Source organism: Bradyrhizobium sp. 1200_D9_N1_1, assembly GCF_052075915.1.
Classification (GTDB): domain Bacteria; phylum Pseudomonadota; class Alphaproteobacteria; order Rhizobiales; family Xanthobacteraceae; genus Bradyrhizobium; species Bradyrhizobium diazoefficiens.
Genome location: NZ_CP197226.1, coordinates 2714794 through 2771807, shown reverse-complemented (window position 1 = coordinate 2771807; position 57014 = coordinate 2714794). Strand labels below are relative to the sequence as shown.

Genomic DNA, 57014 nt, shown 5'->3' with positions numbered 1-57014 from the left:
GCGTCAGCGGCATCCGCGCCGACGAAAAGCGCATAAGTGAGCTGATGCAGCGCTCGCTGATGCTGGTGACCGCGCTCGCGCCGAAGATCGGCTACGACAACGCCGCCAAGGTGGCCAAGACGGCGCATGCCAACGGCACCACGCTGAAGGAGGAGGCGCTGCGGCTCGGCTTCGTCACAGCGGACGAGTTCGACCGTTTGGTGCAGCCGGAGAAGATGACGAAACCGGGGTAATTCCTAATTCCGATAGTCATCCGTAATGATACGGAGCCAAAAAGCTCATAATTGTAAGGCTTAAAGGACAGGATTTGATTACCGTCAATGTTCCGGAAAGACGGCGTGCTACGCAGCTATTCTGCCCTTGGCGGGGCGAAATTCATCGTTTGATGGCCCAAGGGGCCGATTGACGAGGACGAGCAAATGACAATCAAGTCTTGTGGGGCGCGACGCGGCCCCCTGTTTCTGAATGTTTCATCCTGCCTGAAGAGGATCGGATGATGGAGACGCGGCATGGGGAACGTCATCAACCTGAATCGTTTCCGGAAGCGCGCCGAGCGGGAAGCCTCGGCGAAGCAGGCGGACGCCAATCGAGCGAAGTTCGGCCGCACGAAGGCGGAGCGGTCGGCGGAGGAGACGCGCGCGGACAGGGCGAAGGAGCACCTGGACAAGCATCAGATCGATCGCGAGGAGCAGCCATGAAGTCGCCCGTCGTGAAACGATCGATCGTCGTCGCCGGTCACAAGACCAGCGTCAGCCTGGAAGAGGCGTTCTGGAACGGCATGAAGGAGATTTCGGGCCTGCGCAACATGACGCTGTCCGAGCTCGTCGGCGAGATCGACGGCAACCGCCAGCAGGGCAATCTGTCCTCGGCGATCCGCCTGTTCGTGCTGGACTACTTCAAGAGCCGCGCCATGGCCGTCCAGCCGGACAAGGTCCCGGCCCAATAGCCGGCAAGGCGTCTTTTCGGCGCGTCCGGGCGTTCGCACTTTAAAATCACTCTAAGGTGCAGCTTCCGGCGAGCAAGCGTGCTTGACCTCAATGCCCTGCGTTGAAAATACAGGGCATGACCGACACCAATGATACGCGCCCTCACATGCCGCTGGGTCTGGCCCTGCGCGGCTACACCGGCGTCATCCAGCACCTGTCCGCCAGGGACACCGGTTCGGCGCTCTCGGACATCGAGCTCGAGAGCCGGCTAATCGAACTCGGCTTCGTCGAGGGGGCCCGGGTCGAGGTCCTGCATGAGGGGCTGGTCGGGCGCGATCCCATCGCCGTGCGGGTCGACAGCATCACGATCGCGGTCCGTCGGCGCGAAGCCATGGCCATCATCGTCGCCTGAGGCGGCCGCCCCCTGACCTCAGGCCTTTGATCCCAGATCGTTGAAAATCATGGAAGCACCCCTCCTGCATCTCGCCCTGGTCGGCACGCCAAACAGCGGCAAGACCTCGCTGTTCAATGCCCTGACCGGCAGCCGGCAGAAGGTCGCGAACTATCCGGGCGTCACCGTCGAGCGCAAGGAAGGCTTCTTCGTCACGCCCCAGGGACGCCAGGTCTCGGTGGTCGACCTGCCCGGCACCTATTCGCTGCGCGGCCGCAGCCCGGACGAGGAGATCACCCGCGACTTCGTGCTCGGCAAGGCCTCCGGCGAGACCGTGCCCGACCTCGTGCTGTGCGTGGCCGATTCCACCAATCTGCGCTTGACCATCCGCCTGCTGCTGGAGCTCAAGCGCACCGGCCGGCCGATGATCCTCGTGCTCAACATGTTCGACATCGCCGCGCGCCGCGGCATCACGGTCGACGTCGAGCGGCTCGCCAAGGAGCTCGGCGTGCCCGTGGTCACCTCGATCGCGGTGCGCAAGGGCGGCACGGCCGATCTGTTGACGCTGACCGACGAGATCTCGGCCACGCTCGCCACCGAGCCTGCGGAGAACACCTGGCGCGCGCTCAGCGTCGGCGAATTGCGCTCCACCCAGCGCGAGGCCGACCGCATCATCGCCGACTGCGTCAGCTTGCCGAGCCGGCCTGACACCTGGACCGCGCGGATCGACGCGGTGGTGCTGCATCCCGTCGGCGGCCTCATCGTGCTGGCGCTGATCCTGTTCGTGATGTTCCAGGCGGTGTTCGCCTGGGCGCAGCCGCTGATGGAGCTGCTCAATTCCGGCTTCGACGCGCTCGGCGAGTTCGTGCACACCACCCTGCCCGCCGGCCTGCTCCAGAGCTTCCTCCAGAACGGCGTGATCTCGGGCGTCGGCAGCGTGATCGTGTTCCTGCCGCAGATCATCATCATCTTCCTGTTCATCCTGCTGCTGGAAGATTTCGGCTACATGGCGCGCGCCGCGTTCCTGATGGACCGCATCATGGGCGGCGCCGGCCTGCACGGCCGCGCCTTCATCCCGCTGCTGTCGAGCTTTGCCTGCGCCATTCCCGGCATCATGGCGACGCGCGTGATCGACAACAAGCGCGACCGGCTGACGACGATCCTGATCGCGCCGCTGATGACCTGCTCGGCGCGCATCCCGGTCTACACGCTGATCATCTCGGCCTTCATTCCGGCGAAGGACGTCTGGGGCTTCATCAACCTCCAGGGCCTCGTGATGTTCGGCCTTTACGCCGCCGGCATCATCAGCGCGCTTGCCGTCTCGTTCCTGATCAAGTTCTTCATGCTGCGCGACTACGCGCCGGCCCCGTTCATGCTGGAGCTGCCGGACTACAAGATGCCGCGGCTGAAATCGATCGCGATCGGCGTCTACACGCGGGCCAAGATGTTCCTCCACCGCGCTGGCACCACGATCTTCTCGATGATGGTGCTGATCTGGTTCCTGGCCTCGTTCCCGCAGCCGCCGGCGGGCGCGACCGAGCCCGGCATCGACTTCAGCCTCGCCGCCATCATCGGCAAGGCGCTCGAGCCGCTGCTCGCCCCCGTCGGCTTCAACTGGCAGATCGCGGTCGCCCTGATCCCGGGCATGGCGGCGCGCGAGGTCGCGGTCGCAGCGCTCGGCACGGTCTATGCGATCGAAGGCGGCAAGGAAGCGGCCGAGCAGATCGGCCAGGTGCTGGCGACGAAATGGTCGCTCGCCACCGCGCTGTCGATGCTGGCCTGGTACATCTTCGCCCCGCAATGCGCCTCGACGCTGGCCGTGATCCGGCGCGAGACCGGAAGCTGGCGATGGATGGCGGTGACCTTCAGCTACATGCTGGTGCTGGCCTATGCCGCGAGCCTCGTGACGTACAACGTCGCGGTGGCGTTGGGGGCGGGATAGAGTCCCCTCTCGAAACTAAAAACTGCGAAAACAACCCCATGCACAGTAGACGGGGTCGTGAAATCAATGGATTACGAATTATCCGAATTCGCTTGACCCGTCGGGCAAGACACCGGCATGATGGCATCATCGGGAAGCGTCCGCCAACGATTGATCGCGGCCCGCATCCTCGACAAGTCCGCACAATTCACTCGCGCCTGGCCTTGCGACATCGCAGGAATTGATGCCGGACCTCCATCGTTTTCTTCGGCTTCCCATGAAAAGGCCCCGGTCGATGCCGGGGCCTGAGTTCACCGGGCAGACACACACACTCAATAGCGAGCAGCGACCGGAGCACCGAAACCACCGAAGCGGTAGTTCAACCGAAGCGTAACCATGTCCACATCCTGGCTGATCCCGCTGCCGGTGAGCGCCAACCCGCCGGGCGTGACCACGCCTGCGAAGCCGAAATTGTCGCGTCCCATCCAGAGATGGTCGTACTCGATACCGGCCGACCAGTTCGGCGCAAAACCATATTCCCAGCCGACACCCAGGGCGCCGCCCCAGCGCGTGTGACCTGCCGAAGCCAGTCCGACGCCGGTGACGTTGTTGAATATATCGAATCGATTGCGGGTCACGGCAGCGCCGCCCTTCACGTAGAACAGCGAAGCGTTCCATGCCCAACCGAGCTGGGCTGTGAACAGCCCAATGGCGTCGGTCTTGCCTGTGGTCGAGATCAACGGATCGATCAGGCTGACGCGCGTGTTCTTGATCTCGGCCCAATCGCCCTGAGCTTCCAGACCAAGCACAAACTGATTGGTTTGCCAGCGGTACCCGATCTGTCCACCCGCAAGACCACCGGAGCGATCGGCGCAGCCACCTGCTACCGTCCCAGCGGGCGTTACGAAGTCGACGCAACCATGGCTTTGCCCCCAGCCACCGTTGGCCCCGATGTAGAATCCGCTCCAGTTGTAGACCGCCACCACTGGTGCCGGCGGCGGCGCCTTGACGGCCATGTCGGCCGCCATGGCCGGAGCCGCCATACTCAGTGCCACGAAGCCGATCGCAGCAGTCGAAAACTTCCTCATGGTCTCGTCCCCTTTTTTGCTCTTTCGTTCAAATTCGCTGTCTCGTCCAGAAATGAGCACCCATGCTGACCAGGTGCATAAGGTTCGCGAATGTGAGGAACTTTACGCGGGCAGGAGTCCTGAAGCCCGTATCAAAATGGCAACACCCAAGCGCCATCTCTATGCACCGTAGCGTGCTTAATCGATGCCCGACGCTTCTGACGGTAGAGAGCCGCCGTCATCGTTGAGCCACGCATGGATATCTGGCGCCGGAATGAGCCGCCTCGGAACGTGAGGATTGATCGTACCTGCAAAAACAGAAAGGCCTTCATCGAGCTTTGCGCGCGCGAACAACTTGGCTTCGTCCTCGGTCGCGAACGTCCGCGTCTCGCGCGGACTGCGCTGCCTCGGCAAAACGCCACGTTGTCGAATTTCAAAGCTGACGTACCAAGTCGGGATCATCGCACCTGTCAACCTGTGAGCCTCGAAGTCGGGTTGTGGCGCGATCGTCATCCGCGTATTTGATGCAGATCAAACCCCGCGCGTCACACCGGCGATCGGGAGGTTGAGTAAGACGTCGGCAGGACGGCATCGTCGGCGCAACAATCGATGCTCACTTCGAACGCCGCTAACCTCATTGGATCACTTCCGCACCAACAGACTGACCGCCGAGAAACTGCGCGACGATGATCTCGCCGACCTCGTCACACTCCATCTCGATCCCGACGTGTCCCGCTATCTCGGCGGTGTCCGTTCGGCGGAGGCGACGAAGACTTATCTCGCCGTCAACATGGCCCATTGGGACCGGCACGGTTTCGGGCTCTGGGTGCTGCGAACGAGAGACGGAGCATTCGCCGGACGGGCGGGGATCAGGCACATCCTCGTTGATGGTATCGACGAGATCGAGATTGCCTATACGTTCAAACGCGACCTCTGGGGCCAAGGATTTGCGAGCGAGACCGCCGCGGCGCTGACGCATATCGGGCTGTCGCAACTCGCGCTGCCGTCGCTCATCGGCCTGGTCTTCGTCGAACATGGTGCGTCGCGCCGCGTGCTGGAGAACTCCAATTACATTCTGGAGAAGAGCACGACGCATCACGGCGAGGACGTCGTGATCTACCGGATCCGGCGGTGAGCGACGCCCCAACGCTCAGCCGGTGCGCAGCCGAATGGCCGATCGCGGCAATGAGGCCAGAAACAGAACGGCGCAGACGCACAGCAAGACGATGTCCTTGAACAGGAACTCGCCGGTCAGATTCCACGCCATGGGATCGGATGACAGGCTCCATGTGACGACGCCCGGCGTCGTGAAGAAGAACGACCATGTGATCGCGAAGGTCACCACGCCCATGAATGAGCCGACGGCGGACAAGACCGGGCTGAAGCTACCTGCCGCCAGCAGCGCCGCAATCGCGAATTCGGCAACACCGAGAACATAGGCCTCTCCCCTCAGGCCGAAGATCGACAGCCAGGAGATGAACGGACTGTTGGTGATGAACTGCGCGATGCCCTGCGCGGATTGCAGTGTGAATTTCTGCATTCCGAAGGACACGAATATGACCACCATGACCCAGCGGAGAATGGCGAGCGGACGATACGAACCTCCACCATTCTCGGCAACGTTGAATTCCATCATGTGACGATCTCTCCCCGGAATGCGCGTCCATCAGCGTGCGAAGAAAATACGTTCGCTGAAAGCTGTACGAAGAGATCCTTCCGCCGTTACCTGCATCCGGAGTTCCACTGATCACAGGTGCGTGCAACGGCGTGTGTCGGCGCCATGATCGAAGGCAATTCCGAGAAGCTACCAGCAGCGCTCCGCGACGGATCGCAGCGCCCAAGCGGCGCGAGGCCCGTCAGGCCGAGATGATTGCCACCACTTCAATCTCGACGCGGGCCGATGTCGGCGTCAGGGCGCTGACCTGGACGAGCGTGCTGGCCGGGCGCACCGCATCGAAGGCTTCAGAGTGGGCGCGCGCCACATGCTCGGTGTCCGCCATATCGATCACGTACACCACGGTACGGACGACATGCCGCATATCGGCGCCAGCCTCGGCCAATGCGTCGGCGATCAATGCGAGTATCGCCCTGGCTTGCAGGTAGGCGTCGCCGTCGAGGTGCGGCGGGCGAGCCGTCGTGCCGGAGACAAAGACCTGGTTTCCGACGCGCACGGCGCGGGAGTAGCCATAAGCGTCTTCGAACGCATACCCCGATGAGATGTTTTGCCTCGTCAACGACGCGCTCCTGTGGGTTTCGGGCTGCACCCTTCTCGGCCAGCATTGAATTGTAGCTACTTGTAGCCCTCGCCCGGCCACGCAACCATCGCCGCCTTGGCTGCGCCTCTCAGCTCCGCCGGCGTGGCGCCGTCCTTGGCCTGGATGGCCATGCCCTGGAAGACGCTGAGATAGAACCGGCTCAACGCCTCTATGTCGGTTGCGGCAGGTAGCTCGCCATTGGCGAGGCCAGCCTCCAGCCGCGCGCGCAAATTGCCGAGCATGTCGAGCCGGACTTTTCTGATCGCGCGGGCGATCGAGGCCGGCCATTCGTCGCTGACGGCGCCCAGCACGGCCATGCAGCCGGCCGGTGCCGAGCGGGATTTCGGCAGGATCTCGGCCGCCCCGATCAGCAGGTTCTCGACGCCGGCCCGCGCGGTCGCGCCTTCGCCAAGCCGGTCCCAGACCGGAGGCCCATAGGTCAGGACGTAATGCTCGATCGCCGCAAGATAGAGCGCCTCCTTGCTCTCGAAGGCCGCATAGAGGCTCGGCGAGCGGACGCCCATGGCTTCGCAGAGGTCGTGCATCGAGGCGGCCTCGAACCCCTTGCGCCAGAACAGCAACATGGCGGCTTCGAGTGCCGCCTCGCGGTCAAATTCTCGTGGTCGTCCCGCCATCGCAGCTCTTTCTGTAATGATCAACACATAATTGGCTTGACGCGGCCGATCAAGCCTCCACATATTCTGTGTCGATCGTTACATAATTGGAGAAGACAGATGACGCTGGCAGGAAAACGGGCCCTGGTGACGGGCGCAAGCAGGGGTATTGGTGCGGCCATTGCGAAAGCGCTCGCCGCGGAAGGCGCCGACGTCGCAATCACCTATGAGAAGTCCGCAGACAGCGCCGCCAAGGTGGTTGACGCCATCAAGGCCGGCGGACGCAAAGCCGTGGCGATCCAGGCCGACAGCGCGGATGTCGCCGCCGTCCAGGCCTCGGTCGAAAAGACCGTCGCTGCGCTGGGCGGACTCGATATTCTGGTCAACAACGCCGGAATTCTTCGCCTGGGCGGCCTCAACGACATTTCGCTTGGGGATGTCGATGCGCTGCTGAACGTCAACGTCCGTTCGCCGATCGTCGCGAGCAAAGCCGCGCTGCGCCACCTTGGCAAGGGCGGCCGCATCATCACCATCGGCAGCTATTTCGCCGACCGCGTGCCTTCGCCGGTGCTCGGCATCTACGCGGCGTCGAAGTCGGCGCTATCAGCGTTCACGAAAGCGCTGGCGCGGGAAGTCGGCCCCAGGGACGTCACGGTCAACCTGGTGGCACCGGGCTCGATCGACACCGACATGAATCCAGCGCACGGCCCGACCGCGGAGACGCTGAAACAGTTCATGGCGCTCGGCCGCTACGGCGCCACGGATGACATCGCGAGCGCCGTGGCGTTCCTGGCGAGCCCGAAGGCCAGGTACATCACCGGCACGACATTGACGGTCGACGGCGGCGCCAACGCTTGAGCGTTCCACCCGGTTGCAGGAGGCCGCCACCGAGGCGGCCTCCTGCTCGCGGTCGACGTCAAATCATTCGGTGTAGCTTTACTTCGTGTAGCCCTATTTCGTGTAACCTTGGCTCGTACACCACCACATGGCGTCAGCCGAGCTCGAACCGTGCTCGATGACGTATTTTCGGCACGCTTCGTAATTGACGGCATAACGCTTGGCGCACGGGACGGACGAAATGGTGCCGCTACTGAAAGAGCATTTGTACTGAGCGTTGGCTGTCGGCATCGAAAGGGTTGTGACAGCGAGCCCGACCACGAGGAAAGCGAAGGTCTTCATGGCTATCTCTCCCGAATCCAGGGACAGCGAGCGCTATCCCAGGTGGTATGATAGCATGCTCTCCACCGCGCCTGTTCGGCGAGTGCCCGTTCGGGATCGTGGAGCTGCGTTGCGGAAATGACGGTGAAACCGATCACCACCGCCGCGCTCGAGTGCATAGCCCGGATGGAGCGCAGCGTAATCCGGGGGCTTCTTGCACAGCTTGCAGGGTGGGCAAAGCGCAGTATGCCCACGCACTTTTTACGACCATGAAGAGATGGTGGGCACGGCGCAAGTGCGCCTTTGCCCACCCTCGAGACCTGTTGTATCTTACCTGAAATACCCAAGCACGAGATCGATATCCGAGCTGCCGGCGACCGTGCCGTTCAGCTCGGCGTCGATGACGCGGCGGCAGGCTTCGATCGCGGCGTGATCGCCGAGATCGTTGGCGGCTTCCAGCACGAGCCAGGCGGCGTCGACCGAGGCCTTGTCCGGAGCTCCGCCGCCGGCATCGGCGCCGAAGGCATTGTTGAGGTTCTTCTTGCGGACGGCGGTGCCGAATTGAGGCAACATTTGCAAATACTCCCCTGCCAATTCCCGGGTGATGCTCAGTGGACCTTGCCTAGTGGACTTGCTCAGTGGACCTGGAGTTCGGGCTGACGACCCGCATCGGCACCCGCGCCGGTCTTGCGCGACTGGTAGAACTTCAGGATGCTGCGCGAGGTCTCGATCTTGAGCCGGCTGAACTCGCGCTCGTTGTCCTGGAGCTCGCGCGCGGTGATCAGATGATCCTTGGCGCCGAGGAACAGCAGCGACATCGTCGTGTCCCAGGAGAAGTTGAGCGCCTTGCACAGCACCAGGATCATCTCGCGGTTGCGGTCCATCAGCGCGCGCTCGATCACGTCGACCGGCAGCGCCGACAGCAGCGACAGGCCGATCTGCACCTCGTCGAAGCGGTGCTGGCGCGCATAGTTCGAGATCGAGTCCTGGTTGAGGTTGCCCTGGCGGTACTGCGTCGTCACCACGCGCTTGGCGACGAAGTAGCTGCGCGAGGACGGGCCGAACTTGGATTGCAGATCGCCGGTGACCTCTGTCACCGAGCTCTGGATCTGCGCCATCATCTCAGGGCGCTCGCTCTCGAGCCGGCGGCGGACGTCTTCCGACGCTTTCGAGATGAGCTGCTGGAAGATGTGGCGCGGCACGTCCTTGCGCAGGCCAAGCTGCTCGGCAAGAATCGAATCGCCCTCGGCGCGGCGGACCATGTGCAGCAGGCCCGAGCCGGAGAAGCGCGCGCCCTCGTTCCTGGCGACCGACGTCACGACCTCCTGGTCGCCGCGCTTGACCAGCACGTCGGTCACGGCCTCGCCGATGGATTTACGCTGGGCAATCGCGAGCAGATGCGACTGGCTCTTGGTCAGGGCGCTCTCGACCAGCATCTTCTCGTCGAGACGGGTGGAGTCGCGCAGCACGGGACCGGCGACCGCGATCTCGTCGTCGAGAGCGAGCTTTTCGATGACATTGAGCGGAGCGTGATCGCAGGCCGCCATCAATTCGGAGAGCTGCGTCCGCGCGGCAACCTCGATCTCGTCGGCAAGCCGGCCGATGACCTCGCCGAACATGCTGATCTCGTCGTCGCTGTAGCGGCCGGTGATCAGGATGTCGGTCGCATGCCACAGCGCGCGTGCCCGGCTTTCGTCGGTGCCGCGCGCGATCGCGTCGTCCAGATCCTGTAGAAGCGTTTTCGCCCCGTTCATGTCGATCACCCCAGTTCTTGGTCGTTCTTTGGCGAGCCATCCCGCCTGTGCTGGCGCGACGCCGAATTCCTCTGACACCCGACACTAGGGAACAAACGCGAGAATCCGGTAAAGTCGGCAGATCAGTTTTGCCGACGAGAATTCATTCAAATGCGATGGAATGGGTTTACCGGCGGGCAAGGGAGAAGGTGCGCTCCCTCTCCCGCTTGCGGGAGAGGGCTGGGGAGAGGGTGTCTCCGCAGAGCGACTCCCTTAATGGAAAGAACCCTCACCCGGCGCTTCGCGCCGACCTATCCCGCAAGCGGGAGAGGTTAAGAGGGCCCGCGGCCCGATCTCTCCAAACAAACTCGCGCTTACGGGTTCGACGGCGTCAGCACCAGCGGCGGCTTCGGCTTGGGCTTTGCGGGCGCGGGGCCCGGCGCCGGTCTCACCTCGATCGGCGGCGGCAATGGCGCGACCTGCTGACTTGCGAGCGGCGGGCTTGGAGCTGCGGGCGCGGCCAGCGGCGCTTTCGGCGTCGGCGCGGCTTTCGGCCTTGGCGGCGCGCGGCGTGGATCCTGGCCCGGCAGCGGCACGTTGGCCGGCACCTGCTCGGGCGCCGCATCCGGAGACACCAACGTCGGTAGCGCCGCGGTCGCCGGCGGCGGCTCGCCGCGCTCGATGGCATCGAGCCGGCGCGTCTCGCGATCGATCGTACGCACCGCGAGCCACGAAGACAGCGGCGCAAGATCGACGGTGCGGTTGAGCTTGTCGGGGGGGCCCGCCGCGAACAACTGGATCTCCGGCGGGGCGCCGGAGAGCCCGGTCATGATCGGCGTCAGGCTGGCGCGGATGTCGGCCTGGTCGGCGGGAATGTCGTAACCGCCGGAGACGATGGCGCGGGCGTTCTTCGCTTCCAGCGGCGTGGCACCAACGCGCAGCCGTCCGTCGCGGATCGTGAACGGGATCTGCGCCGAGGCGACCGCAATGGGACCCGCCGCCAGCGCGGGTTCGACCAGCTGCCGCAGCCTGTTGTCGTCGGCGACCTGACCGCCGTCGCTGGCGCGGATGGCGATCTCGAACGCACGCGGGTTGAGGCCGCTGATTTCCGCAGAGTCCAGCGTCACCGTGCCGTTGCCGGCGAGCGCGCCGGTCAACGCCGCGACGCTGCGGCCCTGGCTGGTCAGTGCCATCTGCACCGAGGCGCGTCCCTTGGGCAAAGCAAGATCGCGGTAGCGCAGCGTGGTCGCATCGACATTGCTGAGCTCGATACGTGCGTTCAGCGCAACGCCACTCGCGCCGTTGCGCGCGTCAAAACTCGCCGACAGCTCGCCGCCGCCGACGCCGCCCTTGAGCGCATCGAGCGCGAGCGACTGGCCGTCGCTCCGGATCGTCCCGCCGATGGGACGCAGCTCGACGCCGCCTGGCAACGTGCCGCGCAACGCCTGGAAGGCGATGCGGCCGCGCCAGCCACCGAGGAGCCCCGCGCTCAGCGGCTCGCCGGCATCGCGTCCGGCCGCACCGACGGCAAGCGCGAGCGCCGGCGCAAGATCGAGCGTGTCGAGGCCTACCTCGCCGTCGATGCTCTTCTCCTGGTCGAGCGTGACCGCCAGACGACCGCGCAGATGCGAGCCGGCCGCGCTGCCGTCGAGATCGTCGAAGGTCAGGCGATTGCCGGACAGAGAGAGCCGGGAGGACAGGCTGACGGTCTGCGCCGATTTGCCGGCCGGGCCGGTTCCGAACAGCGGCGCGAGGTTGACATTGCGCACGCGCAGATTCACGGACGCCTTCGGCTCCAGCGCGGACAATTCGACGCTGCCTTGCGCGTCTGCGTCCAGCCCGCCGCCGCTCAGTTTTGCGTTCAATTGCAGCGGACGGCGCCAGGCACCGCTCAACCGGCCTTCGAACTGCGAAGCGCCCTCGCCCGCGGCCACCACGCGATCGAGGCCGAGCAAGGCCAGCAATGCGCCGGCCTGCGGGGTCGAGACTTTCGAGTCCAGCGTGAAGTCGCTGTTGCGCAGGCGGTCGATGTCGATGCCGTTGACGGCCGCTACCGGCGTCTGTGCGGCCAGCGTCGCGGTGGCCTTGAGCTGCGGCGCGTCGAGATCGAACACGGCGCGGGCGTCGCTGCGATCGGCATGCTCGGCGTTCCTGTCGAGGCTGAGGTCGAGCTTCAGGCGGGTCGCACCGGGCAGCGGCGCGATCGCATCGAAGCGCGTACGCACCGAAGGCGCAAACGGCTCGATCAGCGCGGTAAGCTCGCGCAGCGAATTGGCTGAGGATTTCAGCGCGAGCTTGCCGGTGGCTTTGGTACGGTCGAAGCTGCCGCTCGCCTCGGTGGTCACCCCGCTGGTCTGGCCGAACCGCAACTGCTCCAGCGACAGCGACGCCGGTCCATAGCCGAGCTTCGCCGCGAACGGCCGCAGCTCCTGGCCGGCGGAGATCGCACGGCCGACATCGAGCGAGAGCCTTGCCTCCTCCGGCCATTCGCCTTGCGGCCCGCCGAGCGCGCGCACAAAGCTCGCAGCGGCGTCGAGATCGAGACGGTCGGCCTTGAGCTCGGCATCGATCCGCGAGCCCTTGCTCGCGCCGGTCTGGACGAAAGCAATTCGTCCCTCGATGGCGCCGCCTTCGATGTCGGCCTTCAGCTTGTCGATGGCGAGATGGTTGGCGGCGATCGTCACGTCGCCGGCAAGCCGCAGCGGCCGGGTGCTGCGGCGGTTGACCTCGCTGCGGCCTTGGAGCCAGGCCACCAGCGTATCGGGATCGGAGGATTCGACGCTGAGCCGGCCGCTGAAGCTGTCGGCGCCGGGCGCCGCGCCGTTGAGCGAGAGCTGCGTCATGCCGGGCGCGCGCAGCTCGAGCCGCTGGAAGGTCCAGGACCGGCCGTCGGTCTTGAGCTCGGCCGCGATGTTCTGGAGCGGCCGGCCACCGAGCATGATCTGGTCGGAGTTGAACTCGATCTGCGCCGGGATCGGCGCCTGCGGGATCGCGGCAAGGCCGGCGCGCAGTGCCGGCAGGATGCGCAGCGGCTCGGCGTCGTCCTTGCCGGCCAGCTTGTCGGCATCGATCTGGCGCGCCGACAGCACCGCGCGCAGCAGCGGCGAGGCGCCGAACCTGAGATCGCCGACGCCGCCGACTTTCAACGCATTGTCCTCGGCGCCAAAGCTTGCGTCGATCTGGTCGAACTTGGCGCCGGCGGGATCGGCCTTGAGTTTTGCGGTGAGTTTCCAGGGCGTCGGCCCGGCCTCGCCGGCCTTCTTCGCCGCCGGCACGGCCAGCGTCAGCGCGCCGTCGAATTTCGGCAGGCGGTTGTCGAAGGCGAGCACGCCTTCGAGATCGGCGAGGATGGCGCGCTCGCCGGGGTCGATGTTGAGGTGCAGACGCGTGGCGCTGCCGTCGGCGCTCGGGCCGGAGGAGATGCGGAACGGGTAGCGCGTGCCGCCCGCGGTGAAACGGCCGTCGCCGCGCACCGAGCCGGCCAGCGAGCGGACGTCGCCGGAGAAGGCGATGTCGCTCAGCTCCAGCGTCGAGCGGCTGGCGGCATCGTGCAGGGCGATGCGGCCGGTGAGATTGAGGCGCTCGATCGCTAGCGAAGCCAGATTGAAGGTGCCGCTCGCGGTGGACGGCAGATCGACCCGCCCGCGCGCGTCGAGGCCGAGATCGACCGCCATGCCATTGACAGTCAGCTCGGTGGCGCGCCATTCACCGCGCATCAGCGCGCTCAGGCTGAACTCGACGTCGAGCTTGTCGGCGCGCAGGCGGCCGAGATCGTTGTTGCCGCCGAAGGTGACCGAGCGCAGCCGCAACGTCGGCGCCGGCAGCAGCCGCGCGTCGAGCTCGCCCGCCACCCGCACCGGCACGCCGATGATCCGGCCCGCCTCCGCCTCGAACTGGGGCCTGAACTGGTTCCAGTCGATGAAGTAGGGCCCGATCAGCGCGGCCAGAAGCGCAATGATGAAGGCAATCGCCAATCCGAGCAGCGTCGTCTGCACGGGTCTCCCCTCGGCCAAACCGGCACCCGGGCCAAACCTTGCCCCATGGAAGGCTTCAGGCGCGCCGGAACAGCCCCTTATATAGGGGGAAGTGTGGCGAAGTCACAGCGACTGTTGCGCGCGGAGGTTAACGCGCGCCGCCTCACCAGCTCGCCGGCAAGCTCTTCAGGCCGCGCAGCACGAAGGTCGGCCGCCATTCCGGGTTCTCGACGTCGTCGATGCGCAGATCCGGCAGCCGGCGCAACAGCGTGGCGATGGCGATCTCGGCCTCGATCCGCGCCAATTGGGCCCCGAGGCAGAAATGGATGCCGCCGCCGAACGACAGCGGCTTGACGTTGGGACGGGTGACGTCGAGCCGGTCGGGGCGATCGGGATAGACCGCCGGATCGCGGTTGGCCGAGCCGAGCAGGCACAGCACGGTCTCGCCCTTGGGGATTTTCCTGCCGCCGAGATCGTCGATATCCTCGAGCGTGACGCGCCCGGTCATCTGCACCGAGGAATCGTAGCGCAGGAATTCCTCGATCGCATTGACCATCAGCTCCGGCCGGGCCTTGAGCAGCGCGAGCTGGTCCGGGTTGCGATGCAGCGCGAGCAGGCCGTTGCCGATCAGATTGACGGTGGTCTCGTGGCCGGCGCCGAACAACAGGATGATGTTGGCGGTCAGCTCCTCGTTGGTGAGCTTGTTGCCGTCTTCCTCGGCCTGCACCAGCTGGGTGGTGAGGTCGTCGGCGGGATTGCGGCGGCGCAGCTCGAACAGCTGCTGGAAATACATCTGCGCCATCATGTTGCCGGCGTTGCCCTTCGCGATCTCCTCCGGCGTGAGCGGCACGGGGTCGAGCAGTCGCCCGCCGTCGCGCGAGCTCTTGTAGAAGACCTCGCGATGGTCCTCGGGGATTCCCAGCATGTCGCAGATGATGGTGACGGGCAGGCGGAAGGCGAAATCCTCGATCAGGTCCATGTGGCCGCGGTCGATCACGGCGTCGATGGCCTGGTCGACGATCTCCTGGATCCGCGGCCGCATGTCCTCGACGCGCCGCGCGGTGAAGGCCTTCACCACGAGGCCGCGCAGGCGGGTGTGGTCGGGCGGATCGGCCTGCAGCATCCAGTGGCTCATGCTGCGGAACACCGGCTCGTCCATGATCTTTTCGCTGTAACGGCGCTTGGACCGCTCGACGAAATCCTTGCCGAAGCGCTTGTCGCGCATCACGAGGCTGACATCGGCGTGGCGACTGGCGACGAACTGGCCGAACGGCGTCACATGGATCGGATCGATCGCGCGCAGCCGGTCGTAATGCGGATAGGGGTTGCGGATGAAGTCCGGCGACAGCGGATTGAACAGCGGATCGCCGCCGGCAGGTTGCGCTTGCTCGTTCATGGTGACCTCAAATCGGTTGCCGCATGACACGAATACGCCGATCGCAGCCCCACTGCCCGGCGTAACCATCCCCTGAAATTATCAACTCGATACATTGTTGTATCGAATTGCATTCTGCCCTAACCTGGTCCGATGTCAAGGGTGAGAACCAGGCCGACCAGGGACGACACGCGCGACAGACTGTTCGAGGCGGCCGCGCGGGTGTTCGAGGAAGACGGCATCGGCGGCGCCAGCATCGAGGCGATCGCGGCCGCGGCCGGCTTCACCCGCGGCGCGTTCTATTCCAACTTCAACAGCAAGGACGAATTGATCATCGCCATGCTCGAGGACCATGTGGAGCAGTCGATCCGGCGCAATATGGACATCCTCGCGCAGCACGACAATCTCGACGATTTCATCGCGGCGCTGCGAACGATGGACCGCAGCCGGCAGGATCCGCTCGGCCGCTCGCCGCTCTTGCACATGGAGATGATCCTCTACGTCGCGCGCGCCGAGAAGCGCCGGCCGGAGCTTGCCAAACGCCTGCGCGCGCGGCGCAAGCTGATCGCCGACATCGTCGAGGCGACGTTGAAGAGCAACGGCAAGAACAACGCGCTCAACCCGCCGTGGATGGCCTCCGTCGTGCTGGCGCTGGAAGACGGCTTTCGCCTGCACCGGCTGATCGATCCGGAGACGACGCCGGCCGACAGTTTTCTGCGCGCGATTACGGATTTGCGGCGGAGGACGGGGTTGGCGGCGGAGTGACAGCGGCTGGGGCGATTGTCCAAGCGACAACTTGAGAGAGGCTTGAACTTGTCAGCAACCTTGACCAACCCAAAGCCGCGAAAATCTGCTAGTTTTTGGAATCCGGACGTTTGGCTCCTGCGCGGAGGCAACGATGACGAACTCGGAAGTCTCCACCGATCTACCGGACAAACCGACATCCGATAACGAGCAACCGGACAAAGCGACATCCGATAAGGAGCAATTGGGGAAACCACCATCCGATCGCGATCTTCGCAATCTAAAGAGTCGCCTCCGGGCGCGATTGCAGTTGATCGGCGGAGCGCTCGCCTCGATCGCCGCTATCGGCGCGATCGCGGGTGGTCTCGTCGGCTACTGGACTGTGTGGAAGACGCTCCGCACCGATGTGTTTCCGGACAAGCAACAGACGCAAAGAGAGGCTACGGCCAGGCCTGACGTTGCTCCCCGGTTGTCTCTCGTCGTCCTGCCATTTGCAAACCTCAACAACGATCCGGAGCAGGACTACTTCGCCGATAGTATTACGACCGATCTGACAACCGATCTCGCGCAAATGCCCGGCGCTTTCGTCATCGGACGGGGAACGGCCTTTACATTCAAGAACAAGCAGATCGACTTTAAGACGCTCGGCAAGGAGCTCGGCATCCGATGGGCGGTACAGGGCGCCGTGCGGCGCAACGGAGATCAGATCCGGGTCAACGTGTCGCTTACGGATGCCGCAAGCGGTCGCGACATCTGGTCCGATCGCTTCGACGGCGATCGCACGAACCTCGCCGCCTTGCAGGACCAGATCACGGGACGGCTCGCACGCTCGCTAAACATTGAACTCATGCAAGCCGAAAGCCGCCGCAGCGAAAAGGACCAATCCAGAAATCCAGACGCCATGGACTTCACGATGCGCGGCTGGGCAAAGTTCTATGAGCCCCGGTCGAAGACGGAAATCGCGCAGGCAAAGGACCTGTTCGACCGTGCGTTGCATCTCGATCCGGATAACGTCGATGCAATGATCGCGAAAGCATGGTGCTTAGCCATTGCTGCGGGCTTCAGGTGGTCGACCTCCATGGCCGAAGATAAAGAAATAGCGACTGATCTCATCGACAGGGCGCTTGCGAAAAGCTCGTCAAACGCGTTGGCCTACGTGGTAAAGGGGGACACTCTTCGAGTATTTGGGCGCCCTGAGGAGGCGTTGCCTGAATACGACGCTGCGCTTGAAATCAATCCAAATTTCCCGATCGCCTACGCTCAGAAAGGACTTGCACTCATCCTCTCCGGGCGGGCCCGCGAAGCGTTCTCGCCGCTTCAGCTGGCACTCCGCCTCAGCCCGAAAGATCCGATTGCCGTCTCTTGGTATTACAACCTTTGCCATGCACACCTGCACCTTCAGGAATATGAAGAAGCCACCAAGGACTGCAGGCGAGTGATCAACATAAACAACGCATTCTGGTACGCCTATGTAGATCTGGTCTCGGCTTACGGAGCCAGCGGGCAATTGGAGCCGGCGCGGCAGAGCTTGACTGAATTGAACAAGATCCGACCAGATTTCACGATCCAGTGGTTCCGTGAGTTTGGCTACGGATACTCAAGCAACCCGCAGTTTCGTCGGGAATTTGATGAAATTCTCGATGGGCTAAGGAAGGGAGGCGTGCGGGAGCAATAACGTGAAGGCTATTCGCTTGCCGACATTGGCGACCTTCCATCTCGAATGTCACCTATTGGCCCGTTTGAGACAAGCTGACCAGTGCTGATCATGTCAGTTCACCAGGCTTGATCGGAAGTCCTCGGTGTCCTCTCGAACCGACGCGACTGGACCCGAAGCGGACATTCTTCTTCGATCGGTCGTTCGCTCGCATTGCAATACGGAACTGAAGGGTGGCCCAGCCTGTTTGTTACATTCAGCCAAGCGGAGGTCGCCGTGAGGATTATTCTGATAACGACGATTTGCTGGGCCGTGTCGTGCGGATTTGCGACAGCGCAAGCCGATCCGAAGAAAGACTTGAACACGCCGACTGGGCGCTCGGCGCCGGAAGAAAAAGGTCAATTGCAGCCGCAAGGTTGGACCGGACCGATTGAAACAAAGTCGGGTGGTGCGCAGCCGGAAAGTCCGCAAGGTCAAAGCCCACCGGGGATGCAGGCAGCGCCGGACGGATCAACAAAGACAGTCGTTGAGCCCCGGAAGTGAGCCACTCCCTGGTCGGCGAGCGATCCGGCTTCGCTCAGGGCGAGCCGGACCGTAAGGGCTACTTTTGGCCCGTTCCTGCCGATCATCATGCTCACAGCCGGCTCGGCGTCTTGGGTTCGAATGGAAGTTGTTGGCGGTCATTCCGAGCGGCGGTCCTGACCGTAGCGGAAACGCCCGGGCAGCGTCGCACGGCGTCAGGCGGAGCGCTGGCTGCGTCGCGAGGAGAGATCCGGGCACAGCACGAGCTTGCCCTCGAGACCGCCAGCCTCGAGGCGACGGTGAGCTTCGGCGACCTCGTCGAAGGAGATCCGCTCGGCGATGCGCGGCCGGATGGCCCCTTCTGCCAGAAGCTCGAACAATTCCTCCAGGTCCTCCTTGAACCAGGTGGGATGTCGCGCCCGCATGGCATTTACCGAGTAAAAGCGGGCTCGCTTGCCGCCGGGCAATAATCTCCACAGATAGAGGCGCGCGATCTCCATCAAGATAGGGAGCATCCGACGCCGTGCCTGCACGCTCGCCGAGAAGCCGATGGCGCAGAGCAGGCCGCCTGGCTTGAGCGCCGCGTATGAGCGGCGATAGCCGTCTTCGCCGACCCCGTCGACGATGACATCGAACCCGCCCGGCAGAACCCGCGTGAAGTCCTCATGCTGGTAGTCGATCGGCGTTGCCCCGAGCTCCCGGACGAGCGCCATATGCTCGCCGCGCACCGTGCCCCACAGCTCGAGGCCCGCCAGTCTCCCGAGCACGAGCAGCGCCTGGCCGACCGCGCCGGCGGCGCCGTGCACGAGCACACGTTGGCCTCGCTGGACCTTGGCCGCGCGGTGCAGAAGCTGGTACGCGGTCGTCCAGCTCAAGATCAGCGCGGCCGCTTCAGCGGCGTCCACGCCAACCGGCACGCGGGCCAAGTCGTCCGCCCGAAGCGTGCGATACTCGGCGTTTGACCCGACCACCGTCATGTCGGCCACACGGTCGCCAATCTGAAAGTCGTGCACGCCTTCGCCGAGCTGATCGATTGCCCCCACCACGTCGTATCCCATGACGAATGGCGGCCGGAGGCGCATCGTTTGCGGGTACAGATGCCGCCTGATCAATACCTCGGTGTAGCTGAGGCTCGACGCGAGTACGCGAACGCGCACCTCGCCCCGGCCGGCGGTCGGCAGGCGGGTATCGACAACTTCCAGTGTCTCGGGATCACCGAAGCGGCTGACCTGAACAACTCGATTGCGCTGCTCGATCATGGGCGATCTCCATGCAATGCCGCGGCGCAAGAGCGGGCAGCCTGCCGTCAGGCTGGAGAAATTGAGTTGATCCAGATCAAGCGCGAGAGCCGCGCTGTTTGGAATTCTCCTCGGACCAAATGACCAGCCGGGTCGTTTGGCGCCATCATTTTTCATTGGAGGGGAAAATGCCTGCAGTTGTCATGCAGTTCGTTTCGCATCCAAGGCCCGGTAGCGATCTCGCGACTATCTTACAGCTTGCAAAGGACGGCGCGACACTTTGGAAAAAACACGGGGCCGATGTCAGCTATTGGTCGGTGATCGGTGGCGAGGTCGGGAACTACGCCTTCGTCGCTCGCTTCGATAGCGTAGAAGCTTATGGGCGCACCTTGGCGGCACTAGGTGCCGATCCAGCTTTCGCAGAATTCCAGGCTAAGCGGCTAAAGGCTGGGCAATCCGATTGGGTACGCTCCAACATGGCCATCCAGGTTGATATCTGACGGAACGCCTTCTCTCCCGAGTGCGAGACCGCCTTCGGGCGGTCTCTTGCTGCCCGGCCGATGTCGCCCTGCCCCGCGCACGCCACGGCGGTGGCGTTCGCGAGCGCGCCGGGCTATACGCGGACGGGTGACGTCCTTTGCCTGGTGGCGCGGCGCGGTCGCGCATCTCACGTGGAAACGTCACAAGGGGGCCAAATTGGACCGAATGAGTCTTCACGATCCCCTTTTCGCCACGTATGTCGTTGCCGCCACCCTGATGATCTTGAAGGCCGTGGCGATGTCATGGCTGACCGTGATCCGTATGGTGCAAGCCAAGGGGGGCTACCGTTCGCCGGAGGATATCAAGAAGACCCCGATGAATCCTGCGCCAGATCCAGCGCAGCTTCTTCCCAACGAACGTGTCGAGCGGATCCGCCGGATCCAGATGAACGATCTCGAGAGCTTGCCGTATTTCCTGGTCGCGGGTCTGCTCTATATCCTCACGCAGCCGTCGCTCCGGCTCGCGCAGTGGCTGCTCTACGGCTACGTTGCCTCACGCCTGCTGCATTTTCTGGCCTATCTCACGGGCCAAATCCACGAAGTTCGCGCGACACTGTGGACGGTCGGTTCGCTCATCCTCGTCTTCATGACCGGTCGCACGCTTCTCGTTGCACTCGGCGCTTGACGCTCAATCGGCCACACCGGCAACCTGCTGGGCCGAAAGGTAGCGTTCGAGAGCATCGTTTTGCTTGAAAAAGCGCATGGCGCGCAGATCGCGGATCGTTGTTTTTTGTGTTGCATCGCGACGCCGCGTGATCTCGCGGGCTTCTTCCAGGCGGCCGACGGCGACCAGATTGGCCGCCAACATACGATGGCCGGTGCCATTGCCCGGATTGTGCTGAACCGACTTGCGTGCCCAGGCGATGCCATCCTCGTGGCGCCCGAGCGCAAAGCAAGACGCCGTCAATCCTGTCATCCACAAATGCAGCATGCTGTCGTAGGGACTGAGGACGAGAGAACGATGAAGGCATGTGACTGCGTTCTCGTAATCGCCTGCCATGCTATCGATCATTCCGAGCGTACCCCACGCGAAAGCCGAACTGGGATTGAGCCTCACGGCCTCGACGGCATGAATACGCCCCTGATCGTTGTCGCCGGCCGGCCCAAACAGTGTGAAGCCATACACCGCATGGGCAAAGGCGTCCGTACCGTCCTGCTCGACCGCGCGACGCGCGAGACTGAGCGCCTCGGTCGTGGCGTCCGGCGACGTGTGTGCGCCAAGCGGCGAAGCCATGACGAGTCCCCAGGCGAGCGCCGCGAGCGTCGGCGAGCGCGCCTCATCAAGGCTGAGAGACTGTCGAAGCAGGTCGATCGCCTTGGTGATATCCTCACGGGTGCCGCCCCAGAGGTGGTGAAGGGCACGCAAGTAGAGATCGTAAGCAGAAAGATTGGTTGGCGGCTTGCGACGCGCGCGTTCGATTTCGGCGCTGCGAACGGCGGGATCGACGACCGCAGCGACGCTGCTGCTGACGTCATCCTGCAGATCGAAGATGTCGGTCAGCGGGCGGTCATAGCGATCGGACCAGACCTGAGCCTCGCTGCCGCTATGGGTCAGCTCGGCCGACACGCGAATGCGGTTGCCGGCCTTGCGAATTTGGCCGCTCAAGACGTATTGGACACCGAGTTGTTGCGCAATCTGCTGGCTGGTCATTCCCTTGTCCCGGAGGGCAAAGCTCGTCCCGCGTGCAATCACCACAAGGGCGCGAAAGCGCGACAAGGCCGTGATGATGTCCGCAGTGACGCCGTCGGCGAAATAGTCCTGCTCGGGGTCACCGCTCATGTTGCTGAACGGCAGAACCACCAAGGACGGCCTCTCGCCGTGCATGACGAGCGCCGGCGGGGGTGAGGCCTCCGGCGCGACCTCACCGGCAGCCGGCGCGGCGTTCTGCGGGTGATTGCTGCGCAGTTCCGCGGCCAGCGACCTGGTTGCCAGATCGGGCTCGGTGCTCAGCTCGCGCTTCAGCAAGGCAACGACGTCCCGATAGTATTTGAGCGCCTCGGCGTTACGTCCCGTTGCGGACAAAGCGCGCATGATCAAGCGATGCGAATCTTCGCGCAGGTTATTGAGTGCATTGGCGCGCTGGCCGGTTCGCAGGGCTTGCTCCGCACGCCCCTCGGACAGCTCATGCCCGCCGAGCGTCACCATAGCGCCCAGAGCCAGCTCCGATAACCGCTCGCGTTCGCCGGCTACCCATTCGCTCCAGCTTTCTTCGCCGACGCTGATGTCATCAGCCAGGCGCCCACGATAGAGGTCCGCCGCCGCACTCAATGCATCACGGCTGCCGTCCTGGACAAGCTCCTCAAACTGGCTCACATCGCATGCGATCACCATGGCATTCAGCGACACGAGTTCGCCATCGCTCCTCAGCGCATCCTGACCCAGGATTTGACGTAGCTTGAAGAGCGCTTGTCGCAGATTTTGCTTCGCTTGCGCATCGAGGTGAGATCCCCACAGCAAGGTCGACAGTTTTTCGCGTGACTGCGGGTCAGGAGCCATGCAGGCCAGAAAGGCCAGCAACCCCGCGAGCTTCTTGTTCGGCAGGCTGACGGCGCCATCCGGCCCTGTCAGTACGAAACGTCCCAGAAGCGAGAGACTAAAGATTGGGCACGCCGCAGATGTAGTTGTGGCCACTCCGCCTCCGATTCAATCAGACGCACCCATTTGGTATACACTCTACAGCAATTGCCACCCTTGCGAACATTATTAACGCGCCGATGACGATTGAATAACGCCGGCGAAGACCCCTGCAGGTTTTGATCGCATTGCGACGGGATGCCGAATGGTGAACCGACGCTCGGCAATTTCATCCGGAAAGCGGTCATGCGCGCGCGTCACCTCCTAGCGGCGGTCGCAGTTCTTTTCGTGGTCCTTGCGGGGATCGACGTCGCGCTGACGGCCCTTGCCGCTCCGAGTGCCGGGGCGGCTTCGGACTCGGCACCTCCGGTCGCACCGCTCCTTTTCGGAGACGACTGATGGACTCCGGCTTCACAACGGCCATCAAACAGGAGATCGCATTGACCCATCTGAACGATCAAGTTCACGACTGCGGTGAAGCCGCAAAGCCCAGAGGTCGTCGCGCGTCATTTCCTGAGGCCGCGAATGCGCCCCGGGCAAAGTCCCAAGTGCAAATGTCCGACACCATTCCCCCCGCAAAGGATTTTGATCTGCGCGGTTTGGCGCCCCTCACGCTGTTCGTCACCTGGTACCAGCGCGCCCGCTTCAGGGCGGAGCTGCTTGCCGACCTCAGGCACAAGCCCGAATACCTCAGAGACATCGGGATTTGCCCGCACGAGGCGACGTCCGAAACCACCCGATTCTTCTGGGAGCCGGTCCTGCTCAGGCGCAGCCCAGCCGGATGCGACCAGCAATCGGCGTCATTCTCTTTGTTGCCCTCGCCGGAATCGGCGTCGCGCTGAGGGCCTTTGCCGCTGCGAGAGCCAGAGCCGCCTCGGCGGCGGATTTCGATGCAGGTTTCAATCGTTTCAGGCGGGCCCGGCGCACGCGCCCACCCGCGCAGCATCAGGAGACTAGCCATGAAGACCGACGTACCCGCGCTACCGCGGAGCTCCCTGGCATCAACGATCATTGCTGCACTTCACGAATCTCGCCGCCGAGAGGCAATCAACGTCATTCATCGCTACCGGCATCTCGGTTTCGATCGGGTCGAAACCAACCTTTGCGACCCGACGCCATCGCCGGATACGAAAACGCTCGCTCGTCAGATGCTGAGCAAGCGAAGGGGCAAGAACGCGGGACGATTGAGCGAAACACAGCTGATGGTCCTCGTTCTTCTAGGATTCGGCGTCGTTCACGTGATTGGCGGCGTCCTCATCGCGCGCGCGGCACCCGCGCAAAGTGATCCTCCCTTGGTCGTCGCAGCCTGGGCCGACTGACGGTGCCGGCGGCGGAAGCTGCTTCATTGAGTGTGAAAGATCGAGAGGCCGACGTGACAGCAATCATAAACGCGATTTCCCGGACGGTCGTCTCGGTCACCCGCGCCGACGTGGCGAAACACGCCCTGCTGCTGGCCGGAGCGTGCGCTTTCGTGTTCGTGCTCTCGCTCACTGATGGCCTGGATTTGAGCCCCGGATTGTTTTGATCACCGCGGTGGCGTAAACCACGATCGCCGCCCGGCGCTGTGCGCCGACGCCGGCGGCCCGTCTCCGGCGGATGTCGATTGGTGCCACGCGAACGATGCACCGCACATTTGGACATCGCACGCCTTCGCGGGCCGATTAGTGAGGAGTCCACGCTCTACGCCGAGCGCTTCACCACCTCGCGATCTGCCGGCGCAACATCGAGCCGCCCCAGCATCGCCCTCGCCTGCTCGGCGCAGTGCTCGATCAGCCAGCGCTCGAACGCGACCGGGGGAAGCGCGGGCGCGTAGAGGAAGCCTTGCACGACGTCGCAACCGAGATCGGCCAGCAATTTGCGCTGCGCCTCGGTCTCGACGCCCTCGGCGACGACGGTCATGCCGAGACCCTGCCCCACGCGCACCACGGCGGTGGCGATCGCGAGCGCGCCGGCGTCCGTCTCGATGTCGCGCATGAAACTGCGGTCGATCTTGAGCTCGCGGATCGGCAGGTGCGCGAGACGGCTGAGGCTCGAATAGCCGGTGCCGAAATCGTCCACCGAGAGCCCGACGCCGAGCTCGCGGATCGCGTTCATCGTCTCGAGCGCGGCGACGCTGTCCTGCATGAACGCGCCCTCGGTGATCTCCAGCATCAGCGCGTCCGGCGGCAGCCCGTATTCGGCGAGAATGTCGGCCAGCCGCGCCGCCAGCGTGACGTTGCGGAAATTGATCGGCGACAGGTTCACCGACACGCAGGGAATGCTGAGCCCGGCGCGGCGCCAGCTCGCCATCTGCCGGCATGCCTCGCGCACCGACCACAGGCCGATCTGCTCGATCAGGCCGCATTCCTCGGCGAGCGGGATGAACTTTGCCGGCGAGACGTCGCCGAGTTCGGCATCGTGCCAGCGCGCCAGCGCCTCGAGGCCGTGGATCGCGCCGTCGCAGCTGCGGATCTGCGGCTGGTAGCTGAGCGTGAGCTCGCCCTCCGCAATGGCGCGCCGCAGCGCGGCGATCAGCGCCAGCCGCTGCTCGGTCAACCCGTTCATCTCGGCGCTGAACAGCCGATGGGTCGAACGTCCCGCCTGCTTGGCCATGTACATGGCGGCGTCCGCCTGCTGCATCAAGGTGTCGATGTCGGTCGCATGATCGGGATAGAGGCTGATGCCGATGCTGGCCGACATCTGCATCTGCCGGGAGCCGAGCCGCAACGGCGCAGCCAGCGCCTCGGTGATCCCGGTCGCGACACGCTCCGCACCCTCGGCGTCGCGATGGGGCAGCAGCACGACGAATTCATCGCCGCCGAGCCGGCCCAGGATGTCTTCCGGCCCGATCTGCTCGCGCAGGCGCTGCGCGAGCTGGATCAGGAGCTCGTCGCCGGCGGCGTGGCCGAGCGTATCGTTGACGTCCTTGAAATGGTCGACGTCGAGGAAGGCCAGCGCGACGTGGCTGCCGGTCGGACAGGCGTCGATCGCGGCCGAGATCAGGTGCCGCAGCTGCGCGCGGTTGGGCAGGCCGGTGAGGATGTCGTGATAGGCGAGCCGCGCGATCTCCGCGCGTGCCTCCTTGCGCTCGATCGCAAACGCACCGAGGTTGACGCAGGCATCGACGATGCGCCGGTGCCAGTTGCTCGGCGCGCGCGGTTCCCGATAGTAGAAGGCGAAGGTGGCGATGACCCGGCCGTCCTTGGCCTTGACCGGGGTCGACCAGCAGGCGCGCAGGCCAATCCCGAGCGGCATCGCCTTGTAGGGCTGCCAGCGCGGATCGGTGTCGAGATCTTCAGCCAGAACCGGCTCGCCATAGTAGGCAGCCGTTCCGCAGGAGCCGACATTGGGGCCGATCGCAACGCCGTCCAATGCGCGACAATAGTCCTCGGGCAAGCTGGGACCGCCGAGCGGGTGGATCAGGCCCGCGGCATCGACGTGAAGCAGCGAGCAGACGACGTCGGGCGCAATCTCCTCGACGCGGCGACACAGCCGGTCGGCGATCTCGGCGATCGGGACCTCGTCGGCCAGCGCACTCATGATGAGCTGCTGGAGCGAGCGGAGCTGCTTGGTCTCGGTGATGTCCTCGAGCAGCGCGAAGATGTGCTTGACCCGGCCCTTCTTGTCGCGGAAGGCATCGATCCGGGCGCAGACCCAGATCTCCTCACCGTCCTTGTCGTAGGCGAGCACCTCGGCCTCGCCGCGGCGGTCGCCATGCATCAGACGCTTGACGAGTTTGGCGACGGCCTTGCGATCGGTGTGGCGGCCGGCGATGAGCTCGCCCGCGCGGCGACCTTCGGCCTCCTCGCTGGTATAGCCGAACAGCGAAGTGAACGCCGAATTGACGTAGACAATGTTCTGCTCGGTGTCGGTGATGATCACCACGCGGTTGGTCTGGTCGGAGACGGCGTGGAGAAGCGCGATCCGCGCACGGCGCTCGGCCTCCGCGGTGACGTCGCGTGCGAACACGATGCGATGGACCGCGCCATCGATGGTCGCGGAGGACAGCGTGATGGCTACCTTGATGCGGCTGCCGTCGCGCCGCATGAGGCTGATCTCGTCGCGGAAATCCGTGACCGCGTCGGCCTGGAGGCATTTGAGCGTGAGAACGGCGGCATCGCGACCGAGCACCTCGGTGCGCGAAAGCTTCCAGATCCGCTCCGCGGCGGTGTTGAAGTGGATGATGCGCTGCGTGTCATCCACGATGACGACGCCATCGTCGGCACGTTCGAGCGCAGCCAGCAGCAGTTGCGGAGTTTCTGTCACGAGACAATCGGAGGCAGACATCGTTGGACCCGGCGGAAATCGGTCGAGGCTAGCGCTTCGATGGTGTCCAAGACGTTTTTGCGGTCCCGCCGCGCCCCGCCAAGGCGCGACATGCTTAACGGTCCGCCAAAGAGACGAAGGCAATCCGATGTGTGCGGAACCTACTGTGCGCGTCCGCCCTGGAGCTTATGCAGCCGTCCGGCCACGGCCCGCACCTTGCCCGGCGATGCCCGCCATACCGACAGCGCCGACAAGCCGCTCACGACCATGGCGATCGCGAAGGCGAGCGTGTAATCGCCCGTGCGATCATGGAGAAAACCCGTGAGCCAGGGACCGGCCGCGCCGCCGGCCAGGGCCGCCAGCATGATCGTACCGAAGATGCTGCCCTGGTGTTTGCCCTGGAAGATCTCGAACACCACCGCGCCCATGATCGAGGTGAGGCCGTAGCCGAGCGCGCCTTGCGCGAACACCATGAGATAGACGAGCCAGAGCGAAGGCTGGAACTTCAGCGCCATCAGTGCCGCGAAACAGATCGCAAAGCCTGCGCAGCTGATGGCCCAGACCCATTCCCGTCCAATGCGATCGGAAACATGGCCCAGCACGATCTGGCCGGGAATGCCGAGCAGGCTGACGATGCCGAGCGCCCACACCGCGACACCGGGGCTGAAGCCGATATCGAGCAGGAACTTGGTCTGGTGCACCTGCACCGCGTACCAGATGTACAGGCCGGAGAAATAGCCGACCGCGATCCACCAGAACCGCGCCGTCCCGACCGCGCGTTTGAGCGTCCACTCGGTGCCGACCCAGACGGGATCGACGATGTTGGAGACCGGCTTTGCAGCGCCTGCGACCGGCGCGGCGTCGCCATCCGGCCGACGGCCGATATCCTCGGGGCGTTTGTGCAGGAACAGATTGATCGGCGCCAGCACTATCAGGATGAGCAGGCCCATCGCGGTGCAGGCCGTGCGCCAGCCGGTCTCTTCGATCATGTGCTGCACCCATGGCAGCAGCGTCACCGAGCCGATGCCGACGCCGGCAAAGGCGATGCCGATGGCGAAACCGCGCTTGCGGATGAACCAGTTCGGAAGGAACAGCGACTGGCCGGAATAGCCGAGACAGACGCTGCCGGCGCCGACCATGACGCCGATGGTCACGTAGAGATGCCAGGGCTCGCTGGTGAGCGGAGCGAGCAGCAGCCCGCCGCCCATCAGCGCGACGCCGAGCTCCATCACCGCGCGGGGACCGGCGCGGTCCATCAGGCGACCGATCAGCGGGCTGACCACGCCCGACACCACGAAGCCGAACGAGAAGGCGCCGGCGGTGACGCCGCGCTCCCAGCCGAATTCGGAGATGATCGGCGGAAAGAACAGCGAGAACGCGGTGCGCGCGTTGACGCCGATGGCCATGGTGACAAACGTCACCGCGACCACGACCCAGCCGTAGAAGAACGGAAGCCGCATGTTGTGTTTATTTCATCCCTAGACGATCCTACCGACCATCCGGCGATGCCTGGGTCAAGCGCTTTTCGCGGATACCCGTCCGGCGCAATCGCATTCGAGAGAACGCGGCTGCTTGCGGCACATCCTTCGAGGCGAACGCTCAGGCGGCGTCGCGCTGCGAAGGCCGGACGGACTCGTCGAATGCGATCTGGCCGACCGGCTGCGGACGCCCGAACAGATAGCCTTGCGCGAAATTGACGCCGAGCGCCTTCAGCCGCTCGAACTCTTCACATGTCTCGACGCCCTCGGCGGTGACCGACATGTCCAGCCCGCGCGCCAGCGTCACGATCGAGGCGATGATGGCGGAGCTGCGCGGCTGATGCGTGAGGTTGCGGATGAACGACTTGTCGATCTTGATCTTGTCAAACGGGAACGTGGTCAGATAGCTGAGCGACGAATAGCCGGTGCCGAAATCGTCGAGCGCGAGCTCGATGCCGAGCTGCTTCAGCCGCTCCATGAAAGCGAGGTTCTCGACGCCGCGTTCCAGCAGCACGGATTCCGTGATCTCGATCTCCAGCCGCTCGGGCGGCAGGCCGGAATCGGCGAGCGCCGCGCAGATCATCTCGAACAGCTCGGCCTCCTTGAACTGGATCGGCGACAGGTTCACCGCGACCGCAAGCCCGGAGGGCCAGCCGGCCGCATCCTCGCAGGCGCGCCGCAGCACGAATTCGCCGAGCGGCACGATCAGCCCGGTCTCCTCGGCCAGCGGAATGAACTGGTCCGGCGGGATCAGGCCGCGACTCGGATGCCGCCAGCGCACCAGCGCCTCGAAGCCGCGCCGCTCACTGCTGTGGGCATCGACGAACGGTTGGTAGTGCACCTCGAGCTGGCAGAGCGCGATGGCGTCGCGCAAGTCACCTTCCAGCGTGTTGCGCGCCTCGAGCTCGGCCGACATCGCCTCGTCGTAGATGGTGAAGCAGTTGCGGCCCGCCGATTTCGAGCGATAGAGCGCAAGGTCGGCTTTCTTGAGCAGCTGTTCCTGGTCGCTGCCGTGGTCCGGTGCGATCGCGATGCCGATGCTGGTGCCGATCTCCACGCGATGTCCGGGCAGGAGGAACGGTTCGGCCACGAGTTTCGCGATCCGCGCCGCCAGCTCGGTGGAGCAGGTGCGCTGATCCTCGCCCCCCTCCTGGATGATGGCGAATTCGTCGCCGCCGAGCCGCGCCAGCACGTCGGTGGCGCGCAGCGCCGATTTCAGCCGCTGCGCCACCTGGCGCAGCAGCGCATCGCCGGCGCCGTGACCGAGGGAGTCGTTGACGTTCTTGAAGCGGTCGAGATCGAGCATCAGGATCGAGAAGGTCGAACCGCCGTCGTTGAGCTGGCCGTTGAGATCGTCGAGCCGGGCGAGGAAGAAGGCGCGGTTCGGCAGGCCGGTCAGGATGTCGGTCTGGGCGAGCTCGAGCACCCGACGGTTCGCCAGCGACAGCCGCCGCGAATTGCGGCTTGCCAGCATCAGATAGGCCGACAGCGACAGCGTGAGCAGCATGCCGACGACGAGGACCGCGGCCGCGCGGTCGTATGACGTCTCCAGCGCGCCGCCGGCCGTCGGCATGGCGCGCACCTGCCAGTCGGTGTCGCCGATCTTGAGACTGCCCGACCAGTGCAGGGCCCGTGCCACGTCCCGCATCGACTGCGGCGCCGCGGCGGCCGACGCATAGTCCGGCAACATTTCTTCCAGGCTGACGATCTGCCCCGTGAAGGGCGGATAGACGTTCACGCTGACCGCGGGGCTTGCGCCGGTGGTCACGCGAATGGACTGGATCAGCATCGGCAGGTCGAAGATGCCGACGACGAAGCCGGCCAGATTGCGGCGCCGGTCCGCGACCGTCTCGCGCGACGTCCCTTTGGCGTAGACGGGAATGGCCACGAGGACGTCGGGCAGCCGGCCGCCCTCCTTGGGTTCGAACAGGTGGGTGCGGATGGCCGCGATCCGATCGTTGTCGCGCGCCCGCTCCAGGGCCGCACGACGTTCCGGGACGGTCGCGTAATCCATGCCGTAGACCTGTGACGTCTTCGGCTGGGTCGAGTAGAACACCGGGAAATATTCGTCGCTCTGCGGCGCCGTCGCAAAGCCGTCGCCCTGAAGCGACTTGATGCGATAGCCGGACACGCCGTCCGTGATCGCGGCAGCCTCGTATTCGGCGCGCTCCTTGCGGTTAACGCGCGGCAGCCAGGCGATGCGCAGCATGCCCGGATGGCGCTCGAACAGGCGGGTGCTGAAGGTCTCGAATTCGCTGCGGGTGATTTCCTCGTTGGTCGATTCGAACAGCGTGCGCAGCGCGACGAGCCTGCTGATATACTCACTCATGCCGTTCTGCATGACGATCGCTTCGGTTTCGGCCGCGTTTTCGAACTCGATCCTGGTGACGCGGTTTTCCCACCGCGCGACGGCGGCCGCGCCCACGATCGAGAACAGCAGGCCGACGGCAACCGCGACCAGCGCAGGGCGATAGAGTCCGAGCAGCGGCGCGGCACGCCACCATCCGGTCATCCGTTTCCGATCCTGATCGTTCTGATCGCGACCGCCCATCTTGATCCGCAAGTCCCCATCGGCGCGGCGCGCTCGAACCTCTGGTTGAGCCGCCGGAACCACTATCGGACAGGGATCGGGGTTAAGAACTGCGAAATTTCGGAACCTGGTCGTCCGGCATTGCGCGGCTTAGTTAACGATTGCCCCAGCGAGTTGCGGCAGAGTGGTAGTAAGTTGCCGGTTTTACCCGGAGTCTTACGGATCGTCGTCGCGGCGCGGGTTAGCGACCTGTTCAGCCCGCAGAACTATCGTTTCCCCAACGCGTCCAGCATCCGACAAGCATCCACATGACACGATCGCGCTCCGCGACATACCTCGCCTTGACCGTCGCATTGCTGACCGCGGCCATGCTGCCTGCGAAAGGCGATGAGGTCGGCGTCAGCGACGATGCGATCCTGTTCGGCCAGGTGGCCGCACTCGAAGGCCCCTCCTCGGCGCTCGGGCAGCGCATGCGGCAAGGCATCGTCGCGGCGTTCACCGAGATCAACGGCAAGGGCGGCGTCCATGGCCGCAAGCTCCAGCTCATCAGCCGCGACGACGGCTACGACCCCGATCGTTCCGTGGCGCAGACGCTGCAGCTGCTCGAGGACGACAAGGTGTTCGCGCTGATCGGCGCGGTCGGCACGCCGACCGCGATGGCGACGATACCGATCACCAGCGCCAGGAAAGTCCCCTTCATCGGTCCGTTCACCGGCGCCGAGTTCCTGCGCGACCTCGAGCTTCCAAACGTCGTCAACATCCGCGCGAGCTACGGCGCGGAGGCCGAGGCATGGATCAAGCACCTCACCGAGGACCGCCGGTTCACCCGCATCGGCATCTTCTATCAGGATGATTCCTTCGGCCGCGATGGACTTGTCGGCGTGAAGCGCGCGCTTGCCAGGCGCGGCCTCGAGCTCGCCGCCGAAGGCACCTTCGAGCGCAACACCCGCGCCGTCGCCGCGGCCTGGCGGATGATCAAGCGCGCCGAACCCGAGGCCATCGTCATGGTCGGGACCTACGGTCCCTGCGCCGAGTTCATCAAGCTCGCACACCGCAGCGGCTCGTATCCGACCTTCGTCAACATCTCCTTCGTCGGCGCCAACGCGCTCGCCAGGGAGCTCGGCCCCGAGGGCGAAGGCGTCATCGTCTCGCAGGTCGTGCCGTTTCCCTGGGATCGCTCGCTCAAGCTCGTCGCCGACTACCAGGCGGCGCAGACGGCGTTCGACCCGACGCTGACACCGGACTTCGTGTCGCTCGAAGGCTATCTCTCCGGCCGCCTCGCAGCCGCGGCGCTGGAAAAGGCCGGACCGCAACCGACGCGCGCGAGCCTCCTGCGCGCCATCAACGACGTCGGCCGCTTCGACATCAGCGGCAGCATCGTCACCGTCGGCATGCGCATGATCGACGCCCCGCCGAAGGTGTTCCTGACGGTGATCCAGAAGGACGGGACGTTCAGGGCGGTGGACCGGTTTTAGGGCGGAGCGAAATCAATCTCCCAGCCGATCCCAGAACCAGGTGCGTTCCCTCCCCCCTTGTGGGGGAGGGCTAGGGAGGGGGGGAGCCCAGGAAATGGTGTTCGTTTCTGACGATGCGCCGCGCGACACCTGCTCCACGGAGAGAGTCCCCGTGTGGCACCCCTCCCTGCCCCTCCCCCACAAGGGGGGAGGGAATGGAGAGAGCGTGCGTTAAGGTCGCCGCGTCCAGCGATCGGCATTGACGGCGCCCGGCGGGGCCTCGCCTTTGACGATCGCTTCCACCTGCCGCACGGTTTCCAGCGACTGGTACTCGATCGCCTGCGGCGTCAGGCCGCCGACATGCGGTGTGGCGATGACGTTGGGCAGCCTGGCCAACTCCGGCGCCGGCATCTGGTCGGGCGCGCGGCCGACATCCATTGCCGCACCCGCGATACGATTCTCAAGCAGCGCCTTCGCCAACGCGGCCTCGTCGACGAGATTGCCGCGCGACAGATTGATGAAGACCGCATGCTTCTGCATGCGCGCCAGCGCCGCCTCCCCGATCAAGTTCTCGGTCTCTGCATTGGCGATCGCAAGGCAGACGACATAGTCCGATGCGGCGAGGAGCTCGTCGAGGCCGACCTGCCTGATGGCGCTGTCGCTGACATCAGCAAAGGGATCGGCGACCAGCACCTCCATGCGCATCACCTTGGCGATCTCGGCGAGATAGCGCCCGATGCTGCCATAGCCGATGATGCCGATCCTGCTGCCGGCGAGCTGGCGGCCCATCCGCGCCTCGGGTTTACGTCCGGCCTGGTAGTCCGCCGTCGTCCGCGACACGCCGCGGGAGAGATCGACCATGAAGCCGAGCGCGAGCTCGGCCACCGCCTGAACGAAGCCGGGGCCGGCGCGGGTCACCAGCACGCCCGCCTTCGAGGCCGCATCGACGTCGACGTTGCGGATGTCGACGGCGCAGCGGACGAAGGCGCGCAAATGCGGCAGCTGCGGAAATATCTCGCCGCGTCCCTCCGTCATGCGATCGGCGACGACGATGTCAACGTCCCTGGCCGCGCGGACGAGGCCGGCCGCATCGAGCGGCTGATCGCCCTCCTGCAGGATCACCTCGGCGGCCGCGCGCAGGCCGTTCAGGCTGCGATCGCCGTAGTAATTCCGCCGCATCTCCGGCGTGTGGGCGAGCAGGACTTTCACGGCAAGACTCCTTCAGTAGCCGAATGCCCGCGGCAGCGCCGTCGAGAGCCAGGGCACGAAGGCAATGACGAGCAGGCAGAGGAACAAGAGGCCAAGATAACCCATGATCGGCTTCACCGTCTGCTCGATCGGCACGTTGCCGATCAGGCAGGCGCCATAGAGTCCGAGTCCGAGCGGCGGTGCGAACAGGCCGATGCCCATCGCGATGACCAGCACCACGCCGAAATGCAGGGGATCGATGCCGAGCTGCACCGCTACCGGCAAAAGCAGCGGCCCGAAGATGATCAGCGCGGCCGCGCCTTCCAGCACCGAGCCCATCACGATCAGCACGGCGATCGCGAGCAGGATGAACAGCCAGACGCCGCTGGTCTTCGATAATCCGAGCATGAAGTCGCCGACCGCGTGCGGCACCTGCTGCAAGGTCAGCGTGAAGGCCAGCGACTGCGCGGCGGCGACGATGAACAGCACGAGCCCTGCGCGCGTTGCGGCCTGCACGAAACTGTGCGCGGCCGATTTGAAGCCGAGCTCGCGGAACACCAGGCTGCCGACGACGAGCGCATAGGCCACGGCGAACGCGGAGATTTCGGTGGCCGTGGCAAAGCCGCTCTTGAAGCCGAAGAAGATCATGAAGATCAGGCCGAACGAGGCGATCGCGCCGCTCCACAGGCCCGACACCGGCATCTGCGGCGCAACGTCCTCGGCCTCCGCCGGCCGCTTGCCGAAGATGATGGACACCGCGATCAGGACCAGCGCCATCAGCGCCGCCGGCAGGAGCCCTGCGACGAACAGGCCGCCGATCGACAGGTTCGCCACGAAGCCGAGGATGATCAGGTTGATGCAGGGCGGAATGGTTTCCGCCATCACCGCGGACGCCGCCAGCAGCGCCACCGCGCCGCCCGGATTCTGCTTCGAGCGGCGCGCCGCCGGAATCAGCACCGAGCCGACCGCGGCGACGTCGGCCATCTTCGAGCCTGAGATGCCGGAGAACAGCACCATCGAGGCTATCATCACCACGTTCAGCCCACCGCGCATGCGGCCGACCCCACGCTGCAACAGCTCGATCAGGCGCACCGACATGCCGTTGGCTTCCATGAGGTAGCCGACGAGGATGAAGAAGGGGATCGCGAGCAGCACGAAATTGTCGATGCCGCGCGCCATCTGCTGGGCGAAGATCACACCCGGCAGCGCGCCCTCGACCCAGATGAAGATCAGCGCGGCCAGCGCCAGCGCGAAGCCGATCGGCAGGCCGCCGAACAGCGTTGCGAAGAAGCCGATCAGCATCAAGGTGCCCGCCGACGGCACCGAGGACGGCGACAGATAATCCCAGGCGAGATAGAGGCCGGCGACGACGGCGACGGCAACGAGACCCCTGACGATATCAGGCAGCGGCCTTGCGCAGAGCTGATCGATCGCGAACACCGTCATGAACAGCGCGCCGATGCCCATCGGATAGAAGGTGAGCTCCAGCGGCAGGCCGGAGCCGGTGGTCTGGCCTGCCGTCAGCGAGCCCAGCTTGATGGCGTTGTAGGCGACATAGAAGGAGATCAGCACGACGAGCACAGCACTCGCTGCGTCGAGCAGCGTGCGCAGGCGCAGGGGCAGCAGATCGCGGAAGAAGGACACGCCGACGTTCTCGCCGCGCGCAAGCGCGCTCGCCGCGCCGAAGAAGGCCGAGCCGACCATCAATCCGCGCGCGACATCGTCGGACCATTCGACCGGCGCATTGAAGCAGAAGCGCAGCAGCACGGACGCGCAGACGACCACGAGATCGGCGGCCAGGAGGATGGCCGCGATCGCGTCGCTGAGGCGCAGCAGCTGGGTGATGCTCCCGTGGCGGCCGCCCGAGACGGGCACGGCGGCTGTCATCGTCATCTCAGGCTTGCGTCGCGCGGATGATGTCGATGACGGCCTTGGATTCCGGCCGCGCCTTGATGAAGTTCTCGTGCTGCGGCGCGACGCGCTTCTTGAACGCCTCGCGGTCGCATTCGGCCACCGTCACGCCCTTCTCGGTCAGGGCCGCCAGCGCCTCCTTCTCGACCGCAAGCCCATGAGCACGCGTGTCGATTGCGGCCTTCTTCGCGGCATCGAGAAATCCGTCGCGCAGCTTCGGATCCATGCGGTTGTAGGTCATGTCGCTGAAGTAGATCGCGAGCGGCGAGAAATTGTGCTGCGTCAGCGCGTAGAACTTTGCGGTCTCGAAGAACTTGCTGGCCAGGATCGTCGGCGGATCGTGCTCCAGCCCATCCAGCACGCCGGCCTGGAGCGCGGTGTAGATTTCGCCGAACGCCAGCGGCGTCGCGGCGGCGCCCATCAGGCGCAGGCATTCGGTGATGACGGGATTTGGCAGGGTGCGGATCTTGAGGCCGGCGAGATCCTCCGGCGTCTTCACCGGCTTCTTCGCCAGTACGCTGCGCGAGCCGAAATTATAGGCCCAGGCGATGATGCGGATGTTGCTGCCCTTGAGCAGCGCGTCCTCGATCGGCTTGGCGGCGCCGGCGTCGAACGCCTTGGTCTGCTGCGGGAAGCTCGAGAACAGAAAGCCGAGGTCGAAGGTGCCGACCAGCGGCGTCAGATTGGCCGAGATCGACGAGCCCGACACCATGAGGTCGATGACGCCGAGCTTCACCGAATTGATGACGTCGATCTCCTGGCCGAGCTGGTTGTCAGGGAAGAACGCGACCTCGACCTGCTCGCCGAGCCCGTTGCCCTTCAGGTTCTTGACGAGGTTGTCATAGTAGACGCGGCCGTTGGCATATTTGGGATCGTTCGGCAGCGAGGAGGAGCATTTCAGCTTCAGCGTCGCGGCTTCGGCGCGGCCGATGATGGCGGGAGAGAGCACGAGGCCGGCGGTGACCGCCGCCGATGACTTGATGAACGCGCGACGGTTCACGGGCACGATGGTCATGGTGCGGTCTCTCCCGGTATTTTTTGTTCGCGTCCGCGATCGTTGCGTGCGGCCTTTGCTTGGACTGTATGGCCAAAGCGACGGCACAGGCAAGGGACGCGGCCGGGGCTGCCGCAATGACACGAGCGGCAGGCGCGTCGGCAGAAACCGCGGCGGAACGCCTGTATTTATAGGCGTTTTCGATCATGCCGCACGGCAGCGACAAGACCTGCCATGCAAGATTGACGCGGATCGATCCAATTCAGGTATGGATCAATGCCGAACGCAGATTGATTGGCCGCATGTGAAGCGGACAAAACGAAAGCCGCGGGATCTTGATCCCGCGGCTTCGCGTTTGAGCAGATGCCGTGACCTCAGCGCGAATGCGCGCCGCTGAGCTCGCCGGGTGCCGCCGCGACATCGCGGGACGGACGCAGCGCGTAGGCGCCGTCGCCGAGCAGGGCCTGCGCCGCGAGCGCGATCGCCCAGAAGGCGGGATATTCCCAGCCGCCCTTCGGATTGGTGAAGAAGAAGCCGGCGGCGCCGTGCACGGTGAAGATCGCACCGAGCAGGATCGGGATGCCGGCCAGCGCCGCGTAGCGGGTCCAGACACCGAGGATCAGCGCAACGCCGCTGAGAACTTCCACCGTCATGATGACGTAGGCGAGTTCGGGCGGGAAGCCGAGGCTGCCGAAGAACTTTGCGGTCCCGGCCGGGGTGAAGACGAATAGCTTCAGGCCGGCGTGGGCGAGGAACAGCGCGCCCAGCGTCACGCGCAGCACGAGCGCGGCATAGGGAGCGGTACGGGAATCGATCATGGCGGTCTCCTTGTTCGAGACAGCTATGATCTATTCTCAATTGAATGATAATCCGCTATATTGGAATTATACCTCACACCAATAGAGTGAGATAAATGCTCGACCGGCTGACCAGCCTAGAAGTCTTCGCCAAGGTGGCGGCGATCGGCAGCCTGTCGGGCGCGGCCCGGACGATGGGCCTGTCGCAGACCATGGTGACCAAGCATGTTGCCGCGCTCGAGGCCCGGCTCGGCACAAAACTGTTCCACCGGACCACGAGGCGGCTGTCCATCACCGAGGCCGGACGAAGCTATCTGGAATCCTCCGAGCGCATCCTCGCCGACATGGAGGCCGCCGACGCCGCGGTCGCGCGCGAGCGCGTCGAGCCGCGCGGGCTGCTGCGGGTCAACGTGCCCGTCGTGTTCGGCACGCGGCAGATCGCGCCGGCGATCGCCGAGTTTTCGGAACGCCATCCCGAGGTCACCGTCGAGCTCGGCCTCAACGACCGCCTCGTCGATCTCGCCGAGGAAGGCTGGGACCTCGCGATCCGCATCGGCAAGCTGCGCGACTCCAGCATGGTGGCGCGAAAGCTCGCGCCGAACCGCCTCGTGGTCTGCGCCGCGCCGTCCTATCTGGCGAAACACGGCACGCCGCGCCGGGTCGCCGACCTCGCCGCGCATAACTGCCTCGGCTACACGCTTTCGCAGCAGGCGAGCGCGGCGGAATGGCTGTTCGGCGTCGACGGCGAGATCCGTGTCCAGGTCAGCGGCACCTTGCGCGCCAACAACGGCGATGCGCTGCGCGCGGCAACATTGGCGGGCCTCGGCCTCGCCCGACAGCCGACCTTCATCATCGCCGACGACCTGCGCGCCGGGACGCTTCTGGCGCTTCCGCTCGACCAGCCGGAGATCCAGACCTCGGCCGTGCACGCGGTCTACCTGCCCGACCGCCGTCCGCCGGCCAAGGTGCGCGCCTTCATCGACTTTCTCGCCGCGCGTTTTGCGCCTGACCCGCCCTGGGATCGCGGCCTGTTCTGACGACGCACGGCCTGGCGCGCCAGCTCCGGCAGCTCCGCTGCCCATTTGGCCGCAGCTCGCAGCGTGATCCAGTGCACAGACAGGGTCATGGCGGACGACTAGAAAAGGTGACATCGTCGCGCCCATTGCCGATGGAGGTGACACCATGCGCCGTCCAGTGCTTTGTAATTTGTTCCTTGCCAGCAGCCTGCTTGCGCTCACGCAATTGATGACGCCGACGGAGGCCGCGGCCGAAGCGCGGCTTGCGCTGGTGATCGGCCAGTCCGCCTATCGCACGGTGCCGGAGCTGCCCAACGCCGCCAACGACGCCAAGGGCATGACCGAGCTGCTCGGCAATGCCGGCTTCACCGTCACCACGGCGGCCAACCTCGCGCAGAACGAGATGCGCACGGCGATCTCGGATTTCGCCGGCAAGGTCAGCGCCAGCGGCGCCGACACCGTCGCGCTGGTGTTCTATGCCGGCCACGGGCTTCAGATCGACGGCGAGAACTATCTGGTGCCGGTCGATCTAGATCCCAAGCGCGAAGCCGACATTCCGCTCCAGGGCGTGCGGCTGAACGACCTGCTCAACACGCTCGGCGCGCTGCCGACGCGGGCGCGCATCTTCATGCTCGACGCCTGCCGCAACAACCCGTTCCCGGCGCTGAGCGGCGCGGGCCACGGGCTTGCGATCGTCGACACCAAGGCGGGCGCACCCGGCTCGTTCATTTCCTATTCGACCTCGCCCGGCGCGGAAGCCGAGGACGGCTCCGGCATCGACAGCCCCTACACCGCCGCGGCGCTCTCGGTCGCAAAGCAACCGAACCTGCCGATCGAGGAAGTGTTCAAACGCATCCGCATCGCCGTGGCGCAATCGACCGACGGGCGGCAGATCCCATGGGAAAGCTCCTCGCTGACGACCGACTTCAAGTTCTTCGGCGGCGAGAGCAGCAGCCAGCAGCCTGCCATTCCGGGCGCTTCCGCGATGGCGCTCGCCGGCGGCACGCGCAGCGTCGCGGACTGGCGCAAGGATCTGCAGGGCAAGGAGCCCAAGGTCGCCTATGAGCTCGTGATCGCCGACGACACCGCGGAGGCGTACCAGGCCTATATCGAGCTGTACACGCAGGACGCGCGCACGCCGCGCCTGCGCACGGTGCTTGAGCGCCGGCGCCAGATGCTGGCCTGGGAGCGCGCGGTCGCGATCAACACCCGCGCTTCGTTCGAGGCTTATCTGGCGAACTGGGACAACAGCGACCTCGCCGCAACCGCGCGCAGGCTGCTGCTCCGCGTGCAGAACCGCAACTACGTCCTACCCGCGACGGTCGCAGCCACGCCCGTTCCGGTCGCCGTCGCAATGGCCCCGACCTGCCCGTGCTCGGCGCCATCGACACCGGCAACGCCGGTCAACCCGACAGTGGCGCCCATCATCAAGAAGCGCGTCGACGACACCCCGCCGAAGCGCAAGGTGGTCGAGACGCCGCCGAAGCCGCGCCGGCCGCCGCCCGACGAAGTGGTCTACGAGCGCGCGCCGCCGCCGGATCGTGGCCCGCCGCCCGGCGCCGTCATGCAAGGTATCGGCATCGGGATTGGCATCGGCATGGGCATGGGTGGTGGCGGCCGCGGCGGCGATTATCACAACGACCGCGGCCGGTACTGAAGGGGACTCGCGCGATACGGAGGACAGATATGTCCTCCGTCATTGCGAGCGAAGCGAAGCAATCCAGACCACCGCCGCGGTGGGATTCCGGATTGCTTCGCTTCGCTCGCAATGACAACGGATGTAGAGAAATTGCGTCTGCCGCCTTCCAATCCGGAAATGCTGTAGTCTAATCGATCGACACAGGCTTTCCGGGGACCTTGATGCCGCACGATTCTCACGCCAAGCACGCATGGCCGCTCTTCCGCTCGCTCGCCTCTTACTCTCTGCCCGGCGACCTCATGGCGGGGCTGACCTTGGCGGCGATCGCGATCCCCGAGCAGATGGCTACCGCGCGGCTCGGCGGCTTTGCGCCGCAGATCGGCTTCTTCGCCTTCATGGCAGGCTCGCTCGGCTTTGCGCTGCTCGGCGGCAACCGCTTCCTGTCCTGCGGCGCGGACTCCACGATCACGCCGATCTTCGCCGGCGGGCTTGCGGCGCTCGCCGCTGTCGGCTCGCCGCAATATCAGGGGTATGCGGTCGCGCTGGCGCTGATGGTCGGCATGATGATGCTCGCCGGCGGCGCCTTCCGACTTGGCGGCATCGCCAACCTCCTGTCCGTGCCGGTCATGGTCGGCTTCCTCGCCGGCATCTCCGTCCATATCATCGTGTCGCAATTGCCCGGCGTGCTGGGACTGAAGTCACCGAGCGGGCCGACGCTCGATCGCATCGGCGTGCTCGCCGGCGAGCTCAGTCGCAGCAATCCCTTCACGCTGTGCATCGGCCTCGGTGTGCTCGCAACGGTCTTCGTCTCGGAGAAGATCAGCGCAAAGATTCCGGGGGCGCTGATCGGGCTCGTCGCCGCGACGCTGGCCACGATCGGTCTCGGCCTCGAAAGCAAGGGTGTCAGCGTCGTCGGCAGCGTGCCGGGGACGCTGCCGCGGCTCACCCTGCCCGAACTTGCGCCGGAGCATTGGGTGCATCTGGTATCGCTCGCCTTCGTAATCACTGTCGTGGTGATGGTGCAGACCGCCGCGACCACGCGCTCGTTCCCGTCAGATCCCGACAAGCCCGCCGATGTCGATCGCGACTTCCTCGGCGCGGGCGCCGGCAGCATGCTATCCGGGCTGTTCGGCGCCTTTCCCGTCAATGCCAGTCCGCCGCGGACGGGCATCGTCGCCGAGACCGGCGGGCAATCGCAGCTCGCGGGACTAGCCGCCGCGGCAATCGTGCTGGCGCTGCTCGCATTCGGCACGGGACTGTTGCAGCACGTTCCTGACGCCGCGCTCGGCGGCATCCTGCTGTTCGTCGCGCTGCGCATCATCCGCGTGAAGCAGATCGTCACGATCTACCGCCAGTCCTTCAGTGAGTTCCTGCTGATCGCCGCCACCGCCGCGCTGATCATCGTGCTGCCGATCCAGCAGGGCGCGTTCCTCGGCATCATGCTGTCGCTGCTGCACGGCATCTGGAGCACCACGCGCGCCAGGCTGGTCGAGTTCGAGCGCGTGCCGGGCACCACGATCTGGTGGCCCGCGCATCCGCACATCGCCGGCGAGCGCATCGAAGGCGTTGCCGTGATCGGGCTGCAGGCGCCGCTGTCCTTCCTCAACGCCCCGGGTTTCCGCAGCGACGTGACCAAGGTGCTCGGCGCGGCGACGCCGCAACTGCTGGTGCTGGAAGCGAGCGGCATGGTCGAGATCGACTTCACCGCCGCGCAGATTTTGCTCGACGTGTTCAAGGCGTGCAGCGAACAGGGCGTCACGGTCGCGCTGGCGCGGCTGGAATCGGTCCGCGCCCAGAACGCGTTCGAACGCTTCAGATTGTTCGACGCCCTGCCCCGCGAGCATGTCTTCCACAGCGTGGACGAAGCGGTGCGCAAGCTGGCGAAAGTGCAATAGGCGAGATCGAGCAGCGGGCTCGATGCACCTCTCCCACTTGCGGGAGAGGTCGCCACGCTCGCAAGAGCGTGGCGGGTGAGGGCTCTATCCTCTTGGGGAGTCCCACCGTGGAAACACCCTCTCCCCAACCCTCCCCCGCAAGCGGGGGAGGGAGCGCACCTTCAATGCGTCAACAGTCAGCCATCACTGCAGCAGCGTGGGGTGATCCCGCTGGATCGTTTCGCGAATCCAGCTGGCATGGATCGCACGAAACAGGATCTGCGCCGTCTTGAGATCGTTCGCCATCATGCAGAGATCGACGATGCGATGGACCGCATCATCGCGCATCAATCCATCCGAGATCTTCATCGCCATTTCCATCGCGACCTTGGCCGCGCGCTCGTAACGCCCGCTCTCGCGCTTGTCGTTGCGCGCGGAACCTGCCGCGCTCAACGCCGCGGCCTCACAGATGGCGCGGATACGCGCGGCGGCCTCGATGTCGCCGAGCGGCCCTTCGATCGTCTCGTCCCAGATGTCCGCCGCGTTCTGCCTCGCGAACCACTTCATCGCCCCACCACCCACGGTCTTCCAGCCGCTGTATCACCGTTCTTCAGGCTCGCTTGAGCATAGAGAGGCCTATCGAAATCGGCGAGGCAATTTTTCCGCTACGCTCCCTGGCTCGATACGCATTCACGACGTCCGACGTGGCCCGATGGCCTCGAACTGTGCCTTCTGTTCGTCATTCAGCGTGCCGTAGAAATCCTCCAGCGCTGCGCGAACCGACTTGACGCCGTCGAGCATCAGGTCGAGCCGCTTGCGTACCGCGACCATTCGCGCCGGCGGCGTCATCGCGTCGTTGGGCTGGCAGGCCGCCTTGAGCGATGCGCTGACCCTGGCGCTGGTATCCTGAAGCACCTGTAGAGCAGCGCGCTGGGTGTCGTTGGGGTGCAGCCGCGCCTCGATGTCGGCGCCGGGCCAATCGAGCGCAGCAGACGCACCGCAATTCTGGACCAGCGATCCCTCGGTGTTGCTGGAAGCCGTCGCACGACGCTGGTCGTCGGCCAGCGCATTGAAGCGCGCCTTCTGCTCGTCCGTGAGCGAGCCGTAGAACTTATCCAGGGCGGGCTGAACGAGATCGACGGCTTTCGCCATCGCCTCGATGCGCTGCTGCATCGCCGCCAGCCGACCGGGCGCCGTCGCCGCGACCTGCGCCGGGCAGGACGCGCGGATCATGCCCGCCGCCAGGGTCGAGGCGTTGCCGAGTTCGTCGAGGCTTGCGCCTTGCGCCTCGCTCGGCTGCACTGCGGCGGCGATCTGGTCGATCGGCAGACCGACGATCTCGCGGCGGTCGCTGCCGCAAAGCTGATCCAGCGCAACGCCGCGCGCTTGCCGCCGTCCCGGCGGCCGCTGCGGCAGATAGGCCGAAAGACCGTCATAGCCATAGGGCCCGAAGATGCCGGCATAGATGTCCGGGTAGCCGTAGCCCCAGAAGCCGAGACCGTCGCCCCAGATCGTGTAGTCGTAGAGATCGTTATAGGCGAACGGCCAGAACAGCGGTCCGGCCCAGCCATAACCGCCACCCGGATGTTGCCACCATCCGCTGCTGGCGCCATGCCAGCCGGCGAGCGCGGCCGCCGCTGCGATCTGGGCTCGCGCCGCCGGATTACCGATCAGACGGCCGTTGCGGAAGGCGCTGGAATGCGCGTTGAGGGCGTTGCGGAAATTCGCCGGGCGGACGGCCGCATTGCGGATCTGACCGAAGTTCGGACCACCATGCCGAGCTCCCGTTGCGAAGCGCGGCCCGCCATGATGTCCGCCGCCATGCGCATGCCCGAAGCCATGACCGCCAAAATGGCCGCCGCCACCATGGTGGCCACCGCCATGCCCGCCACCATGACCGCCTCCGTGCCCACCGCCATGACCGCCACCGCCATGGCCGCCACCGCCCTTGCCCAGAGCCGTGCCCGCCAGCATGCAGGCAAGCGCCATCACGGCAATTCCAATGACCGGTCGCAACATCGCATCCTCCCCGCAGAGCCGCGCCATTGAGGCATCGGAAGTTGACGGGAATTGGAACCAGCCTGGCGGCCGAAAGTTCCGCGACCGCGACGCAGCAGGCGCGCGCTACGCCTCCGGCACGATCTTGCCGGGATTGAAGATATTCAGCGGGTCGAGCGCCTGTTTCAGCGCCCGCATCGCGTCGAGCGCCTCGGGGCCAAGCTCGGCCTTGAGATATTTCTGCTTGCCCTGGCCGATGCCGTGCTCGCCGGTGCAGGTGCCGTCCATCGCCTGCGCGCGCTCGACCAGACGATGCATGAACTCCTCGCCGCGCGCCATTTCATCGGCGTCGTTGGTGTCGCAGACCAGCGAGCAGTGGAAATTGCCGTCGCCGACATGGCCGACGATCGGCGATAGCAGATTGAGGCGCTTGAGATCTTCCTCGGTCTCGCTGACGCAATCGGCCAGCCGCGAGATCGGCACGCAGACGTCGGTTGCGACCACGCCGACGCTGTCGCCGGGCCGCAGCGCCTTGACGGACCAATAGGCGTCGTGCCGGGCCTGCCACAGTTTGGTGCGATCCTCCGGCTTGGTGGTCCAGGAGAAGTCGCCGCCGCCGCATTCCTTTGCGATCTCGCCGAAGGCCTTGGACTGCTCGGCGACCTCGATCTCGCTGCCGTGGAATTCCATCAGCAGCAGCGGCGTCTCCGGCAGCGTCAGCTTGGAATAGGCGTTGCAGGCCTTCACCTGCGCGGCGTTGAGCAGCTCGATGCGCGCCACGGGAATGCCGGTCTGGATCGCCAGGATCACGGCCTGACACGCCCCATGCACCGTCTCGAACGACACCGCGCCGGCCGCGATGGTCTCGGGGATGCCCCGCAGGCGGATGGTCAGTTCCGAGATGATGCCGAGCGTGCCCTCGGCGCCGACGAACAGATGCGTCAGGTCGTAGCCGGCGGATGATTTCTTGGCGCGCGTGCCTGTCGTGATGATCTCGCCGTCGCCGCGCACCACCTTCAGCGCCAGCACGCTGTCGCGCATGGTGCCGTAGCGCACCGCATTGGTGCCGGAGGCGCGCGTCGAGGCCATGCCGCCGAGCGAGGCGTCCGCGCCGGGATCGATCGGGAAGAACAGGCCCTGGTCGCGCAGATGCTCGTTGAGCGCCTTGCGGGTGACGCCGGGCTGGATCACACAGTCGAGATCCTCGGTGTGAACCGCGAGCACCTTGTTCATGTCGCGCAGGTCGATCGAGATGCCGCCAGCGGGCGCATTGACCTGGCCCTCCAGCGAGGTGCCGGTGCCGAAGGCGATCACGGGCACGCGGTTCCTGGCGCAGATGCGCACCACGTCCTGGATGTCGGCGGTCTCCTGCGCCATCACCACGCCGTCGGGCGGCTGGTTGGGAATCCATGTGGTGGTATGGCCGTGCTGCTCGCGGACGGCCTGCGAGGTGATGAGGCGGTTGCCGAAGCGTGCGGCAAGCTGCTCCAGTGCGCTCGCGAGGGCTTTCGGCTCCGGCCGCGGCGGATTATTGGTGATGGTCGTACCCACGGAAATTCCTCCGACAGAAGAACCGTGGCAAAGGACATCTAACCGGTCAAGTCAAGCGACCGGATGCATAGCTAGGGAAGGACACATGCCGGAGAGTGCCACTGCTGCGCCCAAGGCCGAGCCGTTCAGCGCCTCGATCATGCAGATCGAGCCGCAATGGATCGACTATAACGGCCATCTCAACATGGCCTATTACAACGTGATGTTCGACCGGGCGATCGACGAGTTCTGGCTCGAGCTCGGCATCGGTCCTACTTACAAGAAAGAGCGTCACGGCTCGACCTTCACTGCCGAATGCCATGTGCGCTATCTGCGCGAGATCCATCTCGGCGATCCCGTGCGGATCCTGGTGTGGCTGCTGGAGGCCGACGACAAGCGGCTGCATACGTTCGAGGAGATGAGGCACGCCACCGAAGGCTGGCTATCGGCCACCTCGGAGAACATGTCGCTGCACATGGACATGAATGCGCGGCGCGTTGCGGCGTTTCCACCCGATATCCAGCAGCGCATCGCGGGCATCGCCAGGGCCCACAGCACCTCGGCTCGGCCCGAGGGCATCGGCCGGAGCGTGGCGATGCCCTCGAAGCGTTAGGCGCCTATATCCTGGTGCGGCCGCGGGCGAGGCCGACCACGGCCGAAACCAGGAACAGCACGACCGCGATGAAGAAGATGATCTTGGCGATTTCGATCGAAGCGCCGGCGATGCCGCCAAAGCCCAGGATACCGGCGATCAGTGCGATAACCAGAAACGTCACAACCCAGCCAAGCATGGTCAAATCCTCGTCTTGATATTTGTCTGCGTCGGCGCGGTTGGCCGCGCCACCTGTCCAGACAATCTCGACGCGGGAACGATGGTTCCTGCCCACGCTAGGCGGAAATTCGCAGGGTCGGAGGAACAAATCGGCCCGCCGCGTACGTGGAAAACCCTGCATCGCCGCCCCATATAGGCACCAATCCCTGTTAAGAAGGCTCCCTCCCGTCACCCCGCGGTGCCATCGTGGGGCCAAATGATTCGCATGACCGAGCCGAGCAAGATCACCAGCGTACCCGACCACCAGCCCGCAGCCGGCGGCATCGCCGCGCGTGCGCGCGCCTCTGTGGGCCCGAAATATTTGTCCGGGCTCAATCCGGAGCAGCGCGATGCAGTGGAGACGCTGGACGGCCCGGTCCTGGTGCTGGCCGGCGCCGGCACCGGCAAGACGCGCGTGCTGACCACGCGCATCGCCCATATCCTGAGCCAGGGCCGCGCCCGCCCCGCCGAGATCCTGTCGGTGACCTTCACCAACAAGGCCGCGCGCGAGATGAAGCACCGGCTCGGCCAGATGCTCGGCCACGCCGTCGAAGGCATGCCGTGGCTCGGCACCTTCCACTCCATCGGCGGACGCATCCTGCGTTTCCATGCCGAGCTGGCGCAGCTCAAGTCTAACTTCACCGTGCTCGACGTCGACGACCAGGTGCGGCTCTTGAAGCAGCTTCTGCAGGCCGAGAACATCGACGACAAGCGCTGGCCCGCGCGCATGCTGGCCGGCCTGATCGACGGCTGGAAGAACCGCGGCCTGATGCCGTCGCAGGTGCCCTCGGGCGAGGCCGCGATGTTCGCCAACGGCAAGGGCGGCAAGCTCTATGCGAGCTATCAGGAGCGGCTGAAGATCCTCAACGCGGCCGATTTCGGCGACCTGCTGCTGGAGAACATCCGCATCTTCCGCGAGCACCCGGATATCCTCAGGCAGTACCAGCAGCGCTTCAAGTTCATCCTGGTCGACGAATATCAGGACACCAACGTCGCGCAATATCTGTGGCTGCGGCTGCTGTCGCAGGCGCCGGCGTCGACCAAGGCCGTCATTCCGGGGCGCGTCGAAGACGCGAACCCGGAATCTCGAGATTCCGGGTTCGATGCTGCGCATCGCCCCGGAATGACGGAGCAAGCGGTCGGCGCGCCTTTGGCCGCGCCCCATGTCAAAAACATCTGCTGCGTCGGCGACGACGACCAGTCGATCTATGGCTGGCGCGGCGCCGAGGTCGACAACATCCTGCGCTTCGAGCACGACTTCCCCGGCGCCAAGGTGATCCGCCTCGAGCGCAACTACCGCTCCACCGGCCACATCCTCGCCGCCGCCTCGCACCTGATCGCGCACAATGAAGGTCGGCTCGGCAAGACGCTGCGCACCGAGGACCAGGACGGCGAGAAGGTCACGGTCACGGGCTCCTGGGATTCGGAGGAGGAAGCGCGCGGCATCGGCGAGGAGATCGAGCAGATCCAGCGCCAGGGCGAGAAGCTGAACGAGATCGCGATCCTGGTGCGCGCGTCCTATCAGATGCGCGAGTTCGAAGACCGTTTCGTCACGCTCGGCCTGCCCTATCGCGTGATCGGCGGCCCGCGCTTCTACGAGCGCGCCGAAATCCGCGACGCGCTGGCCTATCTTCGCGTCATCAACTCGCCGGCCGACGATCTCGCCTTCGAGCGCATCGTCAACACGCCCAAGCGCGGCCTTGGCGATGCCACCGTGCAGATGCTACACGACCACGCCCGCAAGCGCCGCATTCCGCTGTTCGAGGCGGCGCGTGCGGTGGTCGAGACCGACGAGCTGAAGCCGAAGGCGCGCGGCTCCTTGCGCGACCTCGTCGCCCAGTTCGACCGCTGGCGCGCCCAGCGCGAAGTCACCGCGCATACCGACCTCGCCCAGATCGTGCTCGACGAGAGCGGCTACACCGAGATGTGGCAGAAGGACCGTTCGGCGGACGCCGCGGGCCGGCTCGAAAACCTCAAGGAGCTGGTGCGCTCCATGGAGGAGTTCGAGAACCTGCAAGGGTTCCTCGAGCACATCTCGCTGGTGATGGACCGCGACGGCGGCGCCGAGGAGGACGCGGTGTCGCTGATGACGCTGCATTCGGCCAAGGGGCTCGAATTCGACAACGTGTTCCTGCCGGGCTGGGAGGAAGGCCTGTTCCCGAGCCAGCGTACGCTGGACGAACAGGGCCGCGCCGGCCTCGAGGAAGAGCGCCGGCTCGGCCATGTCGGCCTGACCCGGGCGCGGCGCCGCGCCATGATCTATTTCGCGACCAACCGCCGGATCCACGGCACCTGGACGACCACGATCCCGTCGCGCTTCCTCGACGAATTGCCGGCGGCCAATGTCGAGATCACGGAATCCAAGGGTGGCTCGGCCTGGGGCGGAACCGGCGGCTACGGCGCCTCCCGCTTCGACGACATGGAGGCGTTCGGCTCCAGCTATACGACGCCGGGCTGGCAGCGGGCGCAGGCCAACCGCAACCGGGGCGGCGGCCGCACCGGCGCCGGCGGCCACGGCAGCTTCGAGGAAGAGGCCGCGACGTTCTCGTCCTCCTCGTCTTCCGGACCGGATTTCGGCAGCTTCTCCTCGCGCCGGCGCGGGCCGATGACGATCGAGGGCGAGCTGGTCGCCAAATCCACCGGCACGACCTCGGAATTCTCGCTCTCCGACCGTGTCTTCCACCAGAAATTCGGCTACGGCCGCGTCACCAAGATCGACGGCAACAAGCTCACCATCGCCTTCGACAAGGCCGGCGAGAAGAAGGTCGTGGACAGCTTCGTGCAGCGGGCGTGAGCAGGCCTTGCCGTGTTGCGGCGGCGTTACGCCGCCGTGTTTCTTCCCACCACGCCCCTTGACCACCGCGAACTTCCCCGTATCAGATGCGCCCATGGTCCGGGGCTCCATCACACTGATCTTGCTGGCATTGGGTATGCCGTCGCTCGCGGCGGCGGAGACCATGAGCTTTGGCGATTCGATCGGGCTGCTGGCCAAGAGCTGCGGCGCGGAAATCGTCGCCAATTGCCGCGGCGTCAATCCGGACTCGACCCGCCTGAAGGAGTGCCTGTCCCGCAACCGCGACGTGCTCTCCCAGCAATGCCAGAGCGACTATCTCGGCGCCTTCGACGCCATCCAGAAGCGCGTCGCCGCACGCGTCACGGTGGCGAACGCCTGCCAGCGCGAGATCGTCAAGGTCTGCGGCGGCTCGACCAAAGAGACCAGCAGGTCGATCCCCTGCCTGGTCTCGACGCCCAAGGGCATCAGCAACAACTGCCTGAAGGCCGTGGACGACGCGGGGTATCGATGATGCGCGCGAAGGGGCTCTCCACCGCCGGACTAGGCATCGCACTCGGCATGGCTTTGCTCGCGGGCGCAGCCAGCGCGCAGACGACGCCGCCGACCCGTGACGACATCGTCGGCAAGCTGAATCATTTCGAAGAGGCCGCCGAAATCGACCTTCCCGCGCTGAAGCAGCAGGTGATGGAGCGCGCCAAGGCCAGGATCAAGAACGATCCGGGTCCGGTGAACCGGCCGCCGATTGCGCCGGATCTCGCCAAGCTGCCCGCCTTCAACGCGCAGATCCAGTTCGACGCCGACACGCCGATCATCCAGCCGGCGTCCTACCAGACCGTCGGCCGCATCGCGGATGCGCTGGTTCATGCCTCGCTGCTGCCCTACACCTTCCTGATCGTCGGCCATGTCGAATCCAACGCGAAGACGCGCGAGGCCAACGCGATCCTGAGCCAGCGCCGGGCGGACGCGATCCGCGACGTGCTGGTGAACACGTTCAAGATCTCGACCAAGCGGCTGCATCCGATCGGCCTCGGCGAGGAGCAGTTTCTCGACCGCGCCAAGCCGACCTCGGCCGCCAACGGCCAGCTGCAAATCCTGACCTTTGCCAAGGTACCGGAGGAGGCACCCGCGCATCCGGCTGCGGCACCTGCGCCTGCGGCGAAAAAGCCCGCCAAGAAGCGCTGACGAGGCGCGCCTCGACGCCTGACGGAACCCATTGAAGTCCTGACCGTTTTGTGACCTGTTTCACAGTGCGACAGCACGGTTTTGCGCGACAATAGTGCCGGTTTGTGCACTGCTCTATCAGGTGCTATAGGCTCTGGTTCGTCCTTCCCCAACCCTGTGCTGCATGAGACCAAGATGGGTGGCTTGTTCCAACGCCAACTTGCCGTTTACGTCGAGTACCATCGCGATCCCCGGAATACGGCGATGCACGTGGTCGGCATCCTCTTGCTGTTCACGGGCGCCGTGCTGCCGCTGACGTTGGTGAAGGTGCCGCTGTTCGGAACGGAACTCAGCCTGGCGGTCATCCTGGCATTGCCGGTTCTGATCTATTGGCTGATGCTCGACATGGCGCTCGGGGTCGGCATTCTGGCCGTCTCCGTCGTGCTGTTTTCGATCGCGACGACCATTTCGACGCAAGTCAGCACCATGACGATGTGGGCGATTTTCGCCACGCTGGTCGTGCTCGGCCTCGCCGCGCAGACCATCGGCCACAAGGTTTTTGAGGGGCGCGAAGCCTCGTTATTCACGTTTCCGTCGCATCTTTTGCTGGGACCGATGTTTGTCATGGCAAAATTATTCATTGCACTGGGCTTCCGTCGCGACCTTGCCGCGATTCTGGCGCCTCTTCCGACCAATTCCCTTTCAACCCGATAGCTCTAGAAGCGAAACAGCAAACCTTCTTCATGGCTCTCGTACTGGTTACCGGTGGCAGCGGCTTCATCGGACATCATCTCGTAGAATCGCTCCGCGCCCGTGGGCAGCGGGTGCGTGTTCTCGATGTCCGGCCGCCGGCCGCCGCCAATACCGACGTCGACTATGTTCACGGCTCGGTGCTGGACGGCGCCGCGGTCGATGCCGCGCTGGCCGGCGTCGATCAGGTCTATCACCTCGCCGGCCTGCCCGGCATGTGGGTTGCCAACAAGCAGGACTTTCACGACGTCAATTTCCGCGGCACCGAGGTCGTGCTGGCGGCTGCGATGAAGCGCGGCGTGTCGCGCTTCCTGCATTGCTCGACGGAATCGATCCTGTTCCCCTATGCCGACCTCGACGGCGTTCCCGCCGAAGAAGCGCTCCAGCCGGCCGACGCGATGCCCGGCGCCTATACGCGGTCGAAGTCGCTCGCCGAGCATCACGCCGCGAAGGCCGCGGCCAGTGGCTTTCCGCTCGTGATCGGCACGCCGACCATGCCGATCGGAGCTGCCGACCACAACCTGACGCCGCCGACGGCGATGCTCTGGTACTTCCTCCAGAAGAAGGTGCAGCCGCACCTCAACTTCCTGGTCAATCTCGTCGATGTCCGCGACGTCGCCATGGGCCTCGTGCTGACCATGGAGCGCGGCCGCATCGGCCAGCGCTACATCCTCGGCGGCGACTGCGTCCCGCTCGGCCGCATCCTGCGGATGATGTCGGCGATGAGCGGCCGCCGCCAGTTCCCGATCGTCGTGCCTGGCAAGATCGCCGAGCTCTCCGGCATCATGCTCGAATATCTATCCGACAACTTCACGCGCCGGCCGCCCAACGGCACCGCCGAGGGCGTGCGCATTGCGCTCGCCGCGAGCGATCTCTCGATCGGCAAGGCGCGAACCGAGCTCGGCTACTCGCCGCGCCCGATCGAGCCGGTCCTGCGCGAAACCATCACCCATCTGCTCGCCCGCGGCGGCGTGCAGCCCTCCGGCGCCATCAAGCAACACGCGCTCTCCTCGCGCGCTGGCTAAAGCCGCCGCCTAACGCAAAGAACCTTCATGTCCTTCGATTTCAGCAAGCTTCTCTCTGTCGCCTGGGGTGGCTGGACCACGACCTGGCCGACGCAACTGCTCGCCCTGATCTGGCTCGCCTGGCTCGCCAGCTGGGTCGGCGCCTCGTTCTGGCAGGGCCGCACGCAAAAGCAGGTGATGACCCTGGAGTCCGGCCGCTATCGCATCCCGATCCTGGTCGGCGGCATCCTGTTCACGCCGTGGACCGCCGAAGTGCTCGGTGAGAAGCCGCTCTGGGTGTTCAGCAACACCGGCGTCTACATCGTCGCGCTGATCGTGCTCGCCGGCATCTCCTTCACCTGGTGGGGACGGCTGCATCTCGGAAAATTCTGGTCCAACACCATCACCCACAAGGAAGACCACCGCGTCATCGACACCGGCCCGTACGGCATCGTGCGTCATCCGATCTACACCGGCCTGATCGCCGGCATGCTGGCGACCGGCATCGCGGTCGGGACGGTGACCGCGATCCTCGGCGCGATCCTGATCTCGCTCGGCATGTGGCAGAAGGGGCGGATGGAAGAGGTGTTCCTGTCGAAGGAGCTCGGCGAGGACGCCTACGGCGCCTATTGCCGCCGCGTGCCGATGATCATCCCGTTCCTGTCGCCGCGGTGATGTAACAAGCCCGCCATATCCTCCGATGTCGTCCTGGCGAAAGCCAGGACGACGTTGAGGAGGCAGCGTGCGCCACTGCATCGGCGCCTGCATCCTTGCCATGCAAATTCGGCGTGCTGCCATCCGCGCCATAAACGGCCCGATCCGAGCCCGCACAGGTTGACCTTTTTACCGCCACCCAGTTGGATGCGCGCGCAATGAGGCACGACGACACCCATCGTTGACCTGGAGAGGTCGACGATCAGGCCTGGGCCCGCGCGGGGCCTGGAGCAATCCGGCGTTGGACTGTGCCGCAGGTTCGACAGGGGCTTCTCATGACCTTTTCCAGCATTTTTGCGCAGTTCGTTGCGCTTCTCGGCGGCATCGCTCTGCAATGGCGGAAGCTGTCCGGCACAGAGCCTGCGCCCGCATGGGGCCAGACGCCCGCCATTCCCGAGGCAAAGCCGCAAGGCGCGATCCCGACGCTGAAGATGCCGACCGCCCGCGGCTGGAGCGAGGGCCAGAAGCCGACCGTCGCGCCCGGGCTCAAGGTCAATGCGTTCGCAACCGGCCTCGACCATCCGCGCTGGATCGAGGTGCTGCCCAATGGCGACGTGCTGATCGCGGAAGCGACCCAGATCGCGGGGCCGCCGCGATCCGTGTTTCACTACGCGATGCAGGCGACGATGCGGCGCGCCGCCGCGCTCGGCGTTTCCGCCAACCGCATCACGCTGCTGCGCGACAAGGACGGCGACGGCGTCGCCGAAGTTCGCGGCGCCTTCATGGAGAACCTCAGCCAGCCGTTCGGCATGGCGCTGGTCGGCGACACCTTCTATGTCGGCAACACCGACGGCGTGATGGCCTTCCCCTATGTCGCCAATGCCGACCGCATCACTGCACCGGGCAAGCGGCTCACCACGTTCAAGCCGAGCGGCCACTGGACGCGCAGCCTGCTCGCCAGTCCCGACGGCAGGAAGCTCTATGCCGGCGTCGGCTCGCTCAGCAACATCGCCGAGATGGGCATGGAGGTCGAGGAAGGCCGCGCCGCGGTCTATGAGCTCGACCTCGCCGCCGGCACGCATCGCATTTTTGGTGCCGGCCTGCGCAACCCAGTGGGCCTTGCCTGGGAGCCAACGACCGGCGTGCTCTGGACCGTCGTCAACGAGCGCGACGGGCTCGGCGACGAGACGCCGCCGGACTATCTCACCTCGGTGCGTGACGGCGGCTTCTATGGCTGGCCCTATTGCTACTGGGGCAAGACGGTGGACGACCGCGTGCCGCAGGATCCGGCAATGGTCGCCAAGGCGCTCACGCCGGACTATGCGCTCGGCGGCCACACCGCTTCGCTCGGCCTGTGCTGGATGCCCGCAGGCACGCTGCCGGGTTTCCCCGACGGCATGGTGATCGGCCAGCACGGCTCGTGGAATCGCAGCAAGCTGTCCGGCTACAAGCTGGTGTTCATCCCGTTCGAGAACGGCAAGCCTTCCGGCCCCGGTCGCGACATCCTGTCGGGCTTCCTGTCCCCGGACGAAAAGGAATCCTACGGCCGCCCGGTCGGCGTCGTGATCGGCCCCGACAAGAAATCGCTGCTGATGGCCGACGACGTCGGCAACGTGATCTGGCGCGTGACGGGCGCGTAAAGGTTTACGTCCCGACGCACAGTGTGGCGCGCTGCTTGCGCAGCAGCGCGATTACCGACAGCGCGGTGATGATCCCGGTCTTGGGATTTTCGGAGGGGATGTTCTCGATCGACATCGAGAAGCGCGCCGAATCCGCCTCGACCTCGATGCGGTGAACGTTGCGCGTGACGGTCGGATCGGCCCAGATCTGCACGGAGGTGCGATCAGGCCCGACACCCGCGAGCGACAGCGCGACCGCGACGTTGAGATTGGCCGGGAAGCCTTTTGCGGCCTCGCGCGCCGTACCCTCGAACAGCTTGAGCGGCTCCCGCAGCTTGTCGATGTCGATGTTGTTCTGGACGATGAAGGGCGCACCCTTCAGCCCGTCGATCGGCTTGCGCGTCACCATCTTCACCGAATGTATGGTGCCGATGGCAGCGGCGTTGACGGCATCGAGTCCGATCAGCGCGCCGGTCGGCACGATGATGCGGCCGCCATTGGCACGGGCGAGATCGACGAGATCGAAATTGTCGAGCAGCCCGCCGACGCTGACGACGACAGCGGCCTTGCCGCGCTTCACTGCCGGCTCGACGATCGCGCGCAGCTGGCTGCTCGGTGCGCACTCGACCACGATGCCGGCGGCCTCGCCGAGCTGGTCGATCGGCAAAACCCGCGGCGGGCGGCGCAGTCCGTTGAGGAACGCCTGATGCTTGGCGGGATCGCGCACGGCGACGGCGGACAGTGTCAGCCCCTCGATGCCCTGATCGAGCGCGGCCGCGATCTTGGTGCCGATCGAGCCCAGGCCTGCGATGGCCACCCGTAATTCGCTCGAAGCTTTCCGATCCGTCATCAGCTTCCACCTTCTATCCACGCCAATGTCATAGCCCCTCAGGCCTCGCGCGCATAGCTGCGCAGGCGGGCCTCGAGCACCGCCAGCATCGCATCGCGGGCCGGATCGCGCGAGCCGCGCAGCCAGGCGGCGGCGAGCGGCAGCCGGCCGACCGGGCCGCTCTGCTTCGGCCGGAGCGGCACGAAGCGCACGCCTGATACCGCCATGCGCGTGGTCCAGCGCGGCACGATCGCCACCCCAAGCTTCGTTGCCACCAGATGGATGATGGTCTGCTTCTCGTCGGCGACCTGCACGATGCGCGGCGTGAGGCCGGCCTGCTCGAACAGCTTGATCGTGAGATCGTGGCTGTGCGGCCGCGATCGGCGGTCCGGCACCAGCATGGCCTCGTCGGCGATCTGCGCCAGCGTGATCGACTTGCGCTCCGCGAGCGCGTGGCGCTGCGGGAACGCCACGATGGCGGTCTCCTGGAGCAGATCGCGGAATTCGAGCCGCTTGTCCGCGCTGTCGGGCGGGCGGACGAAAGCGAGATCGAGCGCGCCGGTCAAAATCTTCGGCAGCAGCCGGACCGTCTTGTCCTCCAGAAGCTGCACCGCGATGTCGGGATGCTTGTCGCGAAAATCGCGCAGCAGCGGCGGCAGCAATCCCGCCGCCGCGCTGTCGATGGCGCCGACCCGCAGCCGCCGGGCGGCCCCGGCACGCGAACGGTTGCGCAGATTATTCTCGACCGCCTCGACCTTGGCGAGGATGGCGCGGGCATCGCGCAAAAGCGTCGCACCGTCTTCGGTGAGCGACACCGCGCGCGTGGTCCGCGCGAACAGCCGCGTGCCCAGGTCCTCTTCCAGCAGCCTGATCTGGCGCCCGAGCGCAGACGGCAGCATCTGGAGCTGCTGCGCCGCATGGCCGAAATGCAACTGCTCGGCCGCCGCCACGAAGCATCGAAGCTGATGCAATTCCATCCAGGGTCCTCTCGCCTCTCCTCGCGAGGATTATATCATTTTTTTGTATAAACCAGCGCCAATTGAGTCCCCCCTTTCCTCCCGACTACGTTGCCGGCATGGACCTCCGGGTCCGCCGACACAACAACAAGCCGGAACTTGAGGAGGCCAGGGTGGCGAACGAGATTCAGACGCGCGTGCTGCGCAAGATCACCTGGCGCATCGTTCCCTTCATCATGCTGCTCTACTTCGTGGCCTTCATCGACCGCGTCAATATCGGCTTCGCCTCGCTGACGATGAACAAGGACATCGGCCTGTCGCCCGCGGTCTACGGCTTCGGCGCCGGCATCTTCTTCTGGGGTTATTTCCTGTTCGAGGTGCCCTCCAACATCATCCTGCACAAGATCGGTGCGCGGATCTGGATCGCGCGGGTGATGATCACCTGGGGCATCGTGTCGGCGGCGATGGCGTTCGTGCAGGGGCCGACCGGCTTCTACATCCTGCGCTTCCTGCTCGGCGTCGCCGAGGCCGGCTTCTTTCCCGGCATCATCCTCTACCTCTCCTACTGGTTCCCGGCGCGCCAGCGCGCCGCGGTGACCGCGCTGTTCATGGCGGCAGCGCCGCTCTCCACCGTGCTGGGCTCGCCGATATCAGGTGCGCTGCTGGAGATGGACGGCCTGCTCGGCTTCAAGGGCTGGCAATGGCTGTTCGTGCTGGAGGCGCTGCCGGCCGTGCTGCTCGGCTTCGTCGTGCTCGGCTTCCTGACCGACCGCCCCGAGAAGGCGAAATGGCTCACTGATGACGAGCGCCGCTGGCTGGTCGAGACCATGAACGCGGAGACCACCAGCAAGGCCGCAACCGCGAGCCACAGCATCTGGCGCGGGCTTGCCGATCCGCGCGTGCTGGCGCTGGCGCTGATCTATTTCGGCACCTCGGCCGGCCTCTACACGCTCGGCGTCTGGGCGCCGCAGATCATCAAGCAGTTCGGCCTGTCCTCGCTCCAGGTCGGCTTCCTCAACGCGCTGCCGGCAACCGCCGCGGTCGTCGCCATGATCCTGTGGGCGCGGCATTCGGACCGCACCGGCGAGCGGACCTG

52 protein-coding genes (2 of these 52 only partly in view) are annotated in these 57014 nt (G+C 65.3%); 28 read left to right on the top strand and 24 right to left on the bottom strand.

Features of this window, described 5'->3' with window-relative positions:
• From fumC to feoB, 5 genes are all read left to right on the top strand, one after another.
• Positions 1-233 carry the final stretch of a class II fumarate hydratase gene (gene fumC / locus AB5K84_RS13350; protein WP_182869901.1) on the top strand. It extends 1201 nt beyond the left edge of the window, so the window shows 233 of its 1434 coding nt (coding positions 1202-1434); the start codon falls outside the window, past its left edge; its stop codon occupies positions 231-233.
• A gap of 276 nt (positions 234-509) precedes the next feature.
• Positions 510-698 (top strand): DUF4169 family protein, encoded by a 189-nt coding sequence (locus AB5K84_RS13345; RefSeq protein ID WP_011089260.1) that lies wholly within the window; start codon positions 510-512, stop codon positions 696-698.
• Positions 695-946, top strand: a complete 252-nt coding sequence (locus AB5K84_RS13340; protein WP_011089261.1) for a ribbon-helix-helix domain-containing protein — start codon at positions 695-697, stop codon at positions 944-946. The genes AB5K84_RS13345 and AB5K84_RS13340 overlap by 4 nt, the downstream gene beginning before the upstream one ends.
• Positions 947-1062: 116 nt before the next feature.
• On the top strand, positions 1063-1338 hold the full coding sequence (locus AB5K84_RS13335) for a FeoA family protein (protein WP_011089262.1): 276 nt from the start codon (positions 1063-1065) through the stop codon (positions 1336-1338).
• 49 nt (positions 1339-1387) lie between these two features.
• Positions 1388-3259: a ferrous iron transporter B gene (gene feoB / locus AB5K84_RS13330; RefSeq protein ID WP_441232485.1), complete on the top strand. Its 1872-nt coding sequence runs from the start codon at positions 1388-1390 to the stop codon at positions 3257-3259.
• Positions 3260-3570: 311 nt separating this feature from the next.
• On the opposite strand, the gene AB5K84_RS13325 is transcribed toward feoB, so the two are convergent.
• Both AB5K84_RS13325 and AB5K84_RS13320 read right to left on the bottom strand, forming a co-directional pair.
• Positions 3571-4326: an outer membrane protein gene (locus AB5K84_RS13325; RefSeq protein WP_060908565.1), complete on the bottom strand. Its 756-nt coding sequence runs from the start codon at positions 4324-4326 to the stop codon at positions 3571-3573.
• A gap of 177 nt (positions 4327-4503) precedes the next feature.
• On the bottom strand, positions 4504-4767 hold the full coding sequence (locus tag AB5K84_RS13320) for a hypothetical protein (protein WP_038966475.1): 264 nt from the start codon (positions 4765-4767) through the stop codon (positions 4504-4506).
• 175 nt (positions 4768-4942) lie between these two features.
• Here AB5K84_RS13320 and AB5K84_RS13315 point away from each other — a divergent pair, with 175 nt between their 5' ends.
• Positions 4943-5440, top strand: a complete 498-nt coding sequence (locus AB5K84_RS13315) for a GNAT family N-acetyltransferase (protein ID WP_060908566.1) — start codon at positions 4943-4945, stop codon at positions 5438-5440.
• Positions 5441-5455: 15 nt separating this feature from the next.
• Here AB5K84_RS13315 and AB5K84_RS13310 read toward each other — a convergent pair whose 3' ends face one another.
• The 3 genes from AB5K84_RS13310 to AB5K84_RS13300 all read right to left on the bottom strand — a co-directional run bounded on the left by AB5K84_RS13310 (position 5456) and on the right by AB5K84_RS13300 (position 7195).
• A complete protein-coding gene (locus tag AB5K84_RS13310) occupies positions 5456-5941 on the bottom strand; it encodes a YkgB family protein (RefSeq protein WP_011089267.1) in 486 nt (161 codons plus the stop codon).
• Positions 5942-6161: 220 nt separating this feature from the next.
• A complete protein-coding gene (locus tag AB5K84_RS13305; RefSeq protein WP_028176183.1) occupies positions 6162-6539 on the bottom strand; it encodes a RidA family protein in 378 nt (125 codons plus the stop codon).
• Positions 6540-6595: 56 nt separating this feature from the next.
• Positions 6596-7195, bottom strand: coding sequence for a TetR/AcrR family transcriptional regulator (locus AB5K84_RS13300; protein WP_404521383.1), 600 nt, complete (start codon positions 7193-7195; stop codon positions 6596-6598).
• Positions 7196-7294: 99 nt separating this feature from the next.
• On the opposite strand from AB5K84_RS13300, the gene AB5K84_RS13295 reads away from it, so the two are divergent.
• Positions 7295-8032, top strand: a complete 738-nt coding sequence (locus AB5K84_RS13295) for a 3-oxoacyl-ACP reductase family protein (protein WP_441232484.1) — start codon at positions 7295-7297, stop codon at positions 8030-8032.
• Positions 8033-8662: 630 nt separating this feature from the next.
• Here AB5K84_RS13295 and AB5K84_RS13290 read toward each other — a convergent pair.
• From AB5K84_RS13290 to AB5K84_RS13275, 4 genes are all read right to left on the bottom strand, one after another.
• Complete coding sequence (locus AB5K84_RS13290) at positions 8663-8905, bottom strand: hypothetical protein (protein ID WP_441232483.1); 243 nt, start codon at positions 8903-8905, stop codon at positions 8663-8665.
• 62 nt (positions 8906-8967) lie between these two features.
• Complete coding sequence (locus AB5K84_RS13285) at positions 8968-10086, bottom strand: DUF2336 domain-containing protein (protein ID WP_028176188.1); 1119 nt, start codon at positions 10084-10086, stop codon at positions 8968-8970.
• 353 nt (positions 10087-10439) lie between these two features.
• The gene (locus AB5K84_RS13280; RefSeq protein WP_441232482.1) at positions 10440-14060 is read right to left on the bottom strand and encodes an AsmA family protein; all 3621 of its coding nucleotides are present in this window, start codon (positions 14058-14060) and stop codon (positions 10440-10442) included.
• A 142-nt stretch (positions 14061-14202) separates the two neighbouring features.
• On the bottom strand, positions 14203-15435 hold the full coding sequence (locus AB5K84_RS13275; protein WP_182872364.1) for a cytochrome P450: 1233 nt from the start codon (positions 15433-15435) through the stop codon (positions 14203-14205).
• Between the two features lie 132 nt (positions 15436-15567).
• Here AB5K84_RS13275 and AB5K84_RS13270 point away from each other — a divergent pair, with 132 nt between their 5' ends.
• From AB5K84_RS13270 to AB5K84_RS13260, 3 genes are all read left to right on the top strand, one after another.
• Complete coding sequence (locus tag AB5K84_RS13270; protein WP_441232481.1) at positions 15568-16179, top strand: TetR/AcrR family transcriptional regulator; 612 nt, start codon at positions 15568-15570, stop codon at positions 16177-16179.
• Positions 16180-16312: 133 nt separating this feature from the next.
• Positions 16313-17833, top strand: a complete 1521-nt coding sequence (locus AB5K84_RS13265) for a tetratricopeptide repeat protein (RefSeq protein WP_441232480.1) — start codon at positions 16313-16315, stop codon at positions 17831-17833.
• A 255-nt stretch (positions 17834-18088) separates the two neighbouring features.
• Entirely contained in the window at positions 18089-18355 is a 267-nt protein-coding gene (locus tag AB5K84_RS13260) for a hypothetical protein (RefSeq protein ID WP_129557363.1), read from the top strand.
• 194 nt (positions 18356-18549) lie between these two features.
• Here AB5K84_RS13260 and AB5K84_RS13255 read toward each other — a convergent pair whose 3' ends face one another.
• Positions 18550-19593, bottom strand: a complete 1044-nt coding sequence (locus tag AB5K84_RS13255; RefSeq protein WP_441232479.1) for a medium chain dehydrogenase/reductase family protein — start codon at positions 19591-19593, stop codon at positions 18550-18552.
• 167 nt (positions 19594-19760) lie between these two features.
• On the opposite strand from AB5K84_RS13255, the gene AB5K84_RS13250 reads away from it, so the two are divergent.
• Both AB5K84_RS13250 and AB5K84_RS13245 read left to right on the top strand, forming a co-directional pair.
• Complete coding sequence (locus AB5K84_RS13250) at positions 19761-20072, top strand: hypothetical protein (protein ID WP_231166563.1); 312 nt, start codon at positions 19761-19763, stop codon at positions 20070-20072.
• Between the two features lie 127 nt (positions 20073-20199).
• On the top strand, positions 20200-20736 hold the full coding sequence (locus AB5K84_RS13245) for an MAPEG family protein (protein WP_011089282.1): 537 nt from the start codon (positions 20200-20202) through the stop codon (positions 20734-20736).
• 3 nt (positions 20737-20739) lie between these two features.
• On the opposite strand, the gene AB5K84_RS13240 is transcribed toward AB5K84_RS13245, so the two are convergent.
• Positions 20740-22743 (bottom strand): BTAD domain-containing putative transcriptional regulator, encoded by a 2004-nt coding sequence (locus AB5K84_RS13240; protein WP_441232478.1) that lies wholly within the window; start codon positions 22741-22743, stop codon positions 20740-20742.
• A gap of 341 nt (positions 22744-23084) precedes the next feature.
• On the opposite strand from AB5K84_RS13240, the gene AB5K84_RS13235 reads away from it, so the two are divergent.
• From AB5K84_RS13235 to AB5K84_RS13225, 3 genes are all read left to right on the top strand, one after another.
• Positions 23085-23528, top strand: coding sequence for a hypothetical protein (locus AB5K84_RS13235; protein WP_441232477.1), 444 nt, complete (start codon positions 23085-23087; stop codon positions 23526-23528).
• Between the two features lie 117 nt (positions 23529-23645).
• Positions 23646-24005, top strand: a complete 360-nt coding sequence (locus tag AB5K84_RS13230; RefSeq protein ID WP_441232476.1) for a hypothetical protein — start codon at positions 23646-23648, stop codon at positions 24003-24005.
• Between the two features lie 26 nt (positions 24006-24031).
• Complete coding sequence (locus AB5K84_RS13225) at positions 24032-24211, top strand: hypothetical protein (protein WP_133415029.1); 180 nt, start codon at positions 24032-24034, stop codon at positions 24209-24211.
• Between the two features lie 155 nt (positions 24212-24366).
• Here the strand turns inward: AB5K84_RS13225 and AB5K84_RS13220 are convergent, their stop codons facing one another.
• The 3 genes from AB5K84_RS13220 to AB5K84_RS13210 form a co-directional block, all read right to left on the bottom strand.
• Positions 24367-26952, bottom strand: coding sequence for an EAL domain-containing protein (locus AB5K84_RS13220; RefSeq protein ID WP_441232475.1), 2586 nt, complete (start codon positions 26950-26952; stop codon positions 24367-24369).
• Positions 26953-27092: 140 nt separating this feature from the next.
• A complete protein-coding gene (locus AB5K84_RS13215; protein ID WP_441232474.1) occupies positions 27093-28391 on the bottom strand; it encodes an MFS transporter in 1299 nt (432 codons plus the stop codon).
• A gap of 139 nt (positions 28392-28530) precedes the next feature.
• A complete protein-coding gene (locus AB5K84_RS13210) occupies positions 28531-30921 on the bottom strand; it encodes a bifunctional diguanylate cyclase/phosphodiesterase (RefSeq protein ID WP_060912667.1) in 2391 nt (796 codons plus the stop codon).
• Between the two features lie 326 nt (positions 30922-31247).
• Here AB5K84_RS13210 and AB5K84_RS13205 point away from each other — a divergent pair, with 326 nt between their 5' ends.
• Positions 31248-32414 carry an ABC transporter substrate-binding protein gene (locus AB5K84_RS13205; protein ID WP_011089288.1) on the top strand — a complete coding sequence of 389 codons (1167 nt, stop codon included), beginning with the start codon at positions 31248-31250 and terminating at the stop codon, positions 32412-32414.
• Between the two features lie 210 nt (positions 32415-32624).
• On the opposite strand, the gene AB5K84_RS13200 is transcribed toward AB5K84_RS13205, so the two are convergent.
• The 4 genes from AB5K84_RS13200 to AB5K84_RS13185 form a co-directional block, all read right to left on the bottom strand.
• On the bottom strand, positions 32625-33602 hold the full coding sequence (locus AB5K84_RS13200) for a hydroxyacid dehydrogenase (protein ID WP_441232473.1): 978 nt from the start codon (positions 33600-33602) through the stop codon (positions 32625-32627).
• 12 nt (positions 33603-33614) lie between these two features.
• Complete coding sequence (locus AB5K84_RS13195) at positions 33615-35468, bottom strand: TRAP transporter large permease (protein ID WP_441232472.1); 1854 nt, start codon at positions 35466-35468, stop codon at positions 33615-33617.
• Between the two features lie 7 nt (positions 35469-35475).
• Positions 35476-36507, bottom strand: coding sequence for a TRAP transporter substrate-binding protein (locus AB5K84_RS13190; protein ID WP_028176203.1), 1032 nt, complete (start codon positions 36505-36507; stop codon positions 35476-35478).
• A gap of 353 nt (positions 36508-36860) precedes the next feature.
• Positions 36861-37304 (bottom strand): DoxX family protein, encoded by a 444-nt coding sequence (locus AB5K84_RS13185; protein ID WP_441232471.1) that lies wholly within the window; start codon positions 37302-37304, stop codon positions 36861-36863.
• Positions 37305-37399: 95 nt separating this feature from the next.
• On the opposite strand from AB5K84_RS13185, the gene AB5K84_RS13180 reads away from it, so the two are divergent.
• From AB5K84_RS13180 to AB5K84_RS13170, 3 genes are all read left to right on the top strand, one after another.
• Complete coding sequence (locus tag AB5K84_RS13180; RefSeq protein ID WP_028176205.1) at positions 37400-38320, top strand: LysR family transcriptional regulator; 921 nt, start codon at positions 37400-37402, stop codon at positions 38318-38320.
• A gap of 145 nt (positions 38321-38465) precedes the next feature.
• Positions 38466-39956: a caspase family protein gene (locus tag AB5K84_RS13175; protein WP_441232470.1), complete on the top strand. Its 1491-nt coding sequence runs from the start codon at positions 38466-38468 to the stop codon at positions 39954-39956.
• A 203-nt stretch (positions 39957-40159) separates the two neighbouring features.
• A complete protein-coding gene (locus tag AB5K84_RS13170) occupies positions 40160-41833 on the top strand; it encodes a SulP family inorganic anion transporter (protein ID WP_441232469.1) in 1674 nt (557 codons plus the stop codon).
• A 183-nt stretch (positions 41834-42016) separates the two neighbouring features.
• On the opposite strand, the gene AB5K84_RS13165 is transcribed toward AB5K84_RS13170, so the two are convergent.
• The 3 genes from AB5K84_RS13165 to AB5K84_RS13155 all read right to left on the bottom strand — a co-directional run bounded on the left by AB5K84_RS13165 (position 42017) and on the right by AB5K84_RS13155 (position 45361).
• On the bottom strand, positions 42017-42379 hold the full coding sequence (locus tag AB5K84_RS13165) for a hypothetical protein (RefSeq protein ID WP_271551306.1): 363 nt from the start codon (positions 42377-42379) through the stop codon (positions 42017-42019).
• A 123-nt stretch (positions 42380-42502) separates the two neighbouring features.
• Positions 42503-43831 carry a Spy/CpxP family protein refolding chaperone gene (locus AB5K84_RS13160; protein ID WP_441232468.1) on the bottom strand — a complete coding sequence of 443 codons (1329 nt, stop codon included), beginning with the start codon at positions 43829-43831 and terminating at the stop codon, positions 42503-42505.
• A 105-nt stretch (positions 43832-43936) separates the two neighbouring features.
• Positions 43937-45361, bottom strand: a complete 1425-nt coding sequence (locus tag AB5K84_RS13155) for an FAD-binding oxidoreductase (RefSeq protein ID WP_441232467.1) — start codon at positions 45359-45361, stop codon at positions 43937-43939.
• Positions 45362-45446: 85 nt separating this feature from the next.
• Between AB5K84_RS13155 and AB5K84_RS13150 the strand changes: the two genes are divergently transcribed.
• The gene (locus AB5K84_RS13150; RefSeq protein ID WP_441232466.1) at positions 45447-45953 is read left to right on the top strand and encodes a thioesterase family protein; all 507 of its coding nucleotides are present in this window, start codon (positions 45447-45449) and stop codon (positions 45951-45953) included.
• A gap of 4 nt (positions 45954-45957) precedes the next feature.
• Here the strand turns inward: AB5K84_RS13150 and AB5K84_RS13145 are convergent, their stop codons facing one another.
• Positions 45958-46131, bottom strand: coding sequence for a DUF1328 domain-containing protein (locus AB5K84_RS13145; protein WP_011089300.1), 174 nt, complete (start codon positions 46129-46131; stop codon positions 45958-45960).
• 237 nt (positions 46132-46368) lie between these two features.
• On the opposite strand from AB5K84_RS13145, the gene AB5K84_RS13140 reads away from it, so the two are divergent.
• The 7 genes from AB5K84_RS13140 to AB5K84_RS13110 all read left to right on the top strand — a co-directional run bounded on the left by AB5K84_RS13140 (position 46369) and on the right by AB5K84_RS13110 (position 54154).
• Positions 46369-48945 carry an ATP-dependent helicase gene (locus AB5K84_RS13140; RefSeq protein ID WP_441232465.1) on the top strand — a complete coding sequence of 859 codons (2577 nt, stop codon included), beginning with the start codon at positions 46369-46371 and terminating at the stop codon, positions 48943-48945.
• A 94-nt stretch (positions 48946-49039) separates the two neighbouring features.
• Positions 49040-49456: a hypothetical protein gene (locus tag AB5K84_RS13135; RefSeq protein ID WP_441232464.1), complete on the top strand. Its 417-nt coding sequence runs from the start codon at positions 49040-49042 to the stop codon at positions 49454-49456.
• The gene (locus AB5K84_RS13130) at positions 49456-50127 is read left to right on the top strand and encodes an OmpA family protein (RefSeq protein WP_441232790.1); all 672 of its coding nucleotides are present in this window, start codon (positions 49456-49458) and stop codon (positions 50125-50127) included. The genes AB5K84_RS13135 and AB5K84_RS13130 overlap by 1 nt, the downstream gene beginning before the upstream one ends.
• 174 nt (positions 50128-50301) lie before the next feature.
• Positions 50302-50820 carry an Mpo1 family 2-hydroxy fatty acid dioxygenase gene (locus AB5K84_RS13125; RefSeq protein ID WP_028176215.1) on the top strand — a complete coding sequence of 173 codons (519 nt, stop codon included), beginning with the start codon at positions 50302-50304 and terminating at the stop codon, positions 50818-50820.
• A 29-nt stretch (positions 50821-50849) separates the two neighbouring features.
• Positions 50850-51881: an NAD-dependent epimerase/dehydratase family protein gene (locus AB5K84_RS13120; RefSeq protein ID WP_060908588.1), complete on the top strand. Its 1032-nt coding sequence runs from the start codon at positions 50850-50852 to the stop codon at positions 51879-51881.
• A gap of 27 nt (positions 51882-51908) precedes the next feature.
• The gene (locus AB5K84_RS13115; protein ID WP_011089305.1) at positions 51909-52535 is read left to right on the top strand and encodes a methyltransferase family protein; all 627 of its coding nucleotides are present in this window, start codon (positions 51909-51911) and stop codon (positions 52533-52535) included.
• Positions 52536-52849: 314 nt separating this feature from the next.
• On the top strand, positions 52850-54154 hold the full coding sequence (locus AB5K84_RS13110; RefSeq protein ID WP_162603749.1) for a PQQ-dependent sugar dehydrogenase: 1305 nt from the start codon (positions 52850-52852) through the stop codon (positions 54152-54154).
• A gap of 4 nt (positions 54155-54158) precedes the next feature.
• Here the strand turns inward: AB5K84_RS13110 and AB5K84_RS13105 are convergent, their stop codons facing one another.
• Both AB5K84_RS13105 and AB5K84_RS13100 read right to left on the bottom strand, forming a co-directional pair.
• Positions 54159-54983 (bottom strand): aspartate dehydrogenase, encoded by an 825-nt coding sequence (locus AB5K84_RS13105; protein ID WP_441232463.1) that lies wholly within the window; start codon positions 54981-54983, stop codon positions 54159-54161.
• A gap of 38 nt (positions 54984-55021) precedes the next feature.
• Positions 55022-55939 carry a LysR family transcriptional regulator gene (locus AB5K84_RS13100; RefSeq protein ID WP_028176218.1) on the bottom strand — a complete coding sequence of 306 codons (918 nt, stop codon included), beginning with the start codon at positions 55937-55939 and terminating at the stop codon, positions 55022-55024.
• A gap of 152 nt (positions 55940-56091) precedes the next feature.
• Between AB5K84_RS13100 and AB5K84_RS13095 the strand changes: the two genes are divergently transcribed.
• Positions 56092-57014, top strand: partial view of a D-galactonate transporter gene (locus AB5K84_RS13095; RefSeq protein ID WP_441232462.1) — the 5' portion only. 376 nt of this gene lie beyond the right edge of the window; 923 of the gene's 1299 nt are visible here — the first part of the coding sequence; it begins with the start codon at positions 56092-56094; its stop codon lies beyond the right edge, outside the window.

Bases quoted from the DNA above. Each gene is read 5' to 3' on its own strand.
- AB5K84_RS13205 (WP_011089288.1), top strand. From the start codon at position 31,248: ATGACACGATCGCGCTCCGCGACATACCTCGCCTTGACCGTCGCATTG.
- AB5K84_RS13135 (WP_441232464.1), top strand. From the start codon at position 49,040: ATGGTCCGGGGCTCCATCACACTGATCTTGCTGGCATTGGGTATGCCG.
- AB5K84_RS13215 (WP_441232474.1), bottom strand. From the start codon at position 28,391: ATGCGGCTTCCGTTCTTCTACGGCTGGGTCGTGGTCGCGGTGACGTTT.
- AB5K84_RS13165 (WP_271551306.1), bottom strand. From the start codon at position 42,379: ATGAAGTGGTTCGCGAGGCAGAACGCGGCGGACATCTGGGACGAGACG.
- AB5K84_RS13235 (WP_441232477.1), top strand. From the start codon at position 23,085: ATGGACTCCGGCTTCACAACGGCCATCAAACAGGAGATCGCATTGACC.
- AB5K84_RS13115 (WP_011089305.1), top strand. From the start codon at position 51,909: ATGTCCTTCGATTTCAGCAAGCTTCTCTCTGTCGCCTGGGGTGGCTGG.
- AB5K84_RS13145 (WP_011089300.1), bottom strand. From the start codon at position 46,131: ATGCTTGGCTGGGTTGTGACGTTTCTGGTTATCGCACTGATCGCCGGT.
- AB5K84_RS13175 (WP_441232470.1), top strand. From the start codon at position 38,466: ATGCGCCGTCCAGTGCTTTGTAATTTGTTCCTTGCCAGCAGCCTGCTT.
- AB5K84_RS13270 (WP_441232481.1), top strand. From the start codon at position 15,568: ATGTCAAGGGTGAGAACCAGGCCGACCAGGGACGACACGCGCGACAGA.
- AB5K84_RS13255 (WP_441232479.1), bottom strand. From the start codon at position 19,593: ATGATCGAGCAGCGCAATCGAGTTGTTCAGGTCAGCCGCTTCGGTGAT.
- AB5K84_RS13125 (WP_028176215.1), top strand. From the start codon at position 50,302: ATGGGTGGCTTGTTCCAACGCCAACTTGCCGTTTACGTCGAGTACCAT.
- AB5K84_RS13320 (WP_038966475.1), bottom strand. From the start codon at position 4,767: ATGATCCCGACTTGGTACGTCAGCTTTGAAATTCGACAACGTGGCGTT.
- AB5K84_RS13210 (WP_060912667.1), bottom strand. From the start codon at position 30,921: ATGACCGGATGGTGGCGTGCCGCGCCGCTGCTCGGACTCTATCGCCCT.
- AB5K84_RS13345 (WP_011089260.1), top strand. From the start codon at position 510: ATGGGGAACGTCATCAACCTGAATCGTTTCCGGAAGCGCGCCGAGCGG.
- AB5K84_RS13105 (WP_441232463.1), bottom strand. From the start codon at position 54,983: ATGACGGATCGGAAAGCTTCGAGCGAATTACGGGTGGCCATCGCAGGC.
- AB5K84_RS13295 (WP_441232484.1), top strand. From the start codon at position 7,295: ATGACGCTGGCAGGAAAACGGGCCCTGGTGACGGGCGCAAGCAGGGGT.
- AB5K84_RS13230 (WP_441232476.1), top strand. From the start codon at position 23,646: ATGAAGACCGACGTACCCGCGCTACCGCGGAGCTCCCTGGCATCAACG.
- AB5K84_RS13150 (WP_441232466.1), top strand. From the start codon at position 45,447: ATGCCGGAGAGTGCCACTGCTGCGCCCAAGGCCGAGCCGTTCAGCGCC.
- AB5K84_RS13325 (WP_060908565.1), bottom strand. From the start codon at position 4,326: ATGAGGAAGTTTTCGACTGCTGCGATCGGCTTCGTGGCACTGAGTATG.
- AB5K84_RS13335 (WP_011089262.1), top strand. From the start codon at position 1,063: ATGACCGACACCAATGATACGCGCCCTCACATGCCGCTGGGTCTGGCC.
- AB5K84_RS13180 (WP_028176205.1), top strand. From the start codon at position 37,400: ATGCTCGACCGGCTGACCAGCCTAGAAGTCTTCGCCAAGGTGGCGGCG.
- AB5K84_RS13340 (WP_011089261.1), top strand. From the start codon at position 695: ATGAAGTCGCCCGTCGTGAAACGATCGATCGTCGTCGCCGGTCACAAG.
- AB5K84_RS13195 (WP_441232472.1), bottom strand. From the start codon at position 35,468: ATGACAGCCGCCGTGCCCGTCTCGGGCGGCCGCCACGGGAGCATCACC.
- AB5K84_RS13170 (WP_441232469.1), top strand. From the start codon at position 40,160: ATGCCGCACGATTCTCACGCCAAGCACGCATGGCCGCTCTTCCGCTCG.
- AB5K84_RS13290 (WP_441232483.1), bottom strand. From the start codon at position 8,905: ATGTTGCCTCAATTCGGCACCGCCGTCCGCAAGAAGAACCTCAACAAT.
- AB5K84_RS13190 (WP_028176203.1), bottom strand. From the start codon at position 36,507: ATGACCATCGTGCCCGTGAACCGTCGCGCGTTCATCAAGTCATCGGCG.
- AB5K84_RS13310 (WP_011089267.1), bottom strand. From the start codon at position 5,941: ATGATGGAATTCAACGTTGCCGAGAATGGTGGAGGTTCGTATCGTCCG.
- AB5K84_RS13100 (WP_028176218.1), bottom strand. From the start codon at position 55,939: ATGGAATTGCATCAGCTTCGATGCTTCGTGGCGGCGGCCGAGCAGTTG.
- AB5K84_RS13265 (WP_441232480.1), top strand. From the start codon at position 16,313: ATGACGAACTCGGAAGTCTCCACCGATCTACCGGACAAACCGACATCC.
- AB5K84_RS13250 (WP_231166563.1), top strand. From the start codon at position 19,761: ATGCCTGCAGTTGTCATGCAGTTCGTTTCGCATCCAAGGCCCGGTAGC.
- AB5K84_RS13300 (WP_404521383.1), bottom strand. From the start codon at position 7,195: ATGGCGGGACGACCACGAGAATTTGACCGCGAGGCGGCACTCGAAGCC.
- AB5K84_RS13220 (WP_441232475.1), bottom strand. From the start codon at position 26,952: ATGTCTGCCTCCGATTGTCTCGTGACAGAAACTCCGCAACTGCTGCTG.
- AB5K84_RS13110 (WP_162603749.1), top strand. From the start codon at position 52,850: ATGACCTTTTCCAGCATTTTTGCGCAGTTCGTTGCGCTTCTCGGCGGC.
- AB5K84_RS13160 (WP_441232468.1), bottom strand. From the start codon at position 43,831: ATGTTGCGACCGGTCATTGGAATTGCCGTGATGGCGCTTGCCTGCATG.
- AB5K84_RS13130 (WP_441232790.1), top strand. From the start codon at position 49,456: ATGCGCGCGAAGGGGCTCTCCACCGCCGGACTAGGCATCGCACTCGGC.
- AB5K84_RS13285 (WP_028176188.1), bottom strand. From the start codon at position 10,086: ATGAACGGGGCGAAAACGCTTCTACAGGATCTGGACGACGCGATCGCG.
- AB5K84_RS13185 (WP_441232471.1), bottom strand. From the start codon at position 37,304: ATGATCGATTCCCGTACCGCTCCCTATGCCGCGCTCGTGCTGCGCGTG.
- AB5K84_RS13140 (WP_441232465.1), top strand. From the start codon at position 46,369: ATGATTCGCATGACCGAGCCGAGCAAGATCACCAGCGTACCCGACCAC.
- AB5K84_RS13120 (WP_060908588.1), top strand. From the start codon at position 50,850: ATGGCTCTCGTACTGGTTACCGGTGGCAGCGGCTTCATCGGACATCAT.
- feoB (WP_441232485.1), top strand. From the start codon at position 1,388: ATGGAAGCACCCCTCCTGCATCTCGCCCTGGTCGGCACGCCAAACAGC.
- AB5K84_RS13275 (WP_182872364.1), bottom strand. From the start codon at position 15,435: ATGAACGAGCAAGCGCAACCTGCCGGCGGCGATCCGCTGTTCAATCCG.